40 protein-coding genes and 1 pseudogene (1 of these 41 running past the window's edge) are annotated in these 57671 nt (G+C 71.0%); 16 read left to right on the forward strand and 25 right to left on the reverse strand.

Features of this window, described 5'->3' with window-relative positions; translation table 11 throughout:
* The first annotated feature begins 146 nt into the window (after positions 1 to 146).
* The 3 genes from ACZ7SW_RS33300 (at position 147) to ACZ7SW_RS33310 (ending at position 6267) form a co-directional block, all read left to right on the forward strand.
* Complete coding sequence (locus ACZ7SW_RS33300; protein WP_470234330.1) at positions 147 to 950, forward strand: BPL-N domain-containing protein; 804 nt, start codon at positions 147 to 149, stop codon at positions 948 to 950.
* 188 nt (positions 951 to 1138) lie between these two features.
* Positions 1139 to 5677, forward strand: coding sequence for a DUF7927 domain-containing protein (locus ACZ7SW_RS33305; protein ID WP_470234331.1), 4539 nt, complete (start codon positions 1139 to 1141; stop codon positions 5675 to 5677).
* A gap of 44 nt (positions 5678 to 5721) precedes the next feature.
* Positions 5722 to 6267, forward strand: coding sequence for an AAA family ATPase (locus ACZ7SW_RS33310; protein ID WP_470234332.1), 546 nt, complete (start codon positions 5722 to 5724; stop codon positions 6265 to 6267).
* Positions 6268 to 6273: 6 nt separating this feature from the next.
* On the opposite strand, the gene ACZ7SW_RS33315 is transcribed toward ACZ7SW_RS33310, so the two are convergent.
* The 4 genes from ACZ7SW_RS33315 to ACZ7SW_RS33330 all read right to left on the reverse strand — a co-directional run bounded on the left by ACZ7SW_RS33315 (position 6274) and on the right by ACZ7SW_RS33330 (position 10121).
* The gene (locus ACZ7SW_RS33315) at positions 6274 to 6903 is read right to left on the reverse strand and encodes a hypothetical protein (protein ID WP_470234333.1); all 630 of its coding nucleotides are present in this window, start codon (positions 6901 to 6903) and stop codon (positions 6274 to 6276) included.
* Between the two features lie 94 nt (positions 6904 to 6997).
* Positions 6998 to 8158 (reverse strand): sulfotransferase family protein, encoded by a 1161-nt coding sequence (locus tag ACZ7SW_RS33320; RefSeq protein WP_470234334.1) that lies wholly within the window; start codon positions 8156 to 8158, stop codon positions 6998 to 7000.
* Positions 8159 to 8168: 10 nt separating this feature from the next.
* Positions 8169 to 8948 carry an SDR family oxidoreductase gene (locus tag ACZ7SW_RS33325; RefSeq protein WP_470234335.1) on the reverse strand — a complete coding sequence of 260 codons (780 nt, stop codon included), beginning with the start codon at positions 8946 to 8948 and terminating at the stop codon, positions 8169 to 8171.
* Between the two features lie 3 nt (positions 8949 to 8951).
* A complete protein-coding gene (locus ACZ7SW_RS33330) occupies positions 8952 to 10121 on the reverse strand; it encodes a hypothetical protein (protein WP_470234336.1) in 1170 nt (389 codons plus the stop codon).
* A gap of 87 nt (positions 10122 to 10208) precedes the next feature.
* Here ACZ7SW_RS33330 and ACZ7SW_RS33335 point away from each other — a divergent pair, with 87 nt between their 5' ends.
* Positions 10209 to 11090, forward strand: coding sequence for a helix-turn-helix domain-containing protein (locus ACZ7SW_RS33335; RefSeq protein ID WP_470234337.1), 882 nt, complete (start codon positions 10209 to 10211; stop codon positions 11088 to 11090).
* A 9-nt stretch (positions 11091 to 11099) separates the two neighbouring features.
* A complete protein-coding gene (locus ACZ7SW_RS33340; protein WP_470234338.1) occupies positions 11100 to 11549 on the forward strand; it encodes a hypothetical protein in 450 nt (149 codons plus the stop codon).
* Positions 11550 to 11553: 4 nt separating this feature from the next.
* On the opposite strand, the gene ACZ7SW_RS33345 is transcribed toward ACZ7SW_RS33340, so the two are convergent.
* Positions 11554 to 12027 carry a nuclear transport factor 2 family protein gene (locus tag ACZ7SW_RS33345; protein WP_470234339.1) on the reverse strand — a complete coding sequence of 158 codons (474 nt, stop codon included), beginning with the start codon at positions 12025 to 12027 and terminating at the stop codon, positions 11554 to 11556.
* Between the two features lie 83 nt (positions 12028 to 12110).
* Here ACZ7SW_RS33345 and cysD point away from each other — a divergent pair, with 83 nt between their 5' ends.
* Both cysD and cysC read left to right on the forward strand, forming a co-directional pair.
* The gene (gene cysD, locus ACZ7SW_RS33350; RefSeq protein ID WP_470234340.1) at positions 12111 to 13028 is read left to right on the forward strand and encodes a sulfate adenylyltransferase subunit CysD; all 918 of its coding nucleotides are present in this window, start codon (positions 12111 to 12113) and stop codon (positions 13026 to 13028) included.
* Entirely contained in the window at positions 13028 to 14866 is a 1839-nt protein-coding gene (gene cysC / locus ACZ7SW_RS33355; RefSeq protein WP_470234341.1) for an adenylyl-sulfate kinase, read from the forward strand. Before cysD ends, cysC begins: the two co-directional genes overlap by 1 nt.
* A gap of 101 nt (positions 14867 to 14967) precedes the next feature.
* Here cysC and ACZ7SW_RS33360 read toward each other — a convergent pair whose 3' ends face one another.
* From ACZ7SW_RS33360 to ACZ7SW_RS33375, 4 genes are all read right to left on the reverse strand, one after another.
* Complete coding sequence (locus ACZ7SW_RS33360) at positions 14968 to 15558, reverse strand: hypothetical protein (RefSeq protein WP_470234342.1); 591 nt, start codon at positions 15556 to 15558, stop codon at positions 14968 to 14970.
* A 121-nt stretch (positions 15559 to 15679) separates the two neighbouring features.
* Positions 15680 to 16393 carry a type 1 glutamine amidotransferase domain-containing protein gene (locus ACZ7SW_RS33365; protein WP_470234343.1) on the reverse strand — a complete coding sequence of 238 codons (714 nt, stop codon included), beginning with the start codon at positions 16391 to 16393 and terminating at the stop codon, positions 15680 to 15682.
* Complete coding sequence (locus ACZ7SW_RS33370) at positions 16390 to 17292, reverse strand: acetoacetate decarboxylase family protein (RefSeq protein WP_470234344.1); 903 nt, start codon at positions 17290 to 17292, stop codon at positions 16390 to 16392. The genes ACZ7SW_RS33365 and ACZ7SW_RS33370 overlap by 4 nt, the downstream gene beginning before the upstream one ends.
* 98 nt (positions 17293 to 17390) lie before the next feature.
* Positions 17391 to 17969 (reverse strand): TetR/AcrR family transcriptional regulator, encoded by a 579-nt coding sequence (locus ACZ7SW_RS33375; protein WP_470234345.1) that lies wholly within the window; start codon positions 17967 to 17969, stop codon positions 17391 to 17393.
* 172 nt (positions 17970 to 18141) lie between these two features.
* Here ACZ7SW_RS33375 and ACZ7SW_RS33380 point away from each other — a divergent pair, with 172 nt between their 5' ends.
* Positions 18142 to 19302 carry an NADH:flavin oxidoreductase/NADH oxidase family protein gene (locus ACZ7SW_RS33380; RefSeq protein WP_470234346.1) on the forward strand — a complete coding sequence of 387 codons (1161 nt, stop codon included), beginning with the start codon at positions 18142 to 18144 and terminating at the stop codon, positions 19300 to 19302.
* On the opposite strand, the gene ACZ7SW_RS33385 is transcribed toward ACZ7SW_RS33380, so the two are convergent.
* The gene (locus ACZ7SW_RS33385) at positions 19271 to 20902 is read right to left on the reverse strand and encodes a type 1 periplasmic-binding domain-containing protein (RefSeq protein WP_470234347.1); all 1632 of its coding nucleotides are present in this window, start codon (positions 20900 to 20902) and stop codon (positions 19271 to 19273) included. The two genes, ACZ7SW_RS33380 and ACZ7SW_RS33385, sit on opposite strands and share 32 nt — an antisense overlap.
* A 23-nt stretch (positions 20903 to 20925) precedes the next feature.
* Positions 20926 to 22980 carry an ATP-binding cassette domain-containing protein gene (locus tag ACZ7SW_RS33390; protein WP_470234348.1) on the reverse strand — a complete coding sequence of 685 codons (2055 nt, stop codon included), beginning with the start codon at positions 22978 to 22980 and terminating at the stop codon, positions 20926 to 20928.
* A 274-nt stretch (positions 22981 to 23254) separates the two neighbouring features.
* Here ACZ7SW_RS33390 and ACZ7SW_RS33395 point away from each other — a divergent pair, with 274 nt between their 5' ends.
* The 3 genes and pseudogenes from ACZ7SW_RS33395 (at position 23255) to ACZ7SW_RS33405 (ending at position 31940) form a co-directional block, all read left to right on the forward strand.
* Entirely contained in the window at positions 23255 to 24589 is a 1335-nt protein-coding gene (locus tag ACZ7SW_RS33395) for a threonine/serine exporter family protein (RefSeq protein WP_470234349.1), read from the forward strand.
* Between the two features lie 419 nt (positions 24590 to 25008).
* A pseudogene (locus ACZ7SW_RS33400) lies at positions 25009 to 30735 on the forward strand (SDR family NAD(P)-dependent oxidoreductase); the annotation flags it as partial.
* Positions 30732 to 31940, forward strand: a complete 1209-nt coding sequence (locus tag ACZ7SW_RS33405; RefSeq protein ID WP_470234350.1) for a cytochrome P450 — start codon at positions 30732 to 30734, stop codon at positions 31938 to 31940. The pseudogene ACZ7SW_RS33400 and the gene ACZ7SW_RS33405, both read left to right, overlap by 4 nt.
* 122 nt (positions 31941 to 32062) lie before the next feature.
* On the opposite strand, the gene ACZ7SW_RS33410 is transcribed toward ACZ7SW_RS33405, so the two are convergent.
* From ACZ7SW_RS33410 to ACZ7SW_RS33425, 4 genes are all read right to left on the reverse strand, one after another.
* Complete coding sequence (locus ACZ7SW_RS33410) at positions 32063 to 33244, reverse strand: alkyl sulfatase dimerization domain-containing protein (RefSeq protein WP_470234351.1); 1182 nt, start codon at positions 33242 to 33244, stop codon at positions 32063 to 32065.
* Positions 33244 to 34566, reverse strand: a complete 1323-nt coding sequence (locus ACZ7SW_RS33415; protein ID WP_470234352.1) for an MFS transporter — start codon at positions 34564 to 34566, stop codon at positions 33244 to 33246. Before ACZ7SW_RS33415 ends, ACZ7SW_RS33410 begins: the two co-directional genes overlap by 1 nt.
* A 66-nt stretch (positions 34567 to 34632) precedes the next feature.
* A complete protein-coding gene (locus ACZ7SW_RS33420) occupies positions 34633 to 35952 on the reverse strand; it encodes an alkyl sulfatase dimerization domain-containing protein (RefSeq protein ID WP_470234353.1) in 1320 nt (439 codons plus the stop codon).
* On the reverse strand, positions 35945 to 37993 hold the full coding sequence (locus ACZ7SW_RS33425; protein WP_470234354.1) for an acetate--CoA ligase family protein: 2049 nt from the start codon (positions 37991 to 37993) through the stop codon (positions 35945 to 35947). Before ACZ7SW_RS33425 ends, ACZ7SW_RS33420 begins: the two co-directional genes overlap by 8 nt.
* An 80-nt stretch (positions 37994 to 38073) precedes the next feature.
* Between ACZ7SW_RS33425 and ACZ7SW_RS33430 the strand changes: the two genes are divergently transcribed.
* Positions 38074 to 39243: a PucR family transcriptional regulator gene (locus ACZ7SW_RS33430; RefSeq protein WP_470234355.1), complete on the forward strand. Its 1170-nt coding sequence runs from the start codon at positions 38074 to 38076 to the stop codon at positions 39241 to 39243.
* Here ACZ7SW_RS33430 and ACZ7SW_RS33435 read toward each other — a convergent pair whose 3' ends face one another.
* The 6 genes from ACZ7SW_RS33435 to ACZ7SW_RS33460 are packed head-to-tail and all read right to left on the reverse strand — an operon-like array spanning position 39244 to position 47010.
* On the reverse strand, positions 39244 to 40245 hold the full coding sequence (locus ACZ7SW_RS33435; protein WP_470234356.1) for a hypothetical protein: 1002 nt from the start codon (positions 40243 to 40245) through the stop codon (positions 39244 to 39246).
* 21 nt (positions 40246 to 40266) lie between these two features.
* On the reverse strand, positions 40267 to 41082 hold the full coding sequence (locus ACZ7SW_RS33440) for a DUF3592 domain-containing protein (protein ID WP_470234357.1): 816 nt from the start codon (positions 41080 to 41082) through the stop codon (positions 40267 to 40269).
* A 9-nt stretch (positions 41083 to 41091) separates the two neighbouring features.
* Positions 41092 to 41619 carry a hypothetical protein gene (locus ACZ7SW_RS33445; protein WP_470234358.1) on the reverse strand — a complete coding sequence of 176 codons (528 nt, stop codon included), beginning with the start codon at positions 41617 to 41619 and terminating at the stop codon, positions 41092 to 41094.
* Between the two features lie 54 nt (positions 41620 to 41673).
* Entirely contained in the window at positions 41674 to 44664 is a 2991-nt protein-coding gene (locus ACZ7SW_RS33450) for a hypothetical protein (RefSeq protein WP_470234359.1), read from the reverse strand.
* A gap of 1 nt (position 44665) precedes the next feature.
* Positions 44666 to 45706, reverse strand: a complete 1041-nt coding sequence (locus tag ACZ7SW_RS33455; RefSeq protein ID WP_470234360.1) for a hypothetical protein — start codon at positions 45704 to 45706, stop codon at positions 44666 to 44668.
* Positions 45703 to 47010 (reverse strand): hypothetical protein, encoded by a 1308-nt coding sequence (locus ACZ7SW_RS33460; RefSeq protein ID WP_470234361.1) that lies wholly within the window; start codon positions 47008 to 47010, stop codon positions 45703 to 45705. The genes ACZ7SW_RS33455 and ACZ7SW_RS33460 overlap by 4 nt, the downstream gene beginning before the upstream one ends.
* A 531-nt stretch (positions 47011 to 47541) precedes the next feature.
* Here ACZ7SW_RS33460 and cynS point away from each other — a divergent pair.
* The 3 genes from cynS to ACZ7SW_RS33475 all read left to right on the forward strand — a co-directional run bounded on the left by cynS (position 47542) and on the right by ACZ7SW_RS33475 (position 49568).
* Positions 47542 to 48012 carry a cyanase gene (gene cynS / locus ACZ7SW_RS33465; protein WP_470234362.1) on the forward strand — a complete coding sequence of 157 codons (471 nt, stop codon included), beginning with the start codon at positions 47542 to 47544 and terminating at the stop codon, positions 48010 to 48012.
* A gap of 177 nt (positions 48013 to 48189) precedes the next feature.
* Positions 48190 to 48420 carry an MbtH family protein gene (locus ACZ7SW_RS33470; protein ID WP_470234363.1) on the forward strand — a complete coding sequence of 77 codons (231 nt, stop codon included), beginning with the start codon at positions 48190 to 48192 and terminating at the stop codon, positions 48418 to 48420.
* A 182-nt stretch (positions 48421 to 48602) separates the two neighbouring features.
* Positions 48603 to 49568: a hypothetical protein gene (locus ACZ7SW_RS33475; protein ID WP_470234364.1), complete on the forward strand. Its 966-nt coding sequence runs from the start codon at positions 48603 to 48605 to the stop codon at positions 49566 to 49568.
* A 233-nt stretch (positions 49569 to 49801) separates the two neighbouring features.
* Here ACZ7SW_RS33475 and ACZ7SW_RS33480 read toward each other — a convergent pair whose 3' ends face one another.
* Genes ACZ7SW_RS33480 through ACZ7SW_RS33495 form a run of 4 tightly spaced genes read right to left on the reverse strand, consistent with a single transcriptional unit; the run spans position 49802 to position 56569 of the window.
* The gene (locus ACZ7SW_RS33480; protein ID WP_470234365.1) at positions 49802 to 51424 is read right to left on the reverse strand and encodes a beta-ketoacyl synthase N-terminal-like domain-containing protein; all 1623 of its coding nucleotides are present in this window, start codon (positions 51422 to 51424) and stop codon (positions 49802 to 49804) included.
* On the reverse strand, positions 51421 to 54138 hold the full coding sequence (locus tag ACZ7SW_RS33485) for a non-ribosomal peptide synthetase (protein ID WP_470234366.1): 2718 nt from the start codon (positions 54136 to 54138) through the stop codon (positions 51421 to 51423). The genes ACZ7SW_RS33480 and ACZ7SW_RS33485 overlap by 4 nt, the downstream gene beginning before the upstream one ends.
* Positions 54135 to 55493 (reverse strand): DUF6002 family protein, encoded by a 1359-nt coding sequence (locus tag ACZ7SW_RS33490; protein ID WP_470234367.1) that lies wholly within the window; start codon positions 55491 to 55493, stop codon positions 54135 to 54137. Before ACZ7SW_RS33490 ends, ACZ7SW_RS33485 begins: the two co-directional genes overlap by 4 nt.
* Positions 55463 to 56569: a hypothetical protein gene (locus ACZ7SW_RS33495; protein WP_470234368.1), complete on the reverse strand. Its 1107-nt coding sequence runs from the start codon at positions 56567 to 56569 to the stop codon at positions 55463 to 55465. The genes ACZ7SW_RS33490 and ACZ7SW_RS33495 overlap by 31 nt, the downstream gene beginning before the upstream one ends.
* Before the next feature lie 159 nt (positions 56570 to 56728).
* Here ACZ7SW_RS33495 and ACZ7SW_RS33500 point away from each other — a divergent pair, with 159 nt between their 5' ends.
* A protein-coding gene (locus ACZ7SW_RS33500) for a type I polyketide synthase (protein WP_470234369.1) crosses the window boundary here: on the forward strand, positions 56729 to 57671 show its beginning. The gene runs 4292 nt beyond the window's last position; the window shows 943 of its 5235 coding nt (coding positions 1-943); its start codon is at positions 56729 to 56731; its stop codon lies beyond the right edge, outside the window.

Consider the following 57671-nt stretch of genomic DNA (forward strand, 5'->3'; position numbering starts at 1 on the left):
CCGCTACGAACGCAAACCCAGCCACTACCTCGCCTTCCTCGCCCTCGGCGCCGCCATCACCTGCTACAAGAAACTCACCAAATGAGACATGCTCTTAGTGCTAGGGTCGTGCGGCAGCGGGACCGGCCCCCCGGAGGAGATAAACCATGCCCGGTACGGACCTGAGTTCCGACCGCCGTCCCGGGCGGCGGCGGTGGCTGGCCGGTCTCCTCTCGGCCGCCGCGTTGCTCGCCGTGGGCTGCGGTCAGCCGGAAGCCGGGGCGAAACCTCCAGCACGGAGTGCCGAAGCGCCGCTCGCGCTGGTTTACAACGGGCCGCAGGGGTGTGCTGAGTGCGGGCCGGCGATGGCTGAGCTGCTGCGCCGGGCGCCGCAGCACTACCGGGTCGAGTACGTGGGGCCGGGCACCGGGAAGCCGCTGACCGCGGCGGTGCTGGCGGAGGCGCAGTTGTACGTCCAGCCCGGCGGCGGCCAGGACCTCGACCGGACCTGGGACGACCTGAAGGGTTCCGCCGACGCGGTCCGCGACTGGGTCCGGGGCGGCGGCAGCTACCTCGGCCTGTGCTTCGGCGGCTATCTCGCGGGCCGCGATCCGGGGTTCGGCCTGCTGCCCGGCGACACCCACGGGTACGCGGGTTCTCCCGGCGCCACGGTTCCGGACGAGCGCGACACCGTCATCGAGGTCAGCTGGCGCGGGAAGGCGCGGCACATGTATTTCCAGGACGGGCCCGTGTTCCGGCTGGACGAGGGGGCCGGCGCGACGGTGCTGGCGACCTACGCCAACGGGGCGGCCGCGGTGGCCGTCACGCCGTACGGCAAGGGGCGGGTCGGCGTCAGCGGTCCGCATCCGGAGGCCGACGCCTCCTGGTACGACGAGAAGGGGCTCACCAATCCCGACGGCGTCCGGATGGACCTGGCCTACGAGCTGATCCAGGCGACCGTCTCGCGGTAAACGAAATACCCGCGCGCGAATGTTTTTCGCGGGCAGGGCAATTGCGGTGCCCACGGTGAACTCAAGTGGGTGACTTGTGCGCCCGGCGGTGCTTTCGAGTTGTCGGCGGCGGTGCGCGTTGATTCGATGCGATCATGGTGCGCTGGGCGGGTGGGAAAGCGGTCCGGCGGTGGGCCGCGCAGGTTCTCGTGACGGCAGTCGCCGTGTCGGGCGTGGTGGTGGGCGGCGCGGCTCCCGCGTCCGCGCAGGCGTGGCCGGTGGAAGGCGAACAGAGCCCGTCCGTTTTCGACTGCGACCATCTCTATTACAGCAATTTCCGCTCGGGCATGCAGTTCCGCAATGATGCCGCTGGGGATGCCGAGATCCACAACACCGTGATCAGCAAACGAGCGGGCAGCGGCCTGCCGGATTACTGGTCGACCAATATGGCGCTCGGCAAGGATCCCGACACCGGCCGTCCCGCGGCGTTCTATTCCAGTTACACGAGCGCGAACCGGAAGCTGTACAAACACGTTTCCGGCACCGACGCGGTCACCGACGAGATCGCGAACGGCGAGACCCGCGACCTGCCCGCCGGGGTGAACTGGGGCGGGACCACCGCGGATCCGAACACCGGGATGCTCTTCGGCGCGCAGAACGGCGGCGCGCCGAAGCTGTTCGGGATGAACCTGTCGACCGGCGCGACGACAGTCTGGACCAGGGGCTCGAACCTGACGCCACTGCCGTCGAACGATCCCGTCTTCCTCGGCGGATCGCTGGTGCCGGACCTGTTCGTGGACGCCGACGGCGGCGCGTACTACGGCATCTCCTACGGCGGCTCGACCTACGTCTACCGGCTCGATCCGGCGACCGGGACCACGACGCGGGCGGTTCGCGTCGTCGGACCGGGGTCGGGCAACGGCTTCAACAACTACGGAATGGCCTACTTCCACGGTTCGATCTACCTCGGCCACTACGGCGGCGCACTGTACAAAGTGGACCCGCGGACCGGCGCGTCGGCACTGGTTCCGGGAGGCAACGCCCAGAGCAACCAGGCCGGGCGGATCACGTCCGAATCCGGCGGCTCCTGGGCGATCACCGACCTCGCCAGCTGTTCGATCGCGCCGAACCTGACCTCCCGCCTCGTGGTGCGCAAGACCGCCAGTGAGCAGACCGCGAAGCCGGGGGACACCGTGCGGTACACGGTGACGATCACCAACGAGGGCGACGCGCCCGCCCCAGCGGCGAGGCTGACCGACGACCTGAGCGCGGTCCTCGACGACGCCGCGTACAACAACGACGCGGCCACCACAACCGGCGGCGCGCCGACGCCGACCCAGCCGGGCTACGACGGCCGGCAGCTGACCTGGACGGGGGCGATCGCGCCGGGCGACACCGTCACCATGACCTACTCGGTGACGGTGGGAAAGCCGCCCGGCGGGGACAAAAAGCTGACCAACGTCGTGACGGTCCCGGAAAGCAACTGCGCTGAGCCGTCGAAGGATCCGGCTTGTTCGACGGTCGTCCCTGTCGCCACACTGAAAATCGCGAAGCACGCGTCGCCCGCCGACCCGAGCCCGGGGAGCGTCGTCTCGTACACGGTCACCGTGACCAACGACGGCAAGGCTGAGTGGACCGGAGCGCGGGTCACCGACGATCTGACCGACGTCCTCGACGACGCCACCTACAACAACGACGCCAGCGCAACCGGATCCGGCACAGTCGCCTACGACGAAGCAGGACGAGCGCTGCGGTGGAACGGCGATGTCGCGGCGGGGACCACGGTCACCATCACGTACACGGTGACCGTCGCCGACCCGCCGCGCGGAAACCGTCGCCTGACCAACCGGGTAGTGGGCCCGGACGGTTCGAACTGCGGCACGGACCCGTCCTGCACCACGGACGAACCGATTTCCGGCTTGGTGATCCGGAAATCGGCCTCGCCCGCCACCGCGAAGCCCGGCGACACCGTCACCTACACGATCACCGCCGAGAACATCGGCGGCGCGACGGCGACCGCGGTCCGCCTGACCGACGATCTCACCGGCGTGATCGACGACGCCGTCTACGACAACAATGCCGCCGCCACGATCGGCAGCACCCCCGCACCGACACAACCGGGATACGACCCGAACACGGCGAAACTGACGTGGACCGGCGACCTCCCCGCCGCCCAGACCGTCACGATCCGCTACACGGTCACCGTGCACTCGCCGCCGCGCGGGGACCACAAATTGCACAACACCGTAACCGGCCCAGAGGGCTCGAACTGCGCGCCGAACAGCAAGGACTGCATCACCGAAACTCCCATCGGCGCACTCGAAATCAAGAAAATCGCGGACAAGACCGACGCCAAGCCCGGCGAGCGGGTCAGCTACACCGTGACCGTGCGCAACATCGGCGAGGCCGCCTATCCCGGAGCGTCGTTCACCGACGACCTCTCCGGCGTCCTCGATGACGCGACCTGGAACAACGACGCGACAGCCACCTCAGGCACCGCATCCTTCGCCGCCCCGCGATTGCACTGGACGGGCGACGTCCCGGCCGGAGCGACCGTGACCGTGCGGTATTCCGTCACCGTCGGCACCCCGCCCGCTGGTGACAAGCGCCTGCGCAACCTCGTCACCGGACCCGGCGGTTCGACCTGCCCGCCCGGGACCACCGATCCGGACTGCGGCACCGACACCGGCATCGGCGCCCTCGAATTGTCGAAGACCGCGTCACCCGCGAGCGCGAAGCCAGGCGACAAGGTCACGTACACGGTGACGGCCCGAAACCCAGGCAACGCAACCTATCGAGGCGCGCGGTTCACCGACGATCTGAGACGCGTCCTGGACGACGCGACCTACAACCACGACGCCACCGCCACTTTGGGCACAGTCAGCTACACCGAACCCACCCTGACCTGGACCGCCGACTTGCCCGCGGGTGCGACCGCGACGATCACCTACTCGGTCACCGTCAGCTCGGCGAGCACCGGCGACAGCGAACTCCGCAACACGATCACCGGCCCGCCCGACTCCAGCTGCCCGCCCGGCAACACCGATCCGGACTGCAATCCGGTCACCCCGGTCGCCCGCCTGCACGTCAAGAAGACCGCGACCCCGTCGGAGCCGAAGCCCGGCGACACCGTCACCTATACCGTCCTGGTGGCCAATGACGGCAAGGCCGCTTACCGCGGCGCGTCCATCACCGATGACCTCACCGGTGTCCTCGACGACGCGAATTACAACAACGATGCCCGCGCGACCAGCGGCACAACCGCTTACGCCGCACCGAAACTGAGCTGGAACGGCGACGTCGAAGCGGGTGCGACGGTGACGATCACCTACACCGTCACCGTGCACAATCCGCCGACTGGCGACAAGAAACTCGCCAACGCGGTCACCGGCGGCGGCAACTGCCCGCCGGGCGGTCACGACCCGGACTGCGGGACGGTCACGCCGTTGCCAGCGCTGAAGATCACGAAGAGCGCGACCCCGGCGGAGATCAAGACCGGCGACCGCGTCAGCTACACGATCACCGTCAAGAATGTTGGTGCGGCCGATTACCGGGCCGCGTCGTTCACCGACAACCTCGCGGGCGTACTCGACGACGCGACCTACAACGGCGACGCCAAAGCGGACACCGGCACCGTCGCCGTCACCCCGCCGAGTCTGACGTGGGCGGGAGATCTGGCGAAGGGCGCCACCGCGACCATCACCTACTCCGTCACCGTCACCAACGCGGGCGACCATCGGCTTGTCAACACCGTCACCGGAAGCGGGTCGAACTGCCCGGAGGGCTCGACCGATCCGGATTGTCGCGTCGTGCTGCCGAAGCCGCACCTGCGGATCACCAAAACCGCCGACCCCGCGATCGCCGAGCCTGGCGGGAAGGTCACTTACACCGTGACCGTGCGCAACATCGGCGAGGCACCGCAGCCGGACGCGTCGTTCACCGACGACCTCTCCGGAGTCCTGGACGACGCCGTCTACAACGGAGATGCGAAGGCGACCTCTGGAACCGTCCGTTACGACCGCCCGCGTCTACAGTGGACTGGCTCGGTGGCGGCGGGTGCACAGGTCACCATCACGTACTCGGTGACAATCGGGGATCCGCCGCGTGGCGACAAGGTCCTGCGCAACGCAGTGACTAGCCCCGACGACACGAACTGCCTGACCCGGGACCCGGCTTGCGGCACCGAAACCCCGGTGCGCGTCATGACCGTCACCAAGCGGGCAGGCGTGGCGACGGCGAAACCGGGGGAGAAGGTCACCTACACCGTCGATATCGTCAACACCGGCACTGCCGCCTATCCGGACGCGGCCTTCGTGGATGACCTCTCCGACGTTCTGGACGACGCCGCCTACAACCAGGACGCCCAAGCCACCAGCGGCACCGTCGAGCAGACCGGCTCGCGGCTGACCTGGCACGGGAAGCTGGCGGTCGGCCGGATCGTCACGGTGACCTACTCGATCACCGTCAAACCCGAAGCGGCTGCCGGGAGCCATCTGCGCAACGTGGTGGTCTCGCCGAATCCGGGAACCAGTTGCGTCACCGGCGCCGAACCTGGTTGTTCCACCGACACTCCGGTCACTCCGGGGACACCGCCGACTCCCGGGACGCCGCCGACCGGCCCGCCGGGCACGCCGCCGCTGGCCTCGACCGGCACGCCGTTCCGGGACCTCCTGTTCGGCTCGCTGTTCAGCTTGCTCAGCGGGTTCGCGCTGCTGGTCGCCTCCCGGCGACGCAGGCCGCGGCGCTGAAAATCGCTGGCGGACCGGGTCGTGCGGAAGGCAGGGTTCCGGGGGTGCCGATCTTCGTGGTGACCGGAATCCAAACGGCGGGCAAGTCGACGGTGGCGCAGGCGCTCGCCGAACGGCTGCCGAAATCCGCGCACGTGCGCGGTGACGCGTTCCGGCGGATGGTGGTCAACGGCCGGGCCGAGATGGGCCCGGCCGACCCGCCCGCCGAGGCGATCCGTCAGCTCCGGCTCCGGTACGCGCTCGCGGCCCAGGTCGCGGACGGATACGCCGACGCCGGGTTCACCGTGGTGCTGCAGGACATCGTGCTCGGCGAACACCCGACCGAAATGGTCGGCGCGCTGCGGACGCGGCCCTGTTACGTCGTGGTTCTTGCGCCGAGCGCCCAAGTGGTGGCGCAGCGTGACGCGGCTCGGCAGGCGGCGCGAGGGAAGGTCGCGTACCAGCCGGGCGACACGGGCATCGCCGGGCTGGACGCGTACCTCCGCGAGGAGACCCCGCGCATCGGGCTGTGGCTGGACACTTCGGAGCTGACCGTCGAGGAGACCGTCGACGAGGTTCTGGCCCGGGCCGAAGCCGAAGCGGCGGTCTGACCGGCGTCAGTTCGGCGGCTGCTGCGGGCCTTCGCCCGGGTTGGGCTGCTGCCCGGGCTGGGGGTAGCCGGGCTGCTCCGGCTGGGGGTAGCCGGGCTGGGGCGGCTGGGAGTAGCCGGACTGCTGACCGGGCTCCGGCTGAGGGTAGCCAGGCTGCGGCTGACCGGGTTGCGGCTGGCCGGATTGAGGATAACCAGGCTGCGCGTAGCCGGTCTGCGGATGTCCGGGCTGGCCGTAACCGGCCTGCGGGGCGAACCCCGGCTGCCCGCCCATCGGGTAGCCGCCCGGCGGGAAACCGGGCTGCGGCGCACGGCCGGTCTTCATGACGGCGAGCACGACCAGCAGCCACGACAGCACCTCGAGAAGGCTGAGCGGGATGCCCACGGCCAGGAAGATCGTCGACATCTCCGAGCTGCTGAGGTGATCCGACGCCATCCAGGACGCGACGTTCGTCAGCATGAGCTGCCAGGCGATGTTCAGCGCCGTGGTGACGAGCATGACCGCGAAGGCGGCCACCATCAGCCCGGAGCCGCCGCGCGAGCGCCGGCCGATCGAGAGGATCAGGCCGAACAGCCCCACGATCAGCAGCAACGTCTGCGGGAGGATCTGGAGGATCGTGTTGGTGAAGGTCGTCATACCTGCTCTCCGCTCAAGGAACGTCGGGCAGATCCTAGGGGGCGGCCCCGTCCGGCGTGGCCGGTTCGCCGAAGATCCCGGTCTCGAAACGGCTTCAACTTCGGTGCTCGGCAAGATATCCGGCGAACCGCTCGTCGACCTCCCCGGCAGTGAGGCCGAAGTCGGCGAGGTCGTAGCGGTGCTTCGGTTTCGCGTCCCCGGTGCGGCTCCGCTCGTGCAGCGTGGTCATCGCCTCGCGCGCTCGCGGGGCGAGATCGAGGCCGAAGTGCTGGTAGACGCCCTCGACGGTGCCGATCGGGTCGGCGACGAAGTCTTCGTAGCGGACGTCGCAGAATTGCGCCGGGTTGTGCCGCTGCCGGGCGGCCGCGAACTGTTCCGCGCCGCGCGCCCACAAATCGAGCTGGCTGCGTCCGACGACCTCGCCGCGGAAAGTGTCCGACCATCCTTCCGAAGCCTGCTCGGTCAGGCTGCACACGGACGCGATGATGGTGCTGGGCGCGCGGTGGGTCTGCACGACCAGCGCGTCGGGGTAGACCTCCAGCAGCGCGTCGAGGGCGAACAGGTGGCTCGGGTTCTTGAGCACCCAGCGGCGGCCGGCGTCGGGCAGGCCGATGAGCTGCAGGTTGCGCCGGTGCCTGCGGTAGGCGTCGGTCCAGTCCTGTCCGTCGAGCCAGCGCGAGTAGCCGGGCACGTGCGCGAGGCATTCGTACGAGACGGATTTCAGCGACTGCCGCAGCAGCTGCCAGCATTCCTCGACCTGGTCCGCCGACATGTGGTGCAGGCCCATGAACTCGGGATGTTCGACGTGGTGCTGCTCGTAGCCGGACTGGATCGCCTGGAAGACCGGGTTTCCCGCCCAGGTTTCGCGCGGCGGGCGCGGTTGCGGCATCTCGGTCAGCCACACTTCGAGGCCCTGGTGCGCCGGGTCTTCGGTCAGCAGCCGGTGCAGCGCCGTGGTCCCGGTGCGCGGCAGGCCGGTGACGAAGACGGGCCGCTCGATGGGCACGTCGGCGTACTGCGGGTTCTGTTTCCACGAAGCTTCGCTGAGCGACCGCGCGACCAGGGCGCCACGCAGGAAAGCCCGGTGGACTTTGTTGCCGTACGGGGTCAAATCGGCTTCTCTGGCGTAGGAATCGAGCAGCACGCGCAGGCCTTCGAGATGCTCGTCGCCGCCGAAATCGTCGAGGCCGGTGAGTTTCGTGGCGGACGCGTGGAGGTCTTCGACCGTGCCGACGCTGTCTCGTCCTGGACGCATGCTTTTCCCCTCAGTGATGGTATTCGCCGGCGTTCACGTCGAGGCACTGCCCGGTGACGCAGCGGGCGAGCGCGGACGCGAGGAAGACGACGGTGTCGGCGATCTCGTCCGGTTCGGGGAGACGGCGCAGATCGATCGTCTTCGCCGTTTCCGCGTACACCTGCTCGGCGGATACCCCGCGTTCCTTGGCCAGATAGGCGAAGTACCACTTGAGGTTGTCCGCCCAGATGTAGCCCGGCGCAACGGTATTGACCCGGATGCCGCGCGGGCCGAGTTCCGAAGCGAGACTCTGGGCGAGCGCCAGCAAACTGGCCTTGGCCATTTTGTACGCGCCGAAAGTGCGCCGGGAGTGCCGCAGCACGGCCGAGTTGATCATCACGACCGAACCTGCGCTGTCGGCGAGCGCGGAGGTGCAGAGCCGGGTCAGGCGAAGCGCCGCGATCACGTTGGTTTCGAACCCAGCGCGCACGGCGTCGAGATCGACGTCGGCGAGGTCGGTGATCGGCGGGACCGCGAAAGCGTTGTTCACCACCGTGTCCAGCCGGCCGAACTCGCTCAGGGCGGTTTCGACGAGCGCGGTGGCCGAGGCCTCGTCGGTGATGTCGGTGGGCACCGAAACGGCGCGGCGGCCGAGCGCCTCGACCTCGGCGGCGACTTCCGCGAGCCGGGATTCGGTGCGGGCCGCGAGGACGACGTCGGCCCCCGCCGCGGCGGAGCGCAGGGCGATGGAGCGGCCCAGTCCCGGGCCGATGCCGGAGACGAGAACCACTTTGCCGGTCAGGAGATCCACGGTTCAGCCCAGCATCCTGGCCGCGACGGCGGCCTGTCGCGCGGCGATCCGCTCTGCCCATTCCTCCGGCGTCACGCGGGCGTCGGAGTGATAGGGCATCCGTTCGGCGAGTTCGCCGAACTTGACGACCTCGACCTCCGGACCGTCCTTTTCGGTCAGTTCCCGGGAAAGCCGCTGCCAGCGGATCTGGACGTAGCCGCGGTCGTGCCCGGTGCGTTCGAGCCAGTTCGCGAGGCCGGGATCGCGTTCGCTGATCACGAACCGCATCTTGCCGTCCGGGTCGACGCGGGCCTGGTCGGCGGTGAGGCTGGTCTGGTGGTTCAGGTAGTCCAGCGAGACATACCAGGTGCTGCCGAGCTGGATCCCCTGGTACGGCGCGTCCGAACGGGGCACGGTGACGATCATGACCTCGTCGTCGGCGAGTTCGTAGTGCCCGGCCGAGGAATACTGGGTGGGCAGGCCGCCTGGCGTGCTGCGCGGTTCGGTCATCGTGTTCACCGGCAGGTTCAGGTAGAACCACTTCGGGAAGGCGAGGAATGTCCGGATCCGGCTGAGCAGGATCTTTCCGGTGACGCCGTAGCGTTTCTCCATCGCGGTGCGCGTGAGGGCGGGCGGCGCCTGGCCAGTGGTGCCGGCGCAGCGGAGCTGGATCGTGCCGCGCCGTTCGGTCGCCCAGTCGCTGTAGACCTCGCGGACGACGAGCATCGACGAACCCGGGCCCAGCACGAAATACCCGGGCCCGGGATCGGGTTTCGCCGGGCCGAAGCGGATCTCGAAGGAGCCGTCGGCGGCGACCGGGATGTCGCGGTCGTCGAACGCCGTCATGCTGTCGGGCACCTCGACCGGCGTGTAGTCGCCGTTGAGGACCTGGAAGCTCAGGTCGGCGGTGGTTCCGCGGGTTCCGGTGACGACGTATTCGCGGTCCTCGCGGATGTTCGCGTTGAAGTACAGGGTGTCCGGGTTGTCCAGGCCCATTTTCGTGTACGGGCCGGTGGAGAGGGTGAAGTACGGGAAGTCGCGGTCGTAGGCCCACGCGGTCTGGACCGAGGCCCGGATGCTGCCCGCGAGGTAGTCGTAGCCCTCGATCAGGTCCTGTTCGGTCCGCACGTGCGGAGCCTCGGCGATGATCTTTTCGGCTTCGGCGATCGCGCCGGCGAGCGGTTCGGTCAGCACCGGAGACTCCTCACACTGGTCCAACTCTGTACCGGAATGGTACGTTCGGTGTTGGTTGAGACTAGAACGCGTTCTAAGGATGGGTCAATGGCGGTTACCCGGCGCTCGCCGCCGACGCAGCGGGTCGTGCGGCTGCTGGACTTCTTCACGGTCCGGCCGGGGCAGCGGTTCGGGCTTTCCGCGCTGGCCCGCGAACTGGACCTGAGCAAGCCGACCTGCCTCGGCATCCTGACCGAGCTGACCGCGAGCGGCTACGTGGTCCGCGACCCCCGGACGACGACCTATCGCCTGGGACCGGCGATGATCGCGGCCGGGCGCGCGGCCGGGGAGGGGTTTGGCGCCAGCGAGATCGCCCGCACCCGCCTCGAAGAACTCAGCGCCCGGTACCAGGCGACGTGCACCGCCTCGGCCGTGGTCGACGGGCGCATCCTGATGCTGCAGAGCGCCGGACCGGGGAAGGTGCGGCTCGGCGAGACGTATCCGTTCGCGCCGCCGGTCGGGCTGATGTACGTGCTGTGGGACGCCGACTCCGCCTTCGACGCCTGGCTCGCCACGCCGCCCGCGGTGCCGGTGCGGCTGGACGAGGAGTATCTGCGGCGCGTGGTCGCCGAATGCCGGGAACACGGCTACCTGGTGGAAAGCCTGACTTCAGCGGGCCGCCGGCTCTACACGCTGATGGCGGGCGTGGCGGCGGGAGACTTGCCGCCCGAAGTCCGGGGACTGGTCGGCGAGCTGGTGTCGAGCCTGGGGGAGCGGGTGTACCTCGGCGCGGACCTGGAACCGCGGAAGAAGCACGCGGTGAGCCTGCTCGCCGCCCCGACTTTCGACGCGTCGGGGCGGCAGGAACTGGTGCTGACGCTTTCGGTCGGGGAGCCGATCACGGGTGCGGAAATCGCGCGCCGGGGCGCGGCGCTGGCGGAGGTCGCCGACGCGGTGACGGCGGAGACGGGCGGGCTCCGTCCCAGCTAGCATGGGGGGATGGCCACGGATCCGGTGCTCGTCCGGATCGGCGAGGCGGCCCAGCTGAACCACCGAGGCGAGCGGGACGCGGCGCGGGGCTTGTTCGACCGGCTCTGGGCGGAGATCGGCGAGCAAGGGGACCCGCTGCGCCGGTGCACCCTCGCGCACGCGATGGCGGACGCGCAGGAGGATCCGCGGCAGGAACTGGCGTGGGACCAGCGGGCGCTCGCGGCCGCCGATCTGCTGACCGATGCCCGGCTGGCGGAGGCCGGGGTGCCGCTTCCGGCCGCCGGGCTGTATCCGTCGCTGCACCTGAACCTGGCCGAGTGCTACCGCAAGCTCGGCGATCTCGGCCGGGCCCGCGAATCCCTCGAGCGGGCGCGGGCCACGATCGGCGCGCTCGGCGACGACGAGTACGGGCAGCTGGTCAGGAACGGCCTGCGGGAAGCGGCCGAACGGCTGGCCTGACCGGTCAGGCGGGCTTGCCCCACCTGTTCGCCGTCAGCTTCCAGTTCGGCTGGTCCTTCGTGGAGACCAGCGTTTCGTACAGCCGCTCGTACCCCGTGCCGCTGATCCGCCACACGCCGTCCTCGCGCCGGTAGGTGTCCTCGTAGTACGCGGCTCCCTCGATGACCACGTGGTGCTCGGCGACGATCACCTTGTCCTGGAACAGCCACCGGCCGGTCGCGGTGTCGCCGTCGATCTCGATTTCCGGATGCCCGGCGAAGTGCATGGTCGTGACGCCGGGGCCGACGGCGGTGCGCAGGAACTCCATCAGCGCGTCGCGGCTGCCGAAGTTCAGCGGTTTGCCGTAGGAGGGCGTGCCGTAGTGCACGCGGGCGTCGGCGGTGAGCGTCTCCTCCATCTCGTCCCAGAGCTTCAGATCGAGGCACCGGAGGTAGCGGAATTTCACGCGGCGGATCTCTTCGAGCGCGACCAGGTCCATGCGCCCCAGCGTCCTCCGCCGCTTGACCCGGCGCAAGAACCTGTTCTACTTTTCTGTCCTCGAACCCCGGAAGGGCGGATCCGATGGCGACCCAGGCACCCCCGGCCTACGAGCTGAGCCACCTCGGTGCGCTCGAAGCCGAAGCCGTGCATGTCTTCCGCGAGGTCGCGGCGACCTTCGAGCGGCCGGTGCTGCTGTTCTCCGGCGGGAAAGACTCGATGGTGATGCTGCACGTCGCGGCGAAAGCGTTCTGGCCCGCGCCGCTGCCGTTCCCGGTGATGCACGTCGACACCGGGCACAATTTCGACGAGGTGATCCGGTTCCGCGACGAAATCGTCGACCGCTACGGGCTGCGGCTGGTGGTCGCGAGCGTCCAGGACGACATCGACGCGGGCCGGAGCGTCGAGGATCCGAAGGCGGGCCGGAACCGGCTCCAGACGGCCACCTTGCTGCGCGGCATCCGCGAGAACGGCTTCGACGCGGTGTTCGGCGGTGCGCGGCGCGACGAGGAGAAAGCCCGGGCCAAGGAACGGGTGTTCAGCTTCCGCGACGAATTCGGGCAATGGGATCCCCGGCGGCAGCGGCCGGAATTGTGGAATCTCTACAACGGCCGCCACCGCAAGGGCGAGCACATCCGGGTCTTCCCGCTGTCGAACTGGACCGAGCTGGACATCTGGCAGTACGTCGAGGCGGAGAACGTGACCCTGCCGTCGCTGTACTACGCGCACCGCCGATCGGTGGTCCAGCGCGACGGGATGCTGCTCGCGGAAAGCCGGTTCCTTGCTGTCGGCGACGGCGAAGTTCCTTATCCGGCAACGGTTCGCTTCCGCACGATCGGGGACGCGACCTGCACCGGTTGCGTCGAATCGACCGCTTCCTCGCCGTCGGAAGTGGTGGCCGAGGTCGCCGCGACGCGGGTCACCGAGCGCGGGGCGACCCGGGCCGACGACCGGATTTCCGAGGCCGGGATGGAAGACCGCAAGAAGGAAGGCTACTTCTGATGAGCGCCGGGGACCGGGTCACGACGGTGCGGCTCGCCACCGCGGGCAGCGTGGACGACGGCAAATCGACCCTGATCGGCCGGTTGCTGTTCGATTCGAAGACGGTGTTCACCGACCAGCTCGAAGCGATCGAACGCACCAGCCGCGACCGGGGCGACGCGTACCCGGACCTCGCCCTGCTGACCGACGGCCTGCGCGCGGAACGCGAACAGGGCATCACCATCGACGTCGCGCACCGGTATTTCGCGACGCCCAAACGGAAGTTCATCATCGCCGACACCCCGGGACACGTGCAGTACACCCGGAACATGGTCACCGGAGCGTCCACTTCGGACGTCGCGCTGATCCTGGTCGACGCGCGCAAGGGAGTACTCGAACAGTCGCGCCGGCACGCGTTCCTGGCCAGTCTGCTGGGCATCCGGCATCTTGTCGTGTGCGTGAACAAAATGGACCTCGTCGATTGGTCGCAGGAACGATTCGAGGAAATCCGCGAGGACTTCCGCCGGTTCGCGATGAAACTGCAGGCCCCGGATCTGACTTTTGTCCCGATGTCCGCGCTGCACGGGGACAACGTGGTGCACCGGGGCGCGAGCATGCCTTGGTACGAAGGCACTTCGCTGTTGCATCACCTGGAGCAGGTGCACGTCGCTTCGGACCGGAACCTCGTCGACGCGCGCTTTCCGGTGCAATACGTGATTCGGGAGCACAGCCGGGACTTCCGCGGCTACGCCGGAACGGTGGCCGGTGGCGTGTTCAAGCCCGGCGACGAGGTGACCGTGCTGCCGTCCGGATTCACCACGACCGTGCGGGCGATCTGGGGTCCCGGCGGGGTCGAGGTGCCGGAGGCGTTCGCCTCGCTGGCGGTCACCATCGAGCTCGCCGACGAGTTGGACCTCAGCCGCGGCGACCTGATCTGCCGTCCGGGCAACCGTCCGCACGTCGGCCAGGACGTCGACGCCATGGTGTGCTGGTTCTCCGAACAGGCCGCACTCGCTCCGGGGGCGAACTACCTCGTCCGGCACACCACCCGCGAGACCAAGGCCGAGGTCCGCGCGCTCGACTACCGGCTGGACGTCACCACGCTGCACCGCGACGAGGCCGTGGAGTCGCTGTCGCTCAACGAAATCGGCCGGATCCGGCTGCGGACCCGGCAGTCGTTGCTGTTCGACCCCTACCTCCGCAACCGGCCGACCGGCGGTTTCCTTCTGGTCGACGAGCACTCCGGAGACACCGTCGGGGCGGGCATGATCACCGGTCCGAGCACGACCGCGCCGAACGTGGTCTGGCATCCGGCGGCGGTGTCGCGGGACGAACGCGCGACCCGCGGCCGCACCGTCTGGCTCACCGGGCTGTCCGCCTCGGGCAAGTCGAGCGTGGCGGTGGAACTGGAGCGCAGGCTGGTCGCCTCGGGCCGGCCCGCCTATCTGCTCGACGGCGACAACCTGCGCCACGGCCTCAACGGCGACCTCGGATTCGCCCCGGCGCACCGGGCCGAGAACATCCGCCGCGTCGCGGAGGTCGCCAAGCTCTTCGCCGACGCCGGGGTAGTGGCTGTCGTGTCGTTGATCAGCCCGTATCAGGCGGACCGCGAACTCGCGCGCGCCGTGCACGAAACCGCGGGTCTGCCGTTTTCGGAAATCTTCGTCGACACCCCGCTCGAAGTCTGCGAGGACCGCGATCCGAAGGGCATGTACGCCAAGGCCCGGTCGGGAGAGATCACCGGATTCACCGGAGTGGACGCGCCGTACGAACGGCCCGTGTCGCCGGATCTCGTGCTGCGCCCGGAAAACGGCGATCCCGCGACGATGGCCGCGTTGGTTCTCGCTGCGTTGGAGTGACGCGCCGGCGGCGCATGATCTCATGACAGTGACCCCGTGCGGTCCGACCTGGAGCTGGTCCGGCTCGCCGCCGAGGCGGCGAGCCGGATTCCGGGGTCTGGTCAGCGCAGCAAAGCGAGGCACCTGATCCCGAACCGGTCGCCGTAGTTGTTGAAGTAGGAGACCAGACTGAAACCCTTCCCGACCCAGACCGGATTCTGCCAGCGGCAGGCGGCGTGGAAGTCGATCGGGACCGAGGTTCCGTGCCCGGCACACCGCCAGGACGCGACATTGTCGCCGACGGTCGCGTCGGAATAGCCGAGGGAATTGCAGTATTGGTTGACCGCGACTCCGCTGACATCGGAGTAGGCGGAAGGGCTGGTCCAGCACCGGCCGCCGTTGTCGGTCACGGTGAATCCGGCCGCGACCAGGTCGGAAAATTGCCACCGGCAGGCAGTGGCGAGCGGAACCGCGGTGTCGATTCTCTGGTTGCCGATGCAGAACCAGACGCCGGAGCGCCGGACGACGTCCGCGAACCCGGAAGCTTGGCAGAACTCGCGGAGCATCAGGCCGCCGAGGTCGCCGATGGTGGCGGGCGAAGCAGGCGAAGCGGACCTGGCGGGTGCAGCGGACGCGGAGGGGGAAATGAGCAGGAATGCGAGCAATGCGCCGCCCAGCGCGGCCAGCAGCGATCTGAACCGTGATTTTCTCATCGGAAATCCGTCCGTCTCTGTCCGGAATTATCGCTTTGTGGTGCGCCTCGCGAAGCGGTCCGGGTATCTTTGCGCGCAGGGACGGGTGAGCACAATCTGCCGATGAGCGTAAGCCGCACGGTCATTCGCGCGACGCGGCGGAAACGTCCGTGATGATCCGGCGCGCGAGCGCGGCCGACGAGCCGGGGTTCTGCCCGGTGTACAGGGTGCGGCCGACGACCACGCGGGACTTCAGCGGGAGTCCGGCGGTGTAGTCCGCGCCCGCCTCCTTGAGCCGGTCTTCCAGCAGCCACTTGGCTTTCCACGCGAACGGGTTGAACCGTTCCTCGACGTTGGAGAGCGCGGTCATCCGGTAACCGGCGAACGGCCAGGTGCCGTCCGGGTTCTTCGCGGCCAGCGCGGCGGCGGGCGCGTGGCACAGCAGCGCGAGCGGCCTGGCCGAGGACAGCCGTTTGGCCAGCAGCGCGCCGGAAACCGGGTCGACGGCGGGGTCTTCCATCGGGCCGTGGCCGCCGGAATAGAAGACGACGTCGAACTCGTCCGGGTCCACTTCGGACAGATCGGCGGGCTGCGCCAGCACGGGGGAGAGGCGGTCGAGTTCCGCGCGCAGTTTCTTGGCAGTGTGCGGAAGAACGCCGCCTTTGACGCCGAGGCTGAGGTTGTCGACCACCGGCTGCTTGCCGCCGGGCGTCGCGACGGTGACGTCCCAGCCCGCTTCGGTGAAGAGCGTGTAGGGGACGACGAACTCCTCGGCCCAGAATCCGGTCGGATGCTCGGTGCCGTCCTTGAGGGTCCAGACCCGGGCGGCGGACAGCACCTGCAGAACCTTGGTCATCGCGAAACTCCTTGCTGAGGAACCGAATACGGCACAGGCAGGTGGAGGGCGAGCTGGCCTTCGGCGAGCACGTCGAGCCGGACCGGGCGGGTCGGCTTGAGCGAGCGCAGGTCGTCGCTCATCCGGCCGCGGCCGAGTTGGAGATCGATGTCGCGCGGGAACAACGTGCTGCCAGTCGACAGGGCGTTCGTCTGGCTCAGCGTCGAGTGCCAGGTGCCGTTGATCGTCGTGTACGGGGTGAGGGTCGACACGCGTTCGCCGCTGGGGTGCCTGGTCTGCGCGGGGGTGGCGGCGGACAGTGCGAGGTCGAGCTCGCCGGAGTCGTTGGCGACGCGTGCGGTGGTGCGATGCACGTCGATGTCGACGTCCAGTTCGGTGACCCATTTGGGAAAGCCGTACCCGTCGTGGCCGCGGACCTGCGCGATGTCGGTGCTGACCGGCAGCGACAGGACGTAGGAGGCGAGGTGGTCGTTCTTCAGCGCGGCGAGCAGATCGACGAAGCCGAGCTTGCCGTGCCGCGCGGGCTGGACGGCGACGCCGACCGCGGCTTCGGCGTAGAAGTCGATGTCGCACACGTCGTAGCGGAAGAACATCACCGACACCAGGCCGAAGCCGGGCGCGACCTCCAGCGGAGCCAGCTCCCGCGGCAGCCGGGCGCGGATCGCGCGGGAGCGGGCGAGCATGGTCAGGCGGGCCGAGGACATCCGGTAGTAGAAGTTCGGGGTCAGCGTGGACCCGATCGGCGACTCGACCCTGGTTTTCGGCAGTGCGCGGAAGAACTCGACGCTGCTGACGCGCGGGTCGCGGGCGACCTCGTCCAGGTCGGCGTCCATCCGGTAGCGGTCGTACAGGCCGCCCTCGGGCACGGTGACGAGGCGGCCGCCCAGGTCGACCTCCACGGTCTGGTCGATGCCATCGGATCGCTCCCGTCAGGTGATGTATGCGGTGCTCACATCACGGTAGGCCTCGATGTGAGCACTGTCAACACCTGAGGGCGTCAAGCATTCGCCCGCGCGGTGAAGACCGCGGTGAAGGACGCCCTGACCTGGTTCGCGACGTCCTCGGGGGAGGTGCTGGCGAGCTTGCCGTCGAGGTGCAGGCAGGCCAGCCCGTGCACCATGCTCCACCCGCCGATGGTGATAGCGCCCAGGTCGGCCTCGGGGAATACGGCGGCGACGGCGCGGGCGAGCGTCTCGTGCACTGCGTCCGCGGCGGCGACCCGGTCGTCGTTCGTGTCGTCGCAGGCGTTGCCGAACATGAGCCGGAAGAGCGCCGGGCGGCGCAGGGCGAAGTCGACGTACGCGACGCCTAGTTCGGCTAGTTCAGCCACTGTTTTCGGCATGTCGTCTTGGGTCAGGTCGGCGTTCAGGTCGCGCAGACCCTGGGCGGCCAGGGCGGATTCCAGGGCGTCGCGGTCGGCGAAGTGCCGGTACGGGGCGGTCGGGGAGACGCCCGCTTTCCGCGCGACCGCCCGCAGGGAGAACTGCTCGCCCTGTTCGAGCATCTGCATCGCGGTTGTCAGCAGGGCGGCCCGCAGGTCGCCGTGATGGTAGCCGCCCTTCGTCGAAGTTGACACCGCTTACATCGCCTCCTACTCTCATGTGAGCACTGCAAACATACCGCACGGATCGAAGGAATCATGGCGACCTCGCCCTTGTTCGCGCCGTTCGCGCCCGCCCACGGGCCGGAACTGGTCAACCGTCTCGTCAAAGCGGCCATGGAAGAGAACATGGCGGGCCCCGGGCCAGTTGCCCGACGACCGGATCCGCCGCCTGTACCGCTGCTGGAGCGAGGGCGGTGCCGGGCTGCTCGTCACCGGCAACGTGATGGTGCACGCCGAGGCGATGACCGGCCCGGCGGGCATCGTCCTGGACGAGCGGTCGCCGCTGGAGCCGTTCCGCGCGTGGGCGGAGGCGGCCAAGAGCGGCGGTGCGCGGGTGTGGATGCAGATCAACCACCCCGGACGCCAGGTGCTGGCGAACCTGCCCGGCGTCGCGTGGGGCCCGTCGGTGCGCAAGGTGGACCTCGGCAAGCAGAGCAAGCGATTCGCCCAGCCGACCGAGATGACGGCCGACCACATTGGACAGACCGTGGCGCGCTTCGCCGAAACCGCGCGTCGCGCGGAGGAAGCCGGGTTCGACGGCGTCGAGATCCACGCTGCCCACGGGTACCTGCTGTCGCAGTTCCTTTCGCCGCTGGTCAACACGCGCACCGACGAGTGGGGCGGCAGTTTGGCCAACCGAGCCCGGCTGCTGCTCGACATCGTGCGAGCCGTGCGCGACGTGGTGTCACCGGCTTTCGCGGTCGCGGTGAAGCTGAACTCGGCCGATTTCCAGCGCGGCGGATTCGACGCCGCGGATGCCGGCCGGGTGCTCGAGATGCTGGCTCCGCTGGGGGTCGACGTGGTCGAACTGTCCGGCGGCAGCTACGAAAGCCCGGCGATGTCCGGCCGGTCCGCCGACGAGCGCACGGTGGCCAGGGAGGCGTACTTCCTGACGCTGGCGGAAGAACTCGCCCGGACGAGCCCGCTGCCGTTGATGCTGACCGGCGGCATCGTCCGGCGGTCGGTCGCTGAGCAGGTCCTGGCCGGCGGTGTCGACCTGGCTGGGATGGGGACAGCTCTCGCGGTGGACCCTGATCTGCCGGAGAAGTGGCTTCACGGCGAGGACGCCGCTGTCGAACTCGAGCCGGTGCCGATCAAGGACAAAGCGCTGGCGTCCGCGGCGGGGATGGCCCGGGCGCGTCGTCAGCTGCGGCGGCTCGGCGCCGGTCGGGGGCCGCGGTTGCGCACGAATCCCGAGCTGGCCCTAGCGAGGGAAACCGTTCTGCAGCGACGCGCCTCGCGTCGCTACCGCGACTGGCTCGATGCCCGGGGCGTCAGCAGGACGTTTTCGGCGCAGCAGGGGTGACCGCCTTGTTCCACACCGTCGCGGTGGACCCGTCGGCCCTGATCTCCACGATCGGGAACGGTTTCTCCACCGGGTTGCCGTACTGCGCCTGGTCGGAGCTGAACTGGATGGTGCCGCTCGCGCCCGGGACGGCGTTCTGGCACCGCATTTCCTCGATGAGCCCGATTTGGGAAAGGGGCACGCGCACGACCGTGTCGGCGTTGCCGTTCGCGGTGCGGCGGGCGGCGGTCACGGCGACCATCATGGCGTCGTGGCTGAGGATGCCTTCGCCGCTGCCGAGGTCGGCGACGGAGAAGGCCAGCGGGGCGGCGCCGTCGGCCGCGCGGACCGGCTGGCCGTCGCACGCGCCGGGTTTGCCGCTGAAGACCGCCTGGAAAGTGTTGTAGGCCGCCTGTTCCGCGGAGCCGTTGCACGGACCCCATTCGTCAGGACTGGCCAATGAGGTGAACAGCACCCGCACGTGGCCGCCGCGGACGGCGTCGCGGAGGTTGGCCTCGTTGATCGCGGCACCGCCGTCGTCGCCGGTGACGACGGTCAGCTTCCCGTTGGCGCACGGGGTGTTCCCCTGCGTCCAGGACTGCGCGAAGGGCCCGAGATCGGTGCCGCGGCCGGTGAAGTAGACGACCGTCGGGGCGACCGAGCAGAGATTCTGGTCCAGGTAAGCGAATTGGGTGAGCAGCGGGTCGCTGCGGGAGACGCCGGCGGGCAGCGCGCCCGGGGAGGTGAACGGGAACCGGTGCGCCGCGGGCATTTCCTTGACCGCCATCGCGCCGAGCGTCTGGGTGTAGTCGTCGCCGGGGATGTTGTCCTGCACGATCGCGACGCGCGACTGGTCCGGTTCGATGCTCGCGATGTACCGGGCGGCGGCCGCGACGGAATGGGTGTTGGTGGGCGAGGTGCGGAAGAAGCCGGTGTTGAGCTTGCCCTCCGGGGTGAGGTTCATGGTGTCCCCGGTGACCGTCGCGCCGATCACCGGCAGACGCGCCTGGCCGGTCAGTTTCGCCGCCGCCGCGCGGGTGCCGTCCAGGCTCTGCCCGAGCCCGATCACCGAGACGACGTGGTGGGCGGCCGCGTGTTCGGAGATCTTGTCCACGGCCTCGGACCAGCTCGAGTACTGGCTGCCCATGTTGGCCAGGAACAGCTTCACCTTCGGCGCGCTGCCCTGGAACGCGGCGGTGTGGTTGGCCCGCCACACGCCGGTGAGCGCGCCCTCGATGTCGGGATACAGATCGGGGTAGAGCCGGGTGTCGACGCCTTCGTTCGGCGTCATGTCCTGAAGCAGCACCACGGAGACGTAATCGCCGGTGACGGCTTCGTTGCTGGCCCGGACCGTCTTTTCCAGGTCCCGCATGTGGTCGGGTTCGTTCTCCCGGAACTGCGAGCTGTCCAGGTTGATGCCGACGCACGCGTCGTTCGAGTCCGCGGACATGCCCTCCCCGCACGGAGCGAACAGAGGAGGGACGAAGATGCCCGCGGCGACGAGGACCACCACAGCCGTCGTGGCGAAGCCGGTGGCCAGCACCGGACGCCGCAGGACCCAGTTGGCCAGCCGCGGGAATTTGTACGGGAACCAGCGCAGGAATTTCTCCAAGCGGCTCATCGCGCTCCTGTCGGGGAAGAGGCTTACTGGCTGTCGAATCGCGCGGCGGCCTCGATCAGCGCGTCGGTGTCGACCCGCGCCGAGCAGTTGCTGGCCAGCCGCTGGAAATTCCGGCGGATCCGCTGGTCCCGCACCGGGTCCGGCACGGTGTGCGCGTCGCGGGAAAGCCAGAGCAGGGCCACGATGCAGCTGACCGCGGCCTCGGCCGACGCCCGCCCCGGCCGCCCGTCCGGCACGAGCCGCGCGACGATGTCGTCGACCGGGTCGAGCGCGGGCCACCGGCACGGGGCGGCGGTCACCTGGTCCACGAGCCGGATCCAGTCCGGGTGCTCGGCCTCGGCGAACTGCCGCACCAGTTCTTCGGCCACCTTGTCGAAGTTGTCGCAGGCGAGGTGGTAGTACAACCGGCGGGCCAGGTCCGAGTCGTCGCTCGGCCCGGCGCACGTGGCCGCCATCGCGCTGAACACGTCGGCCCACGTCATGGTCACGGCGTGCCGGTCGGAGGCGCTCTGCGCGTGCAGGCCCGCCATCAGGCAGGCGAGCAGCCACGGATGCAGGACGGCGGGATGCTCCTGTTCGGGCGCGGCGACCGGCCACAGCGGCGAGGGGCGGGCGGCGAAGGTGCTGACCCAGAGGTTTTCGCGCAGTGCGTTCAGGATCTGGTTGGCACCGGGAAAGGCGACGGGACTCAATGCGGCCGACCGGCCGGGCTGCCGGAGCTGGACCGCCACCGCGACCGCCTGCGGAACGACGACGTGCAGCGCGTCCGCCAGCAGCGACCTCGGCAGGAAGGCGGTCAGTGCGCGTTCCCACAACGCGATTCCGTTGTACGGCTGGAACAGCAGCGAACGGGCGAGCGGCTCGGCGTCCGCCGGCAGTTCGCCGGCCCGGCGGCCGATCTCCTGCGCGGCGGCGGGGAGCCCGCCGGAGAGGCGCTGGACGAACTCGTCGAAGACGGCCGGGTCCCAGTCCTCCGGGGCGGCCGGGGCGAGTTCGCGAAGCACCTCGGGGCCGGGCGGGTCCAGCCAGACGGGGTACCAGGCCCGTGCCGGGGCGGCGCCCGCCCCGGCGGCGGCCAGATGCTGGGTCCACTGTTTGAAATCGGCCTGGGACAGCAGGGGGACCGGTCGCTTGCCCGGGCAGTCCGCTTTCGTCCGCCACGGTTCCCGCCACCCCTGGCCCCAAGCGGCCGACCACCGGTCCATCGCCGCCACGATCAGCAGCGGATCGCGCTCGGGCAACCGGTTCCGCCGTGCCCGCACGAACGCGGTGAGGAATGCGTGGCCGGCGGGGGCGGCGTCGACGTTGTCGATCAGCAGGGCCCAGGCGTGCTCGTGCGGACCGTCCTGACCGTGCGGGGTCAGGCAGCGGCAGCGCCGCACCGGCGTCGTCCATTGGTCGGCGCTGCGCGACAAATCGGTCAGGAACGCGCTCATCACGTGCGGAAGCGGATCCGAATCGCGCCGGCTCAGCTCGATCAGCGAGTCGATCGTGCCGGCTCCCTCGAGCAAGCCGCTGAACCACTTCAGCGCCTGCCGCACGCCTCGCCGCCGCCGGTTCGCGAAACGCAGCAGCGCGCCGATTCCGCTGCTGACCGCTTGCTGGACCGCGGGACCTGGCACCTGGTCGCCGATCCCGGACAGCGACAGGGCGAACTGGACCGCCGCGCCGGTCATGTCCGCGACCCCCTCGTCGTCCTCCTGGTGCAGGTAGCTTCCGACGAGCTGGAGCACGTGCGCCCGGGCGGCGTCCCGGTCCTGCGGCAGGATTTCGTTCAGGGCCAGCAAGGAAAGCCCGACGCGGTGGAAGCTCGGGTCGCGCGGCAGGTTGTCCCAGTGGCGCGCCAGCAGGAAGGAGACACAGGCGACGGCGGAGATCGGGTCGGCGACCCGGGCGTCCTGGAAATCGAGCCGGGCGTGGACGAGCGTGCCGCCGCAGGCGCCGGCGATCGCTTTCAGGGCGGTGCTCTTGCCCGCGCCCTTCGGCCCGAGCAGCGCGACCACCGGCTCCGGCACGGACGTTCCCTCCGCCGGCCGCCGGAACGCCTGCCGGACGAAGAGCTCTGCGGCGGTGATCACGGGTGGTTCCCCCAGGTCTCGGACACGCTGTTCGGCTCGCTCGCGGTGCGAGGCACGGCAGGAGGTGTATCGGTTCAGATGTGGGACGCGTCACAGGTACCGCGCCGGTTCACTCAAAAGTGTGGCCGTCTCGGCCGGTCGCGCAAGCGGCTGTCCGGGGGTGTTCCGCTGGACCGAAGGCTACGGGCGGCGTCGTGCCACGATCGGGGGAAGCTTCGCGAGCGCGGCGTTCGCGGGCGCCTTTTTGTCTGGGTGGCTCCTTAATGTTCGGGTCATGGCAAAGGACGAGCGCGAACGGGCGCGGAGGGTGCTGGGCTTCGCTCTCGACGTGGCGATGCAGATGTTCCGGCAGGGCATCGAAACCGCCGTCATCGTGCGCACGGTCCGCGGGCTCGCGCTCGCCGGCGGCGTGGAGGACCTGCGGATTTCGGTGGGAGTGCGGGCGATTCACCTTCAACACTGCCCGGGCCGCGGCGAAGAGCCGCTGGTGCTGTTCGGGAGCGTGCAGGCGAACGACGCGCGCGACATCGGCCGGATGGGAGAGCTGGAGGCGCTCGCGGTTCGTGCGGGCGCCGGTACGATTTCGCCCGCCGATGCCGAGCGCGAAGCCGAAATCCTCGCTCAGGCGGGGCCGACGTGGCCGTGGTACGTCAGTTTGCTCGGCGGGTGCCTGCTCGCGGCGATGATTTGCCTGCAGGCGAACGGGACCGTGCTCGCCGCGGCGGTGTCCGCCGGGTTGTTCGTTTTCGCCAACCGCGTCGGGTGGGCGTTGAGCACGGTCGGCATCGCGGAGTTCTTCCAGCTCGCGGCCAAGGCGAGCGCGGTGGTGGCGGTCGCGATCGCCTTGCTGTCGCTCGATGTGCTCACCGGGCACGAAGCGGCGAGCCTTTCGGCGGCGAATCTCGTGCTGCTGCTGCCGATTCTGTCGCTGGTGTCGCTGGTCGAGGACGCGGTCGGAGACTTCCATCTGATGGCCGCCGCGCGGATCGTGACGGTGCTGCTGCTGACCGGGGCGATCGCGACCGGGGTGATGGTCGTCGTGTCGGTGGCGAACGACCTGGACGTCCTCGGGGCGGCCAGCCGCGTTTCGCTCGCCGCGCTGCCGCTCGCCCTGGTGCCGGTGACGGCGCTGGTCGGGTCGCTGGGGAACGCGATCCTGATGGGCACTCCCGCGCGGTGGTGGCTGCTCGCCTGCGTGGCCGGACTGGTGACGTCGCTGGTGAACTGGGCGGGACGGTCCGTGCTCGGCCTTTCCGCGCCGGTGTCGATTTTCCTTGCCACCACGGTGCTCGGCCTCCTCGCCGGTGCGGCGGCCCGGACTTTGAAGGTGCCGACTGCGGTCGTCACGATCCCCGGTTTGACCGGTGCTGTGTTGCCGGGTCCGGCGATGTATCTGAGTTTGTCGCAGGTTTTCGTGCGGGTTCCCGGTGCCTGGGACGCGGTGGCGGAGGCGATCGTGTCGACGGCGGCGATCGGTGTCGGTGTTGTGCTCGGTTTGCAGCTTGCTGCGTTGCGCCGTCCGGCGGCGTGGGTGCCGGGCGAGTGCCGCCGCGGGGAGGTCGATCCCGCTGCTTGGCGGGGAGGGGGTGAACGGCGGGAATTTCGCTGAGGGACTCGCTGGTGCGGCAGCTCGGGCTTTGAGGGTGCCGATTGTGGTTGTCGCGATTCCTGGTTTGACTGGTGCTGTGTTGCTGGGTCTGGCGATGTATTTGAGTTTGTCACGGGGTTTCGCCCGCGTGCCCGGCTCGTGGGGACGCGGTGGCGGAAGCGATCGTGTCGGTGTCGTGCTCGGTTCGCAGCTCGCGGCGTTGCGCCGACCGGCGGCGTGGATGTCGACGGCCCCGCTAGCTGGGCATCGTGGCGAGAATTCCGCTGGGGAAACCCGCATCCCGCCCTGATCGGCCGGGCTCGCGAGCGGCGGCGGACGGGGAATCCGGCCGCCGGGGCCCATTATCTAGGGGGTGGCAGTGATCCGGTTGGTGCGTAATGTCGGACTGGTCACGCCGCACATCTAGCCCTGGGGGGCCGTTGAGCGAGTCCGAACGCAACCTGGTCGCCGCATTGCGTACGTCGCTGAAGGAGAATCATCGGCTCAAAGACGAGAACCGGCGGCTGCTCGGCGCGGCCGCGGGAGCGGAACCGGTCGCGATCGTCGGCGCGGGATGCCGGCTGCCGGGCGGGATCGAGACGCCGGAACAGCTGTGGCGGCTCCTCTCCGAGGGCGGCGACGCGATCGGCGGGTTCCCCGACGACCGGGGCTGGGACGTCGAGCGGCTCTACGATCCCGACGGGGTCCGGCCGGGGTCGATTTCCGTGCGAGAGGGCGGATTCCTGACCGGTGCCGGGAACTTCGACGCCGGGCTCTTCGGGATCAGCCCGCGCGACGCCCTGCTGATGGACCCGCAGCTGCGGCTCCTGCTGGAAACCGGCTGGGAGTCCCTGGAACGCGCCGGGATCCCGCCGCGTTCGCTGGGCGGCAGCCGGACCGGCGTGTTCACCGGGGTGATGTACCACGACTATCCGGGCAGTTTCGCCGCGTCCGGGATGGTGTCCGGGCGGGTCGCCTACACGTTCGGGTTGCAGGGGCCCGCGATCACGGTGGACACGGCCTGTTCGTCGTCGCTGGTCACCGTGCACCTGGCCGCTCAGGCGCTGCGCGCGGGGGAGTGCGAACTCGCGCTCGCGGGCGGGGCGACGGTGATGTCGACGCCGCGCACCTTCGTCGAGTTCAGCAAGGACGGCACGCTGTCTCGCGGCGCGCGGTGCCGGAGTTTCGCCGAGTCCGCCGACGGCACGGCGTGGTCCGAGGGCTGTGTAATGCTGGTGCTGCAACGGCTTTCCGACGCGCGACGGTCCGGTCGCCCGATTCTGGCGGTGCTTCGGGGCAGTGCGGTCAACTCCGACGGCGCGTCGAACGGCATCACCGCGCCGAACGGTCCGGCGCAGCGCCGGGTGATCCGGCAGGCGCTGGCGTCGGCCCGGCTGTCCGCCGCGCAGATCGACGTCGTGGAGGCGCACGGGACGGCCACGCCGCTCGGCGATCCCATTGAGGCGCAAGCGCTTCTGGCCACCTACGGGGCGGACCGAGGCGGCGGGGAGCCGCTGCGGCTCGGGTCGTTGAAGTCCAATCTCGGGCACACGCAGGCCGCGTCCGGTGTCGCTGGGCTGGTGAAGCTGGGGCTCGCGTTGCGGCACGAACTGCTGCCCAAGACGTTGCACGTGGACGCGCCCAGCAGCCGGATCGAATGGTCCGCCGGTGCGGTCGAGCTGCTGACCGAGGCGACGCCGTGGCCGCGTGGCGCCCGGCCGCGCCGGGGTGCGGTGTCGAGTTTCGGGCTGAGCGGGACGAACGCTCACGTCGTGCTGGAGGAAGGCCCGGCACCCACCGAAACCACCGAAACCGCCGCGGCCGAAGGGATCGCGGTGCCGGTGGTGCTCAGCGGGCGCGATCCGGCGGCTCTGCGGGCGCAGGCGGAACGGCTGGCCGAGCGGCTGCGCGAGGAGCCGGGTCTCCGTCCGGCGGACGTCGCGTGGACGCTCGCGACCGGGCGCACGCACCTGGAACACCGCACGGCAGTCGTCGCGCGCGATCGGGACGAGCTGCTGGCCGGATTGGACGAACCGTCCGCCAAAGTGGTGCGCGGCGAGGGGCCGTTGGCCTTCCTCTTCTCCGGCGGCGGGTCGCAGCGGACCGGCATGGGCGAAGAACTGGCCGCCGCGTATCCGGTGTTCGCCGCCGCGTATGCCGCTGCTCGCGCGGAACTCGACCGGCATCTCGACCGTCCGCTGCGGGAGGCGGTCGGCGGTGCGCTCGACGAGTTCCGCTACAGCCAGGCGGGGTTGTTCGCGATCGAGGTCGCGTTGTTCCGGCTGGCCGAATCGTGGCAGCTGCTGCCGGACGTCCTTTGCGGACATTCCGGGGGCGAGCTGGCGGCCGCGCATTGCGCGGGAGTGCTGTCGCTCGCGGACGCGGCGGAGCTGGTCGTCGCGCGGGCCACGCTGATGCAGGCCCAGCCGCGCGGTGCGATGGCGGCGATCGAGGCCGAGCCGGAGGAATTCGCCGGGGAAGCGGTCGAGGTCGCCGCGGTCAACGGTCCGCGAGCGGTCGTCGTGGCCGGGGAGGAGGCGGCGGTGCTGGAGATCGTCGCCCGGTTCGCTGCTGAGGGGCGGCGCACCAAGCGGCTGGCGGTCTCGGTGGCCTCGCATTCGCGGCTGATGGACCCGATGCTGGAACCGTTCCGCGCGATCGCGGCGCGGGTCGCGTACGCCGAACCCACGCTGCCGGTCGTCTCCACGGTGACTGGTGAGCCGATCGAATCCTTCGACGCGGACTACTGGGTGCGCAACATCCGCCGCGCGGTCCGGTTCGGCGACGCGGTCCGCGCGTTGGAGAGCCAGGGCGTCACCCGATTCTTCGAACTCGGCGCGGACGGGCCGTTGACCGCGCTGCTCCCGGACGCTCCGCTGGCCGTTGCCGCGCTGCGCCGGGACGTGCCCGAGGACGTCGCGCTCGCCGAGACGGTCGGGGCGCTGCACTCCGACGGCGTATCCCTGGACTGGGCGGCGGTTCTCGCGCCCCGCTCGGCGGGGTTCGTCGACCTGCCGACCTACGCCTTCCAGCGGGAACGCTACTGGCTGTCCGCTTCGGACGAAGCCGGAGACCTCTCCGCGACCGGTCTCGAAGCCGCCGGGCACCCGTTGCTGGGCGCGGCGGTTCCGCTGGCCGACGGCGACGGATTCCTGCTGCACGGCCGGATTTCGGTCGCCGCGCAGCCTTGGCTGGCCGGACACGCGGTCGGCGGCTCGGTGCTGTTCCCCGGCACCGGTTTCCTGGAACTCGCCCTGCGGGCCGGTGAGGAGGCGGGCGACACGCGGGTTCGCGAGCTGACCGTGCACGCGCCGTTGGTGCTGGACCCCGAGGGGATCCGGGTTCAAGTCCGCGTCGGCGGGGCTGACGAGGCCGGGGTGCGCCGGTTGAGCATCCACGCGCAGACCGGCGACGCGCCCTGGGTGCGGCACGCCGACGGTGCGCTGGCTCCGGCTGGCCCGGCGCCCGCGGCCGGTCCGGCATGGCCGCCTGCCGGGGCCGCGGAAATCGATCTCGACGGGATGTATGAGCTTCTCGCCGAGAGTGGCGTCGAGTACGGCCCGTTGTTCCAGGGCCTGAAGACCGCTTGGCGACGCGGGGACGAGGTGTTCGCCGAGGTCGCCCTGCCGGAATCCGCGGTGCTGGACGCCGCGGCGTTCGGCCTGCATCCGGGGCTCGCCGATTCCGCGCTGCACGCCATCGGTCTCGGCCCGGTGGCCGGTGCGGGGACACTCCTGCCGTACTCCTGGTCCGAAGTGGACTTGTGGTCGCCCGGCAGCTCCGAGCTTCGCGTGCAGGTGAAACCGCTGGGGGAGAACACGGTTTCCCTGTCCTTGTCGGACTGCTCGGGCAATCCGGTGGCCACGATCGGCTCGCTGGCGTTGCGGCCGCTCACCGGCGTGCGGCGCGCTCCCCGCGCTGGGACGTTGCTCCGTCCGGAATGGACCGAATGCGCTCTCCCCGGCAGGCGACCGGAAGACGTCCAGACTTTGGTGGTGTCGCCGGGATCCGATGTCGCGACGGCACACGAGGAAGTCCACCGGATTCTCGCCGCGTTGCGCACGGCGCTCGCGGACGGCCGGCGGATCGTGGTGATCACCCGCCACGCTGCCGGGCTGCCCGGCGAACCGGTGGACCTGGCCGGTGCGGCGGTCGCCGGACTGGTCCGCTCCGCGCAGACCGAACATCCGGGCCGGATCGTGCATCTGGACACCGACGCGCCGCCGTCCGGCGAGATGATCGCCGCCGTGCACGAGCCAGCCATTGTCGTGCGCGACCATCGAACTTTCGCTCCGAGCTTGGTCGCCGTCGAAGCCCTCGACCGCGCGGAGTGGGGTCCCGGCCCGGTGCTGATCACCGGCGGGACCGGGCAGCTCGGCCGGTTGGCGGCCGTGCACCTGGTTCGCGAGCACGGGGTGCGGAAGCTGGTGCTGGCGAGCCGGACCGGCCGGGGCGGGGACGACCTCGCCGCCGAGCTGGCCGCGCTCGGTGCGGAGGCCGAGGTGGCGGTCTGCGATCTCACCGACCGCTCCGCCGTCGCCGCGCTGCTGACCGCGCACCCGGTCACCGCGATCGTGCACGCGGCGGGAGTGCTGGCCGACGGGATGCTCACGTCGCTGACCGCCGCACAGGTCGACGCGGTGTTCGAAGCCAAAGCCACCGCCGCCTGGAACCTGCACGAACTCGCTGGTGCCGTGGACAAGTTCGTCCTGTTCTCGTCCGCCGCGGGGATCCTCGGCGCGCCGGGACAGGCGAACTACGCGGCGGCGAACGCGTTCCTCGACGCATTGGCCCAGCACCGCCGCAGCCTCGGGTTGCCTGCTCAATCACTGGCCTGGGGGCTGTGGAACTCCGACGAACGCACCGGCGGCCTCACTGCCGAAGCAGGCTTGGCCCTGTTCGACGCGGCCCTCGCCGACCCGGCCCCGGTGCTGGCCCCGCTGCGCCTCGACGCGTGGCGCGGCGACGACGTCCCGCCGCTGCTCCGCGGACACGTGCGGACGACCCGGCGAACCAGCGGTTCGGCCGCGGGCCGGCTGCGCCGTACACCGCCGGCCGAGCGCCGGGAGCGGTTGGCGGAACTGGTCGGCGCGCAGGTCGCGGCGGTGCTCGGGCACGGCGAGACCCTCGAACCCGGCCGTGCGCTGCCGGATCTCGGGTTCGACTCGCTCACCGCGGTCCAGGTGCGCAACCGGCTCGCCGAGCTGACCGGCCTGACTCTCGGCGCGACCCTGGTGTTCGACCATCCGACGGTCGCGGACCTGGCGGAATTCCTGAACGAGTCCTTTTCGGACACTCCGGAGGAGGCTTCCGCTCCGCTGCCAGGGGATCCGGTCGCCCGGTTGTTCGCCGAGGCGGTGGCAGCGGGCCGGGTTCCGGAAGGCGTCGCCCTCCTCGGAGCCGCGGCGAACCTGCGCGAGTCGTTTAGTGCGTCGATGAGGGCATCTCGGCCAGTACGGCTCGCCGAGGGGCCACGACGTCCCACGCTCCTGTGCGTGCCGTCGCCCGCCGCGATGACCGGCGCTGTCCAATATGGACGCTTGGCCGCACCTTTCCGCGGCGTCCGGCGGTTTTCCGTGCTGTCCCTGCCCGGCTTCACCGCCGACGAGCCCCTTCCGGTCGACCTCGCCACGCTTGTCACAGCCCTCGCCGACCAGGCCCGCGAAGCAGCCGACGACGAACCGTTCGCACTGCTGGGGTATTCGTCCGGCGGCCTGCTGGCCGAAGCCGTGGCGGCGGAATTGGCCCGCGCCGGCCGCGCGCCGGCGGGCTTGTGCCTGCTGGACACCTACGAGATCGGCGGCCCGGCCGAGGACGCCGTCCACGCGATGGCCGGGGAAGTGCTGACCCGCCAGGACGACGGCGGGTTCGACCGGGCGCAACTGACCGCCATGGGCCGCTACCTGGGCCTCCTCGCCGCCGCCGGACCGCCGGATCTTCAGGTCCCCACGGTGCTGCTGCGGTCGGCCCGCAGCTTCGGGGACGTGGCCGGGGCGGCGTGGCAGACGACGTGGTCGCGGGCCGACCGCGTGGAAACGGTGCCTGGGGACCATTTCAGCATCGTCGCCGAGGACGCGGACGCCACGGCGTCGGCCGTCGGGGCGTGGCTGGAATCCGTGGCAGAACCGATCGTGGAAACCGTTACCGGACTTGGGAGTTCGTCGTGAACACTGAAGTGTGCCCGTACCCGTTCGAAGCGTCGGCGCTGGCTGTCGACGCCCGGTACGCCGAGATGCGCGAGCAGCGGGGGATGAGCCGGGTGCGATTGCCGTACGGCGGCGAGGCTTGGCTGGCGACGCGGTACGAGGACGTGCGGGCCGTGCTGGTGGACCGGCGGCTGATGCGCAGCCTGACCGTCGGGAAGGACGCGCCGCGCGGGACCGAGGCGATCGAGAGCGAAAGCTCGATCATCACCATGGACCCGCCGATGCACTCCCGGCTGCGACGGCTCGTCGCGGCCGCGTTCACCCCGAAGCGGGTGGAAACGCTGCGCCCGCGCGTCCAGGAGATCGCCGACGGCCTGATCGACCGGATGATCGAGCAGGGCCCGCCGGTGGACCTGGTGTCGTCGTTCTCGATCCCGCTGCCGATCACCGCGCTGTGCGAGCTTCTCGGTGTGCCGCAGGAAGATCGCGACAAGGTGCACACATGGACCGACACGATGCTGATGCTCAGCGGCGACGGTTCGGACCACACCGCGATCATGACCGCGCAGCGCGAACTGTGGGGTTACATGGCGGGTCTGGTCGCTGAGCGCCGGGAAACCCCCACCGACGACCTGATCGGCGCGCTGGTGCGGGCGCGCGACGACGAGGGCAGGCTGACCGAGGGCGAGCTGATCGACCTGTCCGGCGGAATCCTGGCGGTCGGCCACGAGACGACCGCGAACCACATCTCCAACCTGCTCTACACCCTGCTGACGAATCCGGACCACCTGGCCCGCCTGCGCTCGGACCCCGGCCTGCTGCCGTCGGCGGTCGAGGAACTGCTCCGGTTCGTCCCGCTCGGCGCGAGCGCCGGGTTCGCGCACATCGCCAGTGAGGACGTCGAAATCGGCGGACAGCTGATCCGCGAGGGCGAAGCGGTGTTCGCCGACGTGGACGGCGCCAACCGCGACGCCTCGGTGTTCGAGTGCCCGGAAGACCTGAACCTGGCCCGGCCGCGCAACCACCACGTCGGCTTCGGCCATGGCCCGCACCACTGCCTCGGCGCCCAGATGGCGCGGCTGGAACTGCAGGTCGCGCTGGGGACGCTGCTGGCCCGGTTCCCGGATCTGGCGCTGGCGGCCGACGTGCCGTGGCTGAGCGGGCGACGACAGCGCGGACCGGAGCGGCTGGAACTGACCTGGACAAAGGCGCTGCCCGCGCAATAACGGGCTGGCCGCGGCGGGCCCGGCTTGCGGTGCGGATGTCCGTGAGGGGAACCCTGGGGGACTCTGATTCCCCCAGGGTTCCCCTCACGGACGTGAGCCATGCGGTCCGGGGCGGCGTGGCGTCACCAGCCGCTGCGGTAGAAGCTCCGCGACACGTAACTGCTGGCCTCCGCCGCCCGAGCGGCGCACAGTTCCTCCTTCACCGCCCGCGCCTGCTTGACCAGCGGGTCGTCCCCAGGTGCGAGCGCCAGCAAATCGATCACGTGCAACGCCTCCTGCACCCGCCCGTCCACCTGAAGCCGCTCGGCGTGGTCGAGCACCGCCTGCTTGTCCGTGATCGCCTCGGCGCGGGCGGCGGCCGCGGCGTCCGGGCGGGACGGGTGCAGCGTCGTCGGATTTCCGTCCCACCACCCGGTTTCCGAGCGGACGATGTCGCGGACGATGTACTCCCGGTGCCCGTAGTGCTCGCGCATCCACGGCACGTCGAACAGTTCGGCCGGGTACCGGAGGTCGTGCACGATGTCGTCGGCCCGGCGCCCCTGGTTGAGCTGGTCCACGACCGCGCTCCGCAGCCACCGGAGCGCGGCCGCGGTCATGGTGAGCTGCCGGACCGGGTCCTCGCGGACGACCGGGCCGAACTCCGGCACCAGCACGGCGGGGTTCAGCGCGGCGAGCCGGTCCAGGGTGTCGGCCCACCGGACGGTGTCGCGCATGGTCCGCATGGGCGTGCCGATGTTGGGGATGCCGTTGATCACCGCCGCGCTGCCGTACAGAACCCGCTGGGACGGCAGCCAGACGGCGGTCACGTCGTCGGTTTCCGACGGCGCCCACAGCAGCCGGACGTCCGGGGCCAGGGTCATCGCCTCCCGGTAGGTCTGGTCGGGGAAGGTGACCGGCGGCGGGGCCGCGAGGTCGGCCATCGGGCGGCGGAACTGCCGGGTGTTGATGCGGTTCTGCAACCCGGCGGTCTCGAGATACCGCCGGTAGCGCCGGACGACGTTCTCGTGCGCGACGACGGTCGGGCGGCGTTCGCCGTGCTCGGCGGCGTATTCGAAGAACCCGGGAACGCCGTAGTTGTAGCCGAGATGCCCGTGGCTGTAGACGATCCAGCGCACCGGTTCGCCCAGCCGGTCCAGCACCGGCGCGACGAGATCCGGAGACGGGCCGGTGTCGACCACGACGAGACCGGAAGCCGTTTCCACCGCGAGGCTGTTGCCTTGCAGGCCGATCGAACGGACGCCGGGCGCGACCTCGGTGATCTCGCCGCTGCCGTAGAGCGGGTTCTTAGTGTCCTGAAAAGGCATCAGCCGACCACCTCGGTGCGGAGTCCGAGCCGCCGCGCGGTGCGGTCCGGGTTGACGAAGAACACGGCGAGCAGACCGCCCACAATGGACAGCAGGCCGCTGATCGTGAAGGCGAGCGTGAAGCCGCCCTCGGGCGACGAAGAAGCTTGGATGAGCCGTCCGGTGAGGTACGGGGCGAGCAATCCGGCCGTGGTGACCAGGCCGACGGTGATGGACAGCACCGCGCCGCGCTGGCGGGTCGGGCTGATCTCGGCGTTCATCGTGACGCCGAGCGCGAACACGACCCCGCCGAGGCTGAACGCGACGGTCAGCAGCGCGATCTGGAACCAGCCCCCGGTGTGCGGGAACAGCAGCATCGCGAGACCGGAGACCAGCACCGCGACGCCGCCGAGCACGCCGCGGGCCACCCGGCTCGACACGCCGCGCCGCATCAGCCGGTCGCTGAGCACGCCTTGGGCGAGGTTGAACACGACCGACGCGATCCACGGCAGGGCGACCAGCGTCCCGGTGGTGACCGTGCTGTAGTGCAATGCCGTCTCGAGGTAATGCGGCACCCACGCGACCAGCACGGCCAGCGCCCAGTACGCGGCGAAACCGGCCAGGAAACCGCCGAGCCAGGTGCCGTTCAGCAGGATCCGGCGGTAGGGCACGCGGGGTTCGTCCGCTTCGGACTTCGCCTCGGCCGCGTGCACGGACGCGGTTCCGGCGACCTTGCCCTCCCGTCCGAAGATCGCCCACAGCACCGACCACACCAGGCCGATGACGAGCAGCGCGAAGAACGCCCACCGCCAGCCGTAGCCGACGATCAGCGCCGTCAGCAGCGGCGACGCGAGCGCCACGCCGATGCCGGAACCGGCGTTCAGCAAGGCGCTCGGCAGCCCGCGTTTCTCGTTGGGGAACCACTTGTACGCCGCGTGCATGGCCAGCGGGTTCGCCGGGCCTTCGGCCGCGCCGAGGACGATCCGGCTGACCAGCACCGCGCCGAAGCCGACGGTGCCGAGCATCGGGGCCTGGGTCAGCGCCCAGACGACGCCCAGCACCAGCAGGATCCATTTCGTCGGCACGCGGTTGGACACGAAACCGACCACGATCGCGGAAATGCTGAACAGGAAGTAGAACCCGCTGCTGATCAGGCCGTACGCCTCGGGCGTCAGGCCGAGGTCGTGCATCAGCGGTTTCGCGGCGAGACCGAGCACGGCCTTGTCCGCGAAGTTGATCAGCATGAACACCAGCAGCAGCCCGGTGACGACCCAGCCGCGGGCGCTGGTGCCGCGGGGGCGCCGGCGGGCGGCGGTTTCGGCGGGGAGGGCGGGAGCGTTCATCGTGGGGTCCCCATTTCAACGTCGTTGTCGGACGGGGTGGTGCGGAAGGCTCGGCGGTTCGGTGGGTCAGAAAGCCCAGCGCGTGCGGCCCGCGGTACGGGTGCGCAGCTGTTCGGCGCGGTCGGTGCCCTCCAGCACGGCTTGGGATTCGGCGGCGGCCCAGGCGTAGACACCCTTCGCCATCGTCGAGGTCGCGGCCTTTTCCAGTGCGGTGAACACTTCCGCGCGGGCGGTGTGCGCGGTCTCGTCGTCGGGCGCGGCGTCCACCGCGAGCTGGGCGAAGTGCCCGGCCAGCCGGTGTTCGCCGGCGGCGAGCAGTTCCCGCGCCCGCGCGGCCAGCCGGTCGGAGCCGCCGGACAGGTCGGCGAGTTCGCGGGACAGGTCGGCGCGGCGGGCGGGTTTCAGGTTGGCCGGGTTGCCGTCGTACCAGCCGCCGTAGAGCCGCCAGACGTTGCGGACGACGAATTCCGGCTCGTCGTACGACGGTTTCAGATACGGCTTGGCCAGCAGTTCGGCAGGCGCGGTGACGCCGTGCACGACCTCGTCGAGCGTGGCTCCCGCGTTCATCGCGTCCACGGTCTGGTCGTGCAGGGTTTCGAGGAACTCGGCGGTGTCGGACAGCGCGGTCCGGATCCGGTCGGCGCCGGCGATCGGCACGCCGTGGCCGGGCAGCAGCAGTTCCGCGCCGAGTCCGGCCATCCAGCGCAGTGCCCGCGCCCACTCGGCGGCGTAGCGCTGCACCTTCTGCGGATTGCCCGGGTTGGGGGAGGACCAGATGAAGAAGTCGCCGCAGCACAGGATTTTCCGGTCGGGCAGCCACGCGATCGTCGCGTCGTCCGTCTCGCCGCGGCCGTGCTTCAGCCGGACGTCGAGGTCGCCGATCCGCAGCGTCGTGGTGTCGCGGTAGGTGACGTCGGGGTGCCGGTACCGATCCGGCCAGCGGAAGCCGGGGGACTGGAACTGCCGCTGGTTGATCACCGTGTTGTAGCCGCGCGTGCGCTCGTACCGCTCGAACCGGGGCGGCGTGTTTTCGTGCGCCAGCACGGACGGGCGACGCCAGCCGCGTTCCTCGGCTTCGAGATCGAACGGGCCGACGCCGAAGACGTGGTCGATGTGGCCGTGCGAGTAGACGGCGGTGTGCAGCGGAGCGTCGGTGCGGGCGCGGGTGGCGCCGAAGAGGTCTTTCGCGGTGCGGCGTTCGCCGGTGTCGAAGCAGAACAGGCCGTCGGCGGTGGGGAAGAGGAAGACGTTGCCGAACGCGGGCCACATCCAGACGCCCTCGGCCAGCTCGTGCAGACCGTCCTTGCGCAGCGTGCCGGTGTGGTAGACGCGGGTGTCGGCCTCGCCTCGCCAGACTTTGTCGGCATAGTCGAGCAGGTCAGTCACGGGATGCCTCCTGAACGTTCTCGGTGAACAGCGCGTCGACGGCGACCAGGTCGTCGCCGGTGACGCAGAGCGGGTTGAGGTCGGCTTCGGCGAATTCCGGGTGGTCGCCGAGGATGCGGACGAGGCCGTCGATCGCGGCGGCGACGGCGGGGACCGGGGCGGCGAGGACGTCACCAGCCCAGGCGGCCAGTTCGGCTCGCTGCTCCGGGGTCGCCGGGAGCAGCAGCGCACGGCGGGGCGCGGTGGCGTCTTCGGCACGGTCGCCGCCCGCGCCGAGGATAATCGCGGTGCCGTACAACGGATCCCGCGTCGCGCCGAGGGCGAGTTCGGCGGTGTGCGGCAGAAGAGGTTGCACGACGAGCGTGCGGTCCGGGTCGGCGGAGACCTCGTCCAGCCGGGCCTGGAGCGTCTCCAGCACCGCGGGCAGTTCGGCCGCTGTGACGCCGACCCGGACGAGCCCAGCCCGGGCCCGGTGCGGCACGTCGGCAGCGTCGCCCTTGACCACATACGGCTCCGGCCAGCCGTTTTGGCGCACCGCGGAGGCGAGGTCGATCCCGGCGACGGTGTCGACGTGTGCGATGCGAGCGTCCTCCAGCAGCGGAATGGCCCGCAGCTCAGTCCACACTGGACGGTCGTCGCCGATGGCGTGGTGCGCGGGTTCCGGGACCCGGTCCGGGACCAGCACTCGAAGCCGGCGCACGAGGGCGCCGATGCTGGGCAGCACGGTGTCCGGCCGTCCGATCTCCGCCAGTTCGCCGGGCGGCGCGCACGCCCAGACGAACCACGTCGGCGTCCGCATCGCGGCGGCCGCGGCGGCGAGCCGGTGGTAGGCCTCCCGGAACCGATCGCCGAACGTCAGGTAGAGCACGACGCCGTCCAACTCCGGATCTTCGTCGAGCGCGCCGAGCAGATCGCCGACGCGGTCGAGCCAGCGGTCGATGTTGCCGCCGAGATCGACCGGGTTCTCGTCGGCCGCCTCGACGCCGCCGACCTCGGCGAGTTTCGCGCGCGTCGCGCGGGACAGCGGCGGAATCCGGACGCCCAGCGCGGTGAGGTTGTCGGCGAGGATGCCGCCCGCGCCGCCGGACATCGTGAGCACGGCCAGCCGCGGTGCCGGGGGCAGTGTCGTGCCCTTGCGGGCGCAGAGCACGGCGTCCACGAGCTGATCGTCGTCGGTGACCAGGTGGATGCCCTCTTGGCGGCACAGCGAGGCGAGCAGGAAGTGATCACCGGCGACGGCCGCGGTGTGCGACAACGCGGCCTGCCGTCCGGCGGCGCTGCTGCCCACGGCGAGGGCCACCACTGTCTTGCCCGCTGCTCGCGCCTGGCGTCCGAGTTCGCGAAGACCGTCCGCGTCGCGCACGCCTTCGAGGTAGAGCACGAGCACCTCGACGTCGGGCTGGTCGAGCAGGTAGCCGCCGATCTCGTGGCCGGACAGGCAGGCTTCGTTCCCGACGCTGGCGTAGTACGAGTAGCCGATTCCGGCCTGTTCGAGCAGGTCGGCGAGCACGAACCCCATCGCGCCGCTCTGCGTGACGATCGCGATCGGGCCGGGCGGGACGCGTTCGCGGTCGAGGAAGACGGTCGTGGACAGCTGCGCCCCAGCCGGGTGGCTCACCACGCCCAGGCAGTTCGGGCCCAGCACCGGAAGGTCTCCGGCGGCTTCGCGCAGTTCGTCCTCCAGCGCCGGGTCGCCGCCCTCGGCGAACCCCGACGCGAAGACGATGACCGCGCCGGAGCCGAGTTCGCGCGCCTGCCGGACCAGCCCCGGAACCGTTTCCGCCGGAGTCGCGAGCACCACGAGGTCGGGCCCGTAGCCGATCTCGGCGAGGGAGCCGACTGTCCGCACGCCGGGCAGTTCGAGCGGGCCGCGGGAGACCGCGAAGACCTCGCCGCCGTAGCCGCCGCGCAGCAGCCGGTCCAGCGCGATCCGTCCCCAGGACAGCGCGGTGGTCGCCGACACGCCGACCACGGCGACCGACTTCGGGCGGAACAGCGGCTCGCAGCGCATGGGGTCCGGGCCTCCTGTGATCGCGGTCATGGACACAACCCCAACTGTCGCCGCTGGCCGATCCGGCTGGTAGCGCACATTGCCCAGGTTTTCGGCTACCGTGCTGTGACATGTCACAACTGTCGTGGCGCGGCTTCGAGCACCGGCTGCCGAAGGTGGGCGAGCGGACGATCCGCCGGTACGTCGAGACCTCCCCGCACTACCGGGGCCAGGCGCCCGCACACCTGCGCCTGCACATGGCGCACACGGTCCGCGAGTTCGGCCGGATGTTCGCGCGCGCCGTGCGGGAGCGCGACGAACTGCGCGAGGACGAACTGGAGCTGTTCCGCCGGCGCGGCCGGGAGCGGGGCGCGGAAGGGCTGCCGGTCAGCGAGTTCATGCACGCGTACCTGCTGGCGGCCGAGGAGATGTGGGCCGAGCTCCAGGACCTGTCCGGCGGGTCGCCGCCCGGCGAGACGACCGCGGTGCTGCTGAAGTGCCTGCACCAGGTGCTGAACGCGGCCGTGCAAGCGCACCAGAAGGAATTCCAGACCGCGGACCACGAACAGCGCGAGGCGGCACGGGCTCTGGTCCGGCGGCTGGCGGCGGGGGAGGTCGTCCCGGAACCGGCCGACGTCCGGCTCGCCCCGGCGTACGGCGTGCTGGCGCTGCGGTTCGCCGCGGACCCGGCGGATTCGGTCGGCGACGCGGTCGGCCGGCACCTGGCCGGGCAGCGGAAGGCGCGGTTGCTGCTGCAGCACCTGCGCCGGGAACTTTCCGGAGACGTGCTGGCCGCCTTGGATCCGGAGGGCGGGCTGCTGCTGATTCCGTCCGCTTCGGACAGTGGCGAGGCGGCGCTGACCGAGGCCCGGCAAGCAGTTCCGCGCGCGCATCAGACGACGGGCGTGGAGATCACCGGCGCGTTCGCCCACGCGGCCGAGCTGTCCGAAATCCCGGCAGCAGCGGCGGAAGCGGAACGGCTCCTGCGGTTGAATTCGGCCCCCGACACCGTCGCGGTGCTCGCCGATCATCTCTTCGAATACCAGCTGAACCACGACAGCGCGGCGACTCCTCAGCTGCGTGCCCTCGCGGAGCGGCTGGGCGGCGAGCCCGATCTGACGACGACGCTCCGGACGTACTTCGACACCGATTTCAACCGTCGCGAGACCGCACGGAAGCTGCACGTCCATCCGAACACAGTGGACAATCGCCTGTCGCGCATCGCCAACCTGACCGGCGCGGATCCCCGTACTGCCAAAGGACTTCTGCTGCTCGGCGCGTCGCTCGGCCTGGCGGGCTGATCACCCGGCGAGAGAACCGCTGCCGCGGGGACCGGTCACCGTGACGCGGACGGTGCGCGCCGAGGGCAGCTGGGCGACGGTGACCTGCCAGGTCTGCGGCGTGCCGACGTCGATGGTGCGCAAGGCTTTCCGGACCAGAGCGGGAATCTCTTTGACGGGCAGGGTTCGGAGGTCGAATCGCGGGATCTGGACCGCGGACGGCGCGAAGACGACCGTCAGCCGGTGTTCCTGGACGACCGCGGTGAGCGTTTGCGAGACGTCGGTGGCCTGGGCCAGCCCGTCGACAGCGCGGCGCAGCTCTCCCTCGTCCAGCAAGGACTGTTCCGGGCCGACGTCGACCGTCGCGGAACCCGAGGAGGTCACCGCGGACGACTCGGGAGGCGGCGGTGCCGGGGCGCTGGTGTCCGGGGCGAACAGTTCGGCGCGGAAGAGCCCGAGGATGGCGCCCGCGCCGAGCAGCAGCCCGAGCAGCGTGAGGAAACCGGCCGCGCAACCTTCCGGCGGCGGGTGGACCAAAGTGGACTCGGCCGCGGGCTCGATGACCGCTTCTGCCGCTCGGCGCTGCCATTCCGGCGTCGGATTGGCGACGATCCTGACCTTCCACGGCCGGTCCGGCGGGTACGTGACCAGCAGGACGTCGCCCTTGCGGTAGCTGGGAAGATCGACCAGGTTGACGGTGTGGCTCGTCGCCGCCCGGTGCGACGGCGCCCCGTCCGGCGCGACCGTGAGGATGAATTCGACCGGGAGATCGCCCGTTTCGCTGCCTCCGGCGCGCAGGCTTTCGATCCGCGCGAGCGCCACCACGGGCGGTACCGCCGCCTCGCGGGCGCGCCGGGGCAGGCCGCCGAGGTACACGAGAATGCCGTAGCCGAGCGGAATTCCCAGCCCGGTCACGAACAACGGAACGCTCTCGACGACGATCCCGGCGATGAGCGAGCACAGGGTCGCCCCGATCGTCAAGCCGGTGAGGAAGCCGAACGCGATCGTGCGCAGGGTTGCCATGGAAGTGCTCCCTTTCGTCGGTCAGAGGGAAATCGGTTCCACCAGAACGGCTTCCGGGTCCTTCGGGTCGTAGCGGACCTTCACCGCCGAACCCTCGGACGGGGCCTGGAACAGCGACGTGATCATGGTCGCCACGACCTCGCGTTCGCCGGTCTCGGTGGGAAACCGCACGCGGACGGTGAATCGCGGGTTCCCCATGACCCAGACGTTGGTGAAGTCCACGCGGGTGAGGACCCCGGTCACCTGGCGACCGCAGTGGAGCAGCGCCTGCTCGCGGTCGTCCGCCTCGGCCGCGCGGAGGAAAGACCGCAGCAGCACCACGATCAGGACCAGCGCGACGAGCCCGGCGACGGCGGGCACCAGGAACGGCTCGTAGTACACCACCCAGTCCACCTCGGACCACGGCTCGGCCTTGCCGTCGAGGAAAGGCAGCCGTTCGCCCACGGATTCCGGCGGCGTCCACGAAGGAGCCGCCACGCCGCTGCCCAGCGTCACCCCGAGCGCGGCGGCCAGCGAGCTGGCCCGGAAGCCGATGCCCATGCGGCGAAACGACATTCCGCCGCCCCACAGCATCGCGAAGCCGAGCGACGACGCCACCGTGACCGACAGGCTGAAGAACAGCACGAGCGACGGCGCCGGTCCCGCGCCGGCCCCCCACGCGCCGACGCGGTTCAGCGACATCAGCCGGAAGTTGTCCAGCAGCCCGAGTGCGCCCGACCATCCGGCGACCGCCCAGGCGAGCGTCGTGGGAAGCCCGAGAAGCCACAGCCGCCGGCTCGACGCACGGGTCTGCTCGGGGTCTTCCGGCAGGCCGTAGTCGGCTAGAGAACCGAACACCGCGGCCGCCTACGCGATCGGGCCGAACACGGCGACCTTGGCCGGGTCGGCGGGGTCGAGACGGGCCTCGTGCCGGGTCCCGGGCGCGTACTGCTGGATGGTCGCCTGCGGAGCGATCAGCGGGGTGACCGTCTGGTACATCATGCCGTCGGCGCGGGTGACCTCCAGCGTCGCGGTGTACTGGGCCTGTCCGGCGACCGTGCGGCCGGTCGGCTCCAGCGCGCGGATCACCAGGGTGGCCTTCTCTCCGGTGTCGTAGAGCCGGCGCAATTCGGTGCCGTAGGCCTGGAGTTCCTGCTGCTGGCGCAGTTGCTCCTGCATCGGCAGCGCCAGGAACGCCGCCGTGTCCGGGTCGGCGGCGATGTTGCGGAACGCCTGCGCGGCCAGCTGCGGCGTCGGCAGCTGCGGGGTGATGTCGTGCCCCTGCGCGGCGGCCGCCAGCCGGAACTGCTCGGCGTGCTGCTGGAAATCCTGCGCGCCGCGGGCCATGCCCTGCTGGGTCGCCTCGTTGATCTTGTCTCGGATCTTCTTGAACATGGGGTGCCTTTCGCTGTGCCGGTGTGCTGGACACAGCTTCGGGCGGGCGGGGTGCTACCGAACCCAGGTTTTGCCGTCGTCGGTGGCGTCGAGGCAGGTCAGAGCCGCCCAGAAGACCGGGGAGCGGGCTGGCTCGGGCTGTTCGCGCCAGCGCGCGAGCCGGCTGCGCTGCCACGCGCACAGCTCGGCGACCGGATCCGGCCCGGAGAGCGCGGTGTCGACGGCGATGATCAATTCGGCCATCGGATCCGCGCCGGACACCGCGGCCGACGTCGGCAGCGCCCAGACCGTCGCGGCGACCAGCCCGGCCCCGGCCGCGACGGCGGCGAGCAGCACGCCGAACGGTTCGGGCAGGCCGAAGTCGCTCGCGCTCGCGCAGCCGATCAGCGCCGCCCGGGCGGGCATGTCCGCTTCGGACAGTGCCAGGTCGGCGGCGGTGAACGGCCGGTGCGCGCCGATCGGCGCGGCCGTGCCGGGCAGGTCGGCCGAGCAAGACAGATGGAGCGCGGTCTGCGCGCCGTGGACGTCCTGGATGCGGCTGACGTGCCCCGCGAACACCAGCCGCGAACACGGTTCGGCCAGCAGTTCGGCGAGCAGCCGCCGGTCGGTGTCGGTGCGGCGGACCAGCTCCAGACCGCCGGAGGCGACCGGCCGGACGGGGCCGGTGGCGAGCTGGGCGTCGAGGTGGCGGATCAGCGGCGAGGCGGCGGTTTGCTTGCCGAGGACCGAACCCAGTTCGCCGAACGCGCTCTGGCCGGGGATCCGCGGATCGAGCAGGTAGACGGGTGGTCCGGCGGCGGCCGCCTCGCGGCGCGGGATCCCGGCGGGGGCGAGCAGGGAGACGTCGGTGAGGTCGAGGAGCCGGAGGTCGCTGTCGAAACAGGTGTCGACCTCGTCGGCGTCGAGCACGTGATCCGGCCGCCGGTCGGGCAGGGCGAGCAGGCCCCACGGAACCGCGGCGAGTGCCGGTGACGGCTGGATCCGCAGCAGGGGACGCGTGGCTCGCCGGAGTTGCGCGACGAGGTCGGCGGGCAGGAGGTTGAGGGCCAGGACGCGGGCAAGGCGTTGTTCTCCGGCGGAGAAGGCATCGAGCGAACGACGGACGGCGTCGGCGACCCGTTCGCCTTCACGCGGCGTCGGGGAAGCCTCGGCCAGGAACCCGCGCGCGGTCTCGACGAGATCGGCGTCGATCAGGTGCGCGTGGACCGTGTCGAGGTCGCTGGTGGTGCGCCAGCTGAGGTAGGTGTGCCCGGCGTCGGCGTAGCGCAGGATGAATGTCTCTCGGCCGGGTTCGGCGGCGGGCCAGGTCTCGACCGTCCGCGTTGTCGAGGCACACCCGTACCGTTCGGCGGCCAGCCGGGACCAGGCGTCCAGTTCCATCGGCGAGGAAGGCGACCAGCGCAGGCCGGGCGGCGGGGCGAGCCGGAGCGGGAGCGACGAGGTGACCGAACCCAGCGCTGCCAAGGGAAGCTGATCGGTCTCGGCGGGCGGTGCGGCCAGCTCGGGGAGTTCGCCGGTCAGGTCAAGGGAGCGGTCCTCCGGGTACGCGCCGACCGCGCAGGCGCGTTCGATCAGCTCCGCCGTCAGCCGCGTTTCGCCGAGCTGGGTCAGCAGGACCATCAGCAGTTCCATCGCCGGGCCCGCGACGCTGTTCGCCCACGCGGTGCGCGCCTGGGCCGACGCGAAGGCGAACCGGTACTCCTGCGCGGCTAGCGCCATCGGGAGCAACAGGTCCAGCACCGCCCGCGGGTCTTCGCCGCGTGTGTAGCCGATTGTGGCCGACAGGTAGTCAGCTCGCAGGCACTCCAGCCATTCGCCCGAATCGCGGGCCGCTGCCTGGAGGTCGGCCACATGCTTCTCCGCGGCTGGCCAGTCGCCCTCGGCTGCCGCACAGCGAGCCAGCGCTGACGCGAGCCGACGCGCGCCCGGAGTGTCTCCGTTCGCCGCCCACAGCTTTCCCGCGTGCTCGAACTGGTCTCGCGCCTGCGCGACTTCGCCGGCGAGCAGCAGCAACGTGCCCAGTGCGTAGCTGGCCTCGGCGACGTCTCCGGTCACTCCGGCGGCGGCGAGTTCGTCCCGGGCCTCGACGATCGCCGTGATCGCGCCGGGGAGATCCCCGCCGAGCGCGCGGGTTTCGGCCAGCCCGATGGCGAATTTCGCCGCCGCCGGGCCGTCGCGGCCGGCGGTGAGCCGCAGCAGATCCGCTGTCGCGTCCGCTTCCTCGCCGCCCGCCTGGCGGATGCGGGCGCGTTCGGCCCGTGCCATCGCCTGCAGCGCCGCCACTTGGTCGCGGACCTCGTCGAGGTCCGCGAGGCTGTCCAGATCGGCCAGGATCTCCTCGATCGCGTCGCGCGCCCCGGCCGGATCCCCGGCGGCCACTTGCACGCGTACTTCGAGGATGCGCAGTTCCAGCTCGTCGGCACCGTGCGGGTCGAGCTGCTCGCGCGGGAACTGGCCGGGTTCGGCCGCCTTCCGGAACGCCGCGCGGCGTCGCTGGTCGGCGAGCAGTTCCCGCGCCCGGTCGAGGGAACCCTCCTCAGTGGACAGCGAGATGAGGACGCGTTCCGCTACCTCGCGGGAACCCTCGATCATCCGCAGCTCGGCGTACTGTCCGAAGTGGACGATGGCGGCGGTGCTGACGGTGAAGACGCTGAGCACGGCTTCCGCGCACTGGCGCGCGTTCCGGAGATCGCCTGCGGAGTAGCAGACCGTGGCCAGATCGCTGACTGCGGCGACTTCGAGGCTGACGCGGTCGAGCTGCTGGGCGAGCTGGCGCATCCGCGCATAAGCCCGCTGCGCAGCGGCGACATCACGCGCCGCGGCGAGTCTCTTGGCCTCGGCTTGGACGGCGAAGGCTTCGGTGAGCAGTCCGTGGTACTCGGCTTCGGTCAGCGCGCACGCGGGCAGTTCCCGGTAAGCGGCCGGGGCGAGACCGAAATGCCTTGCGACGCAACGACAGTTGTAGCCGTGCGAAACCGAGCCGGCGAGTTCTGCGGGCAGCGGCCGGTCCGGCGGCTCGAGCGGGGGCGGCAACCCGGCGAGCACGTCAGAACTCCTCGTCGGCGACGGCTCGCTCGGCCAAGGTACGGACCGCGGGCGGCAGCGCTTCGCGGGCCCGTACCAGGGAGATCACCTCGGCCCGGTCTTCCGGGGTGGTCCCGGCGACGTCCGGGTCCGCCGCTCCGACGACGAGACCCATCCGGGCGGAGGACGTCGCCGCGAGCCTGGTTCCGGCCTCGTCCAGGTCTGCCGTCCCGGCGAATCCTCCGCTGCCGAGGTGCAGGGCGACTTCGGCGAAAGGCTCGGCGTCGTGGGTCGCGACGGCGATGAGGGTTGCGTCGTCTAGCGCGCCGGCGACTTCGACCTCGAGCCGGGCGGCGGTCCTGGTCGCGACGATCCGCCAGGCCACCGTGTCCTCCGCGGCGTCCAGAACGCCCGGTGGCACCCGGGCCCAGTCGACACTGGCGCGTCCCTCGGCCAGCACGCCTTCGCCGGACGCAGCGGGGCCGGAACCGGCGGCCAAGGCATACGCGCGCTGACCGGGGGCGACCCGAGCTGCCAGTTCAGCCGCGGCTTCGGCTCGCTCCAGGTCGTCTTGGCGGTCGAACCAGGCCGAAAGCTGCGTGCACAGACGCCGGGCTTCCTCGGCCACCGGCCCCGCAGCGGCGGCCAAGCCGGAGCTGGTTGCCTGGTCGAACAGCTCTGCGGGGCTGGCCTCGAAGCCGTCGAGCAGGCCTTCGGCGAGGTCTTCGACCGCCGTGGTCGCGACGGCCGCTTCGAAGCCGAGCAACGCCGGGTCGAGCGCTGGGATGGCGAGGGCCGGGCCGGCGGGCCACCAGCGGCGCGCCCAGAGCAGAAGCGCGAGGCGAGCCAGTTCCGGCTGGGCCGGGACGTCAACATGCCCGTCTCGAATCGCCGCCAAGCTGGCTTCGGCACCGACGAGCCTGGTGAGCCACGGTTCGGCCGCGCTCGCGTCGGCGAGTTCGATCCGCATCGACGGCACCGAAGCGCCGAGCAGATCGGCCAGCGCGAAGCGGATGAGGCCGCCGTCCGCCGCGAGGACCGGCGTGTGCACCGGATGCGTCACGAGGCGGCCTCCAAGCGCGGCAGGCTGGCGACGAGGGCGCGGCGCACTTTCGTCCGCAGATCCAGCGACGTCGACCGGACCACTCCGGTGAGGAGGTCCCGGAAGTCAGCCGGGACCTCGCCGCTGACGTCGAAGCCGTGCAGCCGGACCCACAGCCTCGCGAGAAACCGCTTCGCGAATTCACGCAGCTCTCGCAGGATCTCGGCGTCCGGCTGCGCGGCGAGGGGCGTCGAACCGGCCAGCGCCCGGCGGGCGTAGAGGACGTATCCCTCCCGGGCGACCTGGGCGTTGAGCCGCTGCGCGAACTCCGGGAGGTCGGTGGACGTAACGCCGTCGAGCGGCCGGAGCGCGGGCGCGAGGACGACGCCGAGTACGAAACACGTTGCCAGCACGGGCAATTCGAGCCCGAATCCGGCGGCGGTACGGCTGAGTTCTTCGTCGACCAGCTCGGCGACGGGTCTTTGCTCGGCCGCCCGGCGCAAGGTCGCGCGGACCCGTCGTTCGATGCTGCGTTCGAGAAGCTCGCCGCCGGTCTCGTCGCGCTGGTTCAGCGGCGGTACGGCGGTGCGTTCGCCGCGCTGAAGGCCGAGATCAGGCGCGGGCAGGCCGGAAACCTCGCGGACGGCCCGGGCGAGCACGGCGGTTCCTCCGGGCTGACGCAACGCGAGGCCGAACGCGTGTCCGGCGGGGGAGTCGGCGAGCGCCTGCCAAGCCTCGTCGGTGAAGCCGTTGACGACCTTGTTGAGCAGCGCTGTGGCGTCTTCTGTCTGGTACGGGTGCGGGGTGGTGCGCCAGCGGCGGTGCAGTTCGGCGGTCAAGTCGGCGGTGCGCTGCGGGTCTGCCAAGTACCGGCTCAACTGGTCGACCCCGGCCGCACCGACTTCGCCGTGCCATTCGCGCAACGCCGCCGCGGCCCGCTCCGGCGCGGAGGAGTCCGGCGTACCGAAGGCTGTCGCGAGTTCGTAAGCGAGCGGAAAACACACGTCCTGGACGTTTCCCGCAGTGATGCGCAGGACCCGGCGCTGCCGCTTCAAGTGCGTGAACCACGCCGCCGTGGCGCGCAGCCGCGCCGAATCGGCCAGCAGCAGCTCGGTCACTTCCGCCGCCGCGGCCGGGTCCAGCAGCGGGCGGCCCAGCCGGGGCCGAGCCGCGGTGCGGACCACGAGCGGATCGATGATCTTCTTGACCGTGCGGGTCAGCGGACCGCCGTCGCCCGCCGAAAGGACCTCGACGCCCGGGATCCGCCGCCAGGCCTGCGCGAGAACAGCCGAGCGCAACCGGGACTGCCCGTGGCCTGCCGTCATCGCGCCCCCTCGCTCCGCCTGAACTTTATCCTGCCGCGGCTCCGCGTCCGACTGAGGCGTTTCCGCCGCCGAGGGAAACGCCCGGGAAGGCAAGCGGAGCAGGTGATCGACCGCGGGCCGGGAACAGTCGGTCCCCGGGTCTGCGCTGAATTCGCCAGCCATCCGGCTGCTGTCGCGAACCCGGCGCGTTGCCGGAATCCGGCAGCCGCAACGGATCTGGGCAGCCAAGGCCGACCGGACCAGCGGGCGGTGGAGCAGGGTGTCGAGATCCACGGCCTCAACTCGTTCCCGGTCGCTCGGCAGCTGATGCCGCCCCTCGAAAGCACGCGCCCCACTCGGTACTCCGGTTGCTCGGCGACCCGGCCGGACGGGTGGACTTCGCCCGGGATCGGCTCACGCGCCGCACTGCCTGGCAGGCTGGGGCCTTCGAGTCCGCGCGGCTGGCAGTCCGGCACCTGCACGAGCGCGTCCTGTCCCGCTGAACTCCCCGGCGGCGCGGCGGCAAGCGGTCCCTCCGAGGAAAGGACTCCCATGGTGCACACCCAGTTCGACCCGGCCGTCCGCGCGGCGCTGGCCGCGAACGCGGTGGCGGCCAAGACCCGCGAAGGCCTCACCTGGCAGCAGATCGCCGACGCGGCCGGGCTGTCGGCGGTGTTCACGACCGCCGCCGTCCTCGGCCAGCACCCGCTGCCGAAGGAGTCCGCCGAGGCCGTGGCCGCGCTGCTGGGCCTGGACGACGACGCCGCGCTGCAGCTGCAGACGGTCCCGATGCGGGGGTCGCTCCCGGACCGGGTCCCGACCGACCCGACCATCTACCGCTTCTACGAGATCCTGCAGGTCTACGGAACGACGCTGAAGGCTCTCATCCACGAGCAGTTCGGCGACGGCATCATCTCGGCGATCAACTTCAAGCTCGACGTGAAGAAGGTCGCCGACCCCGAGGGCGGCGAGCGGGCTGTGATCACCCTGGACGGCAAGTACCTGCCGACCAAACCGTTCTGAGCGCGCGGCGGGCCGGAGCGCCTTCCGACCCGCCGTGGAGGACGCGTCCTCTGAACCGATTCCGGCGGAGAATTCGGGAACCGGGTAGGCTGGGCGGCAAACTGCTCGTCGTCGGGGCAATGCTGGTCTATCCTGCTCTCAGTGCCGTGCTGTCGCTGACCGGAATAGGAGAACGCTGTGACCAATCCGTTCGAAGACGAGAATGGGGTCTACCTCGTCCTGGTCAATGCCGAGAACCAGCACTCGCTGTGGCCCGAATTCGCCGCGGTGCCCGCCGGGTGGACGACCGTCCACGGACCGGCGTCCCGGGCGGAGTGCCTGGACTACGTCAACGAAAACTGGACTGACCTGCGGCCCGCCTCGCTGATCGCCGCGATGGCGGACTCCGCCGAGCCGTCCGCGAGCTGACGCCGCCCGGGTCGTGAAATACCGGAAATGACACCTGTTGCCGCGCGACGAATTGCGTCGCGGACGAATTCATTCGTAGTCGCTGAACGGTCGGCGCGACGATTGTATTCTTCATGTACGCGGGCCTGATTGACTTCGCCTGGAGGGGGATTAAACGGCGTTTCTGTCAGATCGGTGGTATAGTGATCCGGCTTCATCTGACCCTGGAGTCATTTCAGTCCGTCCGATTTCTCGAAGGCCCTCTTCCGGTTGTCGAACTGCTCGGCGCTCTGTGCCGGCTGAGGAGGGACGCGCGTCCCGCCGGGCATTTCCCGGTCCGGTTCCGGCCGCCCCGGCCGATCCGGCCGTTGTTCGACCTGTTCTCCGCGCGCGGCGAGGTGCCGGACTTCCTCGTCTCGCGCCGCGCCGAGATCGGCTCCGCGCTGGACGACCTCGCGGCCCTGCCCGCCGACCGCGTGCGCGCCGACCTCGCGGCGACGTTCCGGCTGAAGCAGCCCGCCGCGTGGCTGAACGACCTCGCCGAGGGGAGCGACGAGGCGAGAACGGCGCTGGTCAAGGCCATCGAGGAGGGCTACCGCGGCCTGGTGGAGCCGCAGTGGGCCGAGATCGTCGCCACCGCGCAGGCGGACTTGGCCCAGCGCGGGCACATCATGCTCCGCCAGGGCGTGGCGCGGGCGATCGGCTCGGTGTCCGCGGCGATCGGCCAGCTCGGGAACGTGGTGGAGATCGGCAGCCCGGCCGACCGGGACCTGCCCGCGCCGCACGGGCTGGACTTCGTGCCGTCGTGCCTGGCCCCGGAGACGGTGGTGATCCCGGGCGGGGCGGGCGAGCCGGTGACCGTGGTGTATCCGATTCCGGGCGTGCCCGCGCGAAACGGGCCGGGCCGGTCGAGCGGGGACGGCCTGTCGGCGCTGGTCGGGGCGCGCCGGGCGGCGATCCTGCGGGCCGCGGTCGTGCCGCGCGGGACTACCGAGCTCGCGGTGCAGGCGGGGGTGAGCCTGTCGTCGGCTTCGGAGCATGCGAGCGCGCTGCGCAACGCCGGGTTGATCATGACGGTGCGGGCGGGGCGGAAGGTGCTGCATACCGCGACGGAACTGGGTGCGTCGCTGGTGCGGGCGAGTGATGCGAGGTTGTGCGACGCGCGCTGACCTGGGCTGGATCGCTGGGCATGGTCGAGCGGTGGTTGCGGGCGAGTGGCGCGCGGTTGTGCGACGCGCGTTGACCTCGGCTGGACCGCCAGGCATGTTCCAGCGGTGACTGCTGGACGGCGATTCGCGGGCTGTCGCGCGGCATCGCGGGCTTCCGCCGGCCGGGACCGGCTTCGGAGCGCACTCGGGCTGGTCGCGGCGGGGCGGAAGGCGTCGCGTGACCTGAGCTGGTCTCATCCGGGAAGCACCGGGACCCCTTTGGCCCAATGACGGGTGCGGTCGAACGGGTAGGTCGGCAGCCACCCGCGACGGCGGCCGGGCGAGAAGACCGCCGACCAGTCCGGCGTGCCTCCCTCCAGCCAGATCCGGCCGAGGTTCGCCAGGTCCGGGGACGCATCAGGGAGGGGAGGCGAGGAAGGGTCGGCGACGATCTCGAACTGGCGGCACGGCCACGCCCGGCGACCGGTGGCCAGGGTGAACGCGACGTCGGCCAGCGGCAGGTCCGGCTCGCGCTCCAGGTGCTCCCGGAGCCGGGCCGCGACAGCCGCCAGTGCCCGCGGGGTGCGGGCGGACAGCACGAGGAGGTGGTGCGCGGGGGACGCCGCCGGGCGGGGGACCGGCGGCGGCTGTTCGAGGACCACGTGCGCGTTCGTCCCGCCGAGACCGAACGAGCTGACCCCGGCCCGGCGGGGCGCGGCCAGTTCGACCGGCTCGGTGTTGACGCCGAAACCGCCGGCGGAGAGGGGGAGATGCGGGTTCGGCCGCCGGAAGTGCGCGGCCGGCGGGACGGTGCCGTGCCGGGCGACGAGGGCGGCCTTGATCAGGCCGACGACCCCGGACGCCCCGTCGAGGTGGCCGATCGACGCCTTGACCGAACCGAGCAGGCACCCGGGAATCGCGGCGAGCCGGAAGGCGCGGTCGAGGGCGTCGACCTCCAGCGCGTCGCCGAGAAGCGTGCCGCTGCCGTGTGCTTCCACGTAGCTGACGGCGTCGATCTCCGCCGCCCGCAACGCTTCCAGCACCACGGCGGCCTGGCCGCTGCCGCTGGGGGTGCGGTAGTCGGGGCGGTCGCCGTCGTTGTTGACTGCCCAGCCGCGGATCACTGCGTGGATGGCGTCGCCGTCGTCCAGCGCGTCGGCGAGCCGTTTGAGCAGCACGACGCCCGCACCGCTGCCGAACACCGACCCGTCCGCGTCGGCGTCGAAGGAGCGGCAGCGGCCGGACAGCGAGACCAAGCCGTCCGGCGCGGCCAAGCGAGGCGGATAGGGGACGGCCGCTCCGCCCGCGAGGGCGAGGTCGCAGCGGAAGTCGGCGAGGTTCTGCGCGGCCAGGCATGCCGCGACCAGCGAAGACGAACACGCGCTCTGCACGGCGAGGCTCGGCCCCGAAAGGCCGAGCGCGTAGGACACGCGGGCGGCGGCATGGTCGGTCGCGGTTCCGACGGAGGTTGCGCCGGGCCAGGCACCTGCCAGGCGGTAGTGCTCGTACCAGCTCGGGCCGACGCTGGCGAAGACTCCGGTGTCCGGGCACGAAGCCGGGTCGTAGCCCGCGTCTTCGAAAGCCGACCACGCGGTTTCCAGCAGCAGCCGGTGTTGTGGGTCGAGTTCTGCGGCCTCGTCCGCGCTGTAGCCGAAGAATTCCGCGTCGAAGTCCGCGATTCCGTTCAGGTGGCCTGCCGAGCGCACCACCTGAGGGTCGCGCAGCAGCGATTCCTCGACTCCGGCGGCGCGCAGCTCCTCGTCGGAGTAGCGGCGGATCGGATCGACGCCCGCGAACAGGTTGCGCCACAACGCCGCCGGGTCCGCCGCGCCCGGGACCCGGCATGCCATGCCGATGATCGCGATGTCCTCGGTCACCGGGCACGCCGTCCTGCGCGGGCCGCGCGGCGGCGGGACATCCGGTCGCCGACCCGGTCCAGGGCACCGCCCGAACCTTCCGAGAGGGAGTCGGCGAGCGCGGTGATCGTGGGGTGGTCGAACAACCGGCCGAGCGGGATCTCGACGCCGAGTTCCTTCTCCAGCAGGCGTTTCAGCAACGGGACTTGGGCGGAGTGCCCGCCGAGCGCGAAGAAGTCCTTGTCCGCGGGCGGGTCCGGCAGACCGAGCACGGCCGACCAGGCGCGGGTGATCGCCTGCGGCAGGTCGTCAGCCCGGCGGATGGTGCGAACCGGAGAGGGGAGCGCGCGGACGTCGACCTTTCCGGTGCTGGTCAGCGGAAAAGTTTCGAGGACGGTGATCTCGCGCGGGACCATGTAGTGCGGAAGTTTCCGCGCCAGTGCGCCGAGCAGCGACTCCGGATCCGGGCGCTCGCCCCGTGGCACCACGTAGGCGAGGATCTCGCTCTGCCCGGCGACCGCGACGGCCTGCGCGACCGCGGGCTGAGCGCACAGAGCCGCTTCGATCTCGCCGAGTTCGACCCGGTAGCCCCGGATCTTCACCTGCCGGTCGGCGCGCCCGAGGTGCAGGAGGGTTCCGTCCGGCAGCCTGCGGGCGAGATCCCCGGTGCGGTAGGCGGGCACGCCGTCGATCGTCGTGAACTTCCCGGCGGAGGCGGCCGGATCCCGCCAGTAGCCGGGTGCGATGTGCTGGCTGAGCACCGTGATTTCGCCGCGCAGGCAGGTGCGGCGGCCCGCCGGGGCGAGCAGGATCACCTCGACGCCCGGCAGCTGGCGGCCGACCGGTATCACCTCGCCGTCCACCCGCGCGTCCGGTCCCAGATGGTGCTGCGTGACGAAGCTGATCTCGGTCGCGCCGTAGCCGTTGACGAACACGCAATCCGGCGCACCGACGCGGCGGGCCCGCTCCACGTCGTCGCGGCGTACCTGTTCTCCGCCAAGGAGAACCGCGCGCAGGGCGGGCAGCCGACGGTCGCCGAGGGAATCGGTCAGGTAGCGGAACATCGTCGGCGTCGAGTGGTAGACCGTCACCTCGTGTTTCGCGAGGACCTCGCCGAGCGCGGCGACGCCGTGCGCGGCCACGTCGAAGGGCACTACCGCGGCACCGCTGAGCAGCGCGGAGAACAGGTCGGTGACGGCCATGTCGAAGCCGAAGGACGTGAGCAGGCCGAGCCGGTCGGCGGGGCTGATCCGGAAGTTGTCGACGTGGTTGCGGACCTGGAAGAGGACGTTGGCGTGCGGCTGCGCGACCGCCTTCGGCCGGCCGGTGGACCCCGAGGTGTACAGCACGTAGGCGTGGGAACCTCCGGACGCGGCGAGGTCGTCGGGCCGAAGTTCTTCCTCCGCTGTGGACAGATAGTGCACGGCCAGCGCAGGTCCGATCCGAGCGCATACGGGCTGGTGTTCCGGGTCGGTCAGGATCGTGGTGGCGCCTGCGTGGGTCAGGATCGCGGCCAGCCGGTCGGGCGGATGGTGCGGGTCCAGCGGCACGTAAGGCCGTCCGGCGAGCACGGCGGCGACGATCGCGACGATGTGCGCCGGTCCGTGCGGGAGCAGCAGCCCGACCGGGCCGGTGCCGGACCGCAGCAGGGCGGCGGTCCCGGCGGCTCGGGCGGCGAGTGCTTCGTAGGTGAGGGATTCGGTGTCGGTCAGGACCGCCGGGTTGGCCGGAAACCGTTGGCAGATCTCGGCGAATTGGTGCGCGATCGAGGTCGCGTCAGCGGGGAACGGGGTGTGGCCGGGGCGCGCGCCGGAGGTCTCGAGGGTCGACGTTCGATCGCCGCGTGCGCGCGGGAGCAAGTGCGCCGTGGACCGCTCCGGGTGGTCGAGGATCTCGGCCAGCAGGGCGGGCAGGTCGGCGGTGAGGTCGGCGAGCAGGGATTCCGGCAGGCGGCCGAGCCACGAGATCCGGGGGCGGTTCGTCCGCAGGGTGAGGACGATCTCCAGGTCGTACGGTGTCGAGGCGAGGGCGAGCGGTTCCAGGCCGAGCCCGCCCGCCGCGATGGGCGGGCCCTCCTCGCCGAGGGCGAAAGCGCGCAGGCTCGAATGATCGAGCTGGCCGAGGAATTCGTCGACCGCGACCGCTGCTTCGAATCCGGTGCTCGCCGTGCGCTGGGCGGCGGCGATGTCGCTGAGCGCGGTCGAAACCGGCCGGTCCTCCTCGAGGTCGACGACGAGGGCGGAGCCGTCGGCCAGGCCCAGCGGCATCGCGCCGGTGCCGGTGTAGCGCCGCAGCAGCAAGGCGATCGCGGTCAGGAAGACCGAAGCTGGCTGACCGGCGAAGCGTGCGTCGAGTTCGGTGGTCAACCGCGCGCAGCGGCCGGACGGGGCCAGGTCGAGCCGGGAGTCGACCGGACAGTTCGTCGGCGCTGCGACGGCCGGGGTGAACTCGGGCGCCAGGGAGCCGGAAAGCTCGGCGACGAGGTGCGCCAGGAACTGCCCGAACCGAAGGTGGGTGGCGTGGGGCAGCGCGACCAGCAGTACGTGCTCGTCCTCGGCGAGAGAACGCAGGCGCAGCCGCAGAGGAGGTGCGGAGACGTCATTCCCGAAGTCGTCGGGAAAAGCGTCCACTGTGGAGGACGGATCGTCCGGAAGGCGGGCGGCGATCCGTTCGAGAACGCCGGAGAGGCCCGCCCGGTCGAGCGGGCCGGTGATGCGCAGCGCCCGCACGGTCACCGCCCCGCCGGGACGGCCAGCGCCGCGTCCACCGCGGCGCGCACGTCGGCCAACCCGGTGACCGGCACGAGCGCCGCCGGTTCGATCGGCCGGTAGTCGGCGGCGGAGTAAGTCCCCGAAGCGTGCAGGACGATCTCCGTGCCCGCCGGGACCAGCCGTCGTTCGATCGCGTTCAGCACCCCGGTCATCGCCATCACCAGCGACCATTCCCGCAGTTCGGCGTGGTCGGCGGGCATCGGCCGCCCGGCGGCGTTCAGCAGGTCGCGGATCATCGCGTACCGGCTCGTGCACTCCCGCCGGGACACGACGATCCCGGTCCCGCCGAAGCGCCGCACGAGCGGGTCCATCGTCTGCGAGGTGGCCGGGCGGCGGGTGTAGAACGTCGGCTCGAGCACCTCGTCCGGGTCCGCCGTGGACAGTGGGAAGTGCGGGTCGGAGTCCTGGACGTAGTGCCCGGCGCCGCGCCGGTACCGGGGCGCGTTCGCGGGGTCGTGGTCGCCGTGGAGCAGGCTCAGCACCATGTCGGGCGCGCCGAGGTGCTGGACCAGCAGGAAACCCGGGTGGGCGGCGGGATCCGCCTCCGCGGCGGCTTCGAGGTGTTCCCGGCCCTGGTGGTAGCCGAGCAGGCCGAACGCGCTCGACACGGCGTGCGCGTGCCAGCGGTCGCCGCGGGCCGGGTCGACGTCGTGTTCGAGGAAGGCCCGGGCGGCGTCGGCGACCAGGTAGTTGTCGAGGTCGAGGGTGAACCACAGGCGCGGAGAACCGGGGCGGACCTCCTCGCGGGCCACGAACTCGCGGGCGAGTTCTTTCACCTGCTCCGGCCGCGTGCTGTCCAGCAGCAGCACCGGATTGCGGCGGGCCAGTTCCGGTTCCCGGGACAGCGCGCTGGAGCGGAATTTCGACCGCGAACGGGCGGGCGCGAGCACGATCACCCGGAGCTGGCCGGGCGCCACGAGGCCGGTCGCGATCGCGCGGTCCACCGCGTCGCGCAGGGCCACGCCCTTGTTCGCGGAGGTCGGCGTGAAGATCACGATCGGCTCGCCGGTGCGGCGGACGTGCTCGACCGCCCTGGCGACGATCAGCAGGGAGGCGAAGGTTTTCGTCGTGTGCGTGCCGGGGTTGCCGGTGAGGTCGAGCAGCCGGATCGAGTGGCCGTCGAGCTCCGCGAGCGGGCCCCACGCGGCGGTCGCGACGGAGAAGTACTCCCGGGTCGCGGGGCCGAGGTCCGGCAGCGCGGGACCGGGGGCGAAGCGGCCCGGTCCGGTCACCGGAGCGGGAACCCGCCGCGCGATTTCCGCGCGGATCCGGTCGTAGTAGCCGGTGATCAGGTTCCGGGACGCGCGGGGGACGGGCATCGCTCCTCCTCGTTCGGGAAAGGGGCAGGGGAGCGCAGGCGGTCTCGCACTTCCAGGAGCCGGTCGCAGACGGAAGCGGTGTCCTGGACCGGGAATCCGGCCGCGACGTCGGGCAGGTACGGCAGCAGGGCCCGGCGCGCGGTTTCGCCGAACACGACGTCGGATCCCTGGACCACGACTCCGTCCCGGTGCCCGTCGCGCTGGTTCCGCCGCACCGCGACGTCCTCGGCGACGGGCAGGTCGAGGGTCAGCGAGCCGTCGCGGATCCGCACCGGGTACCCGCCCGGCAGCCCGAGCGGCCCTGGCACGTTCGTCCGGGTGTCCGCGCCGGTCAGCAGGTTTTCGACCAGAAGCGCGGCGGCGTGCCCGGTCACCGCGTTCAGTTCCCGGCGGTCGATCGCGCGGAGCTTGGCCAGCCGGGCGGTGACGTCGGTCAGCTGCTCGTCGTCCAGCCAGGCCAACGCTTCGTCGGCATCGTCTTCGGGCGCGTGCAGGTGCACGTGGTGGGCGAGCACGCGCAACGTCCGGGTGTCGTCGGCGGGCAGCGTCGCGCGCAGTGCGGCGGCGAGGGTCATTACGTTGCCGACGCCGCAGAACACCGGCAGTCCCAGGGCTTTCAGGAGCGGGTTGACCGCGTCGGGGAAGCAGCCGTTGACCAGCAGCGACTCCGGGCTGGCCGCCGCCGCCCGGGCGAGCGAGATCGCGGGCCCGGCCTGCAGCGGCAGGGTGAGCCCGAAACCGCCGCGTCGCAGCAGATCCGTCCACTCCGACGGGCTCGTCATCCGTTCCCACGGCGATTGGTGCGAGGCACAGTTCAGCACCACCTTCGGCTGAGTCCGCGCCAGCACCTCCCGGACGTCGGACAGGGCCGCCGCCTCGAAGCGGACCGGCGAGCCGTCCAGCCGCGCCCGCATTTCGGCGAGATCAGCGACCTCCCGTGCCTGGCCGGGCCTGCGGGCCAGGACGTGCACCACGGCCGGAACTCCCGCCAGGGCAAGCGAAAAACACGCGCTGCGCGCCAGGGATCCGCTCCCGGCGACGACGACGTGGAGCGCCCCGGCCGAATTCTCGGTCAATCCAGGTCCTTTCGCGGGAGAACGGGGATCACCGTAGCCGCGTCCGCCCGCCCGCCACCGTGGTTTCGCCCCTGTCCGAAAGCATGGACGCACGGGGGCGGCCTGGATCTACTGGCGCGGAGAAGGTTGTCGGCCGACGTGTGCGATGAGTGAGGCGGTATGGCCATCGGTGACTCCGCTGACCCCGGCCCGGCCGTCGAACCGGTCGCGATCGTCGGGATGGCCTGCCGGGTGCCGGGCGCGGCGGACGTCCGCCAGTTCTGGCGCAACCTGACCGCCGGGGTCGAATCGGTCCGGCGGTTCACCCGCGCCGAGCAGCTCGCCGCCGGCGTGCCCGCCGAGGAGCTCGACGACCCCGCCTTCGTCCCGGCCGCCCCGGTGCTCGACGACATGGCGGGCTTCGACGCCGCCTTCTTCGGGATGACCCCGCGCGAGGCCGAACTGGCCGACCCGCAGCAGCGGCTGTTCCTGGAGCTGTGCCACACCGCGTTGGAGGACGCGGGCCGCCCGCCGGGCCGGATCCGCGGCGAGGTCGGGGTCTACGGCGGCACCGGCGTGGACGACTACCTCTGGCGCAACATCCGCGGCAACCGGCGGATCTGGGAGTCGGCCGGGCGCGGCCTGACGATGGTCGGCAACTCGCCGGACTACCTCGCGACCTTCACCTCGTACAAACTCGACCTGCGCGGCCCGAGCATGACCGTGCAGACCGCGTGCTCGACCTCCCTGGTCGCGGTGCACCTCGCGTGCGAGGCGCTGCGCTCGGGCGAATGCGACCTGGCGGTGGCGGGCGGCACCAACATCGAACTCCCGCACCGCCGCGGCTACCTGCCCCGCGTCGGCGGGGTCGATTCGAGCGACGGGCACTGCGCGCCGTTCAGCGAGCAGGCGTCGGGGACGGTCTGGGGCAGCGGCGGCGGGACCGTCGTGCTGAAGCGGTTGTCCGAGGCGGTCGCGGACGGCGACCATGTCCACGCGGTGATCCTCGGCAACGCGGTCAACAACGACGGCTCGGAGAAGGTGTCCTTCACCGCCCCCGGGCCGAAGGGCCAGACCGCGGCGATCGCCCAGGCGCTGAGCGTGGCGGGCCTGGGCCCGGCGG

The sequence above is a fragment of the Amycolatopsis sp. NPDC114484 genome, assembly GCF_055633755.1.

What these genes read in the sequence shown, in the direction of transcription:
- ACZ7SW_RS33300 (WP_470234330.1), top strand. Translation starts at nt 147, where the DNA reads ATGCCCGGTACGGACCTGAGTTCCGACCGCCGTCCCGGGCGGCGGCGG.
- ACZ7SW_RS33315 (WP_470234333.1), bottom strand. Translation starts at nt 6,903, where the DNA reads ATGACGACCTTCACCAACACGATCCTCCAGATCCTCCCGCAGACGTTG.
- ACZ7SW_RS33320 (WP_470234334.1), bottom strand. Translation starts at nt 8,158, where the DNA reads ATGCGTCCAGGACGAGACAGCGTCGGCACGGTCGAAGACCTCCACGCG.
- ACZ7SW_RS33335 (WP_470234337.1), top strand. Translation starts at nt 10,209, where the DNA reads ATGGCGGTTACCCGGCGCTCGCCGCCGACGCAGCGGGTCGTGCGGCTG.
- ACZ7SW_RS33340 (WP_470234338.1), top strand. Translation starts at nt 11,100, where the DNA reads ATGGCCACGGATCCGGTGCTCGTCCGGATCGGCGAGGCGGCCCAGCTG.
- ACZ7SW_RS33345 (WP_470234339.1), bottom strand. Translation starts at nt 12,027, where the DNA reads ATGGACCTGGTCGCGCTCGAAGAGATCCGCCGCGTGAAATTCCGCTAC.
- cysD (WP_470234340.1), top strand. Translation starts at nt 12,111, where the DNA reads ATGGCGACCCAGGCACCCCCGGCCTACGAGCTGAGCCACCTCGGTGCG.
- cysC (WP_470234341.1), top strand. Translation starts at nt 13,028, where the DNA reads ATGAGCGCCGGGGACCGGGTCACGACGGTGCGGCTCGCCACCGCGGGC.
- ACZ7SW_RS33360 (WP_470234342.1), bottom strand. Translation starts at nt 15,558, where the DNA reads ATGAGAAAATCACGGTTCAGATCGCTGCTGGCCGCGCTGGGCGGCGCA.
- ACZ7SW_RS33365 (WP_470234343.1), bottom strand. Translation starts at nt 16,393, where the DNA reads ATGACCAAGGTTCTGCAGGTGCTGTCCGCCGCCCGGGTCTGGACCCTC.
- ACZ7SW_RS33385 (WP_470234347.1), bottom strand. Translation starts at nt 20,902, where the DNA reads ATGAGCCGCTTGGAGAAATTCCTGCGCTGGTTCCCGTACAAATTCCCG.
- ACZ7SW_RS33395 (WP_470234349.1), top strand. Translation starts at nt 23,255, where the DNA reads ATGGCAAAGGACGAGCGCGAACGGGCGCGGAGGGTGCTGGGCTTCGCT.
- ACZ7SW_RS33410 (WP_470234351.1), bottom strand. Translation starts at nt 33,244, where the DNA reads ATGCCTTTTCAGGACACTAAGAACCCGCTCTACGGCAGCGGCGAGATC.
- ACZ7SW_RS33415 (WP_470234352.1), bottom strand. Translation starts at nt 34,566, where the DNA reads ATGAACGCTCCCGCCCTCCCCGCCGAAACCGCCGCCCGCCGGCGCCCC.
- ACZ7SW_RS33425 (WP_470234354.1), bottom strand. Translation starts at nt 37,993, where the DNA reads ATGACCGCGATCACAGGAGGCCCGGACCCCATGCGCTGCGAGCCGCTG.
- ACZ7SW_RS33430 (WP_470234355.1), top strand. Translation starts at nt 38,074, where the DNA reads ATGTCACAACTGTCGTGGCGCGGCTTCGAGCACCGGCTGCCGAAGGTG.
- ACZ7SW_RS33435 (WP_470234356.1), bottom strand. Translation starts at nt 40,245, where the DNA reads ATGGCAACCCTGCGCACGATCGCGTTCGGCTTCCTCACCGGCTTGACG.
- ACZ7SW_RS33445 (WP_470234358.1), bottom strand. Translation starts at nt 41,619, where the DNA reads ATGTTCAAGAAGATCCGAGACAAGATCAACGAGGCGACCCAGCAGGGC.
- ACZ7SW_RS33460 (WP_470234361.1), bottom strand. Translation starts at nt 47,010, where the DNA reads ATGACGGCAGGCCACGGGCAGTCCCGGTTGCGCTCGGCTGTTCTCGCG.
- cynS (WP_470234362.1), top strand. Translation starts at nt 47,542, where the DNA reads ATGGTGCACACCCAGTTCGACCCGGCCGTCCGCGCGGCGCTGGCCGCG.
- ACZ7SW_RS33490 (WP_470234367.1), bottom strand. Translation starts at nt 55,493, where the DNA reads ATGCCCGTCCCCCGCGCGTCCCGGAACCTGATCACCGGCTACTACGAC.